Consider the following 54,277-nt stretch of genomic DNA (forward strand, 5'->3'; position numbering starts at 1 on the left):
AAAAAGGTGTTCAAAGCGAAAGGCGCGGCCGGAACAGATGGGCAGAGCCTGAGCGAGTTCGCCTCGAATCTGGATGATAATCTTGAGCAATTACGCCTCGAACTCGAAACCAAACGCTATACCCCTCAACCGGTCAGGCGGGTGGAAATCCCGAAAGAAGGGGGGGGAGTACGGTTACTGGGGATCCCATCAGTACGGGATAGAGTCGTTCAACAAAGTTTGACTGATATCCTGAGTCCCATTTTCGAAGAGCAGTTCCATCCATCAAGCTTTGGTTATCGACCGGGGCGGAGCTGTCATGATGCCATCAATAAAGCCACAATGTTCATCCGTCGATATGAGCGACGACACGTGGTGGATATGGATCTGTCGAAGTGCTTCGATAAGCTGGACCATAGGCTTATCCTGAAAAGCATCAAAAGACGGGTACGAGATGGTAGCGTGCTGAACTTAATCAGTCAGTTCTTAACAAGTGGGGTAATGGTTGATGGGCATTGGCAGCAGACAGAGGCAGGTAGTCCGCAAGGTGGGGTAATCAGCCCATTGATAGCGAACATCTATCTGGATGCGTTTGATGAGGAGATGAAACAGCGTGGCCACCGCATAGTGCGTTACGCTGATGACATTCTTATCTTGTGTCGGAGTGGTTCAGCGGCAGAGAATGCGCAGCGACAAGCGACACAAATCCTTGAAGGTAAACTGAAGCTGACAGTGAACACAGAGAAAACCCATATCACGCACAGTGATGCGGGAGTCAGGTTCCTTGGCGTGGAAATCGGGACAAAACATACCCGAATTCAAGCGAAGAAACTGGCGGCGTTCAGAAGGAAGCTAAAGCAGATGACAAAACGCAATGGAGGAAAACCGTTGCAAAGTGTCATCAATGGACTGAACCCATTGCTAAGAGGGTTTAGCCAGTACTTCAGGATTGCCGATGCTAGCAGGGCATTCAAACAAATTGCGAGTTGGCTAAGACGCAGACTGCGAAGCGTTCAACTTAAGTTATGGAAGAAGGCGAGCCGCCTGCATCGCTGGCTACGACAGCGAGGATACAAAGGCAAGTTCATCTGCATGAACATGACGAGTTGGCGAAGCGCAAGAAGCCCGTTAGCAAGCTACGCGATGCCAAACAGCTGGTTCAACGAACTAGGACTGGTGAATCTGGGAGATGTTAGAACGGGGAATGTGCCCAGCATTTACGCTGGATAAACCAGTACATGAGCCGTATACGAGGTCCGTACGTACGGTTCTGTGAGAGGGATGAGGCGGAGACGCCTCACCCTACTCGATATTGGTCGAAAAACTTCGCTCACTCATTCTCAATCCGATTCCTATAAGCATCCGGACATAAGTTCTGCAATGTAAGTCAATCTAACATCGCCAGACGCTTGGTAGCGCGCCTAACCAAAGCCTCGTCATTTGCATGTGCTATCGCCTGATTCAGGCGCTGAACGGCTAACTGGCTATTTTCTTGTTGCGCAATATCCAGTAATAACACGGCGATTTCGACATTCTGACTGGTGGGCAACTTATAGGTTGCAAGTAATCGGTTAAGGGCTTGCTCACCCGGTTTTACAGCCAATCCGTGTTCCTGACTAAACAACGCTACCTGATAACAAGCATTGATCCATTTCACTTCCCGGTACCAGCTTTGCACCGGAGGGTACTCACAGGCCTGCGCAAACGTTTGTTGTGCCTGGGCCAGATTATCTATTGTCCAGTAATACTGCGCCACACGTTCGAGCACGACAAAGTCGTCGTGAAATTCTTCCACAGCCGCTTTAGCTGCGACAACGCCACTTTGCTGATCGTCAGTATTTTGTGCGTAGTTCAGTTTGGCGATATAGCCCCACTTTTGCTCCAGAGCGATGGCTTTGTCGGTTAAGGTTTTTTGTAAGGACGCATCGGCACCATAACTACTTCCGTGCGCAGAGGCCCCGGCTCGTAGGGCTACATATTCAGCATTGTCAGGACCGACTTCTCCGGCGCGTAACTTAGCCTGCACACCTTTCTTATAAAACCCGAACTTAGAGAAAATTCCCGCCTGATGGCCAAGGTCGCGCCAGGCATCGGCGGCAAATGCGAAGGTATCGGGATTATCCGCAAAACGAGACTCAAAACTAAGCAACAGCCTCTCCGCTGCATCGTTATCCTCCAGTTCGATTTGTAGCATGATAGCCAGCTTACTTAACTGATGATTACCATCTTTTATCCCTTCCTGTTCGGCTAGCAGCTTTGTGGCAGGGCTGGTATCCCCTTGTACTAAATGGTGAAATGCGGCATTAATTTGTTCATTTAATCCCTCATTCTCCACAGCGTTGTTGGCATAACTGACTATACAAAATACTAGTCCACTTATTAATAATACTGTTCTTTTGGCTGTCCTGATGCTACCCACATGAGCTCCAAATTTTGTCTGGTCCCGGATAACGCAGAACATAATGCGCAGTTAGAAAATTGTCAGGCAATGCATGATGAAGCCAGTGTATTTGATGATGAACGGATAAATAACGGAGAGTTAAACTGCTTAAGAGCTAATCTTGTTTCACTGCGAGAGACAGCCTTAAACTTTGCCAAAGTAACAGCCTGGTTAACGTGTAAGTTTTATCCCTCTGAATACACCGATGCAAAAGGTTTACGCTTAAAATAGGGTCTTGTATAGTGTCGGTCAAAACCAAGTAGATGAAGTAGCCGCAGAGCATATTATTTATTGCCGCTTCATTAATCACCAATGCCTTATCAGGCTTCCAATTGTGTTGTAACACTATTATGAAATACAGTCCTTTACTGGCAGAGTTAATCGATAGCCTGACCTGCTTACCGGGTGTGGGCAATAAAACAGCCCAACGCATGGCGTTTCAGTTACTTGAGCGTAACCGTGAAGGCGGTAGAACGCTCAGCGCGGCTCTGCACAACGCCATGGAGCATATCGGTCATTGCAAACAGTGCCGTAATTTTTCTGAGAATGAGTTGTGCGAAATCTGTCAGCATCCCCAACGCAGCGACAGTCAGCAGCTTTGCGTAGTGGAGAGCCCACAGGACGTGATGGCCATCGAACAAACCATGGCGTACAAAGGCACGTACTTTGTATTAATGGGCCACCTGTCGCCCATTGATGGCATCGGCCCTGCCGAAATTGGTCTGGATATTCTCGAAAAACAAATTACCGAGGGCCAATACGCCGAAGTCATTCTGGCTACTAACCCTACAGTGGAAGGCGAGGCCACAGCCCATTATATTGGTCAGCTGTGTCAGAAGCACAATGTTTCGGCCAGCCGAATTGCTCATGGTGTGCCGATTGGCGGAGAGCTTGAATACATAGACGGCAATACACTCACCCATGCATTTTCAGGTCGACGGTCACTCTGAGTACCGTCGAAACCCATTCCGGTAAGCCATTTTATGGCCAGCACTTTGCTACCCAACCAACAATTTTTTGTATTTTACCGTTGAATTCTTTGTCCTGAGACCTCACTTGTCTTGTTGAAAAATAATTAAACTGACTAGGAGACTCTGGTTTATGGCTGAAGTGGCCCATCAAGAAACTCATGGCTTTCAAACAGAAGTAAAACAACTTCTGCATTTGATGATCCATTCTCTTTATTCAAACAAGGAAATCTTTTTACGCGAGTTAGTATCTAACGCAGCAGATGCCGCTGATAAACTTCGTTTTAAGGCGCTGGAAAATGATAGCCTGTACGAAAATGATGGTGATCTGTGCGTTAAACTGAGCGTTGATAAAGAAGCGGGTACCATCACCATTAGCGATAACGGTATTGGTATGAGCCGCGACGACGTAATTGCCAACCTCGGTACTATTGCAAAGTCGGGCACCGCAGACTTTTTCAGCAAACTGTCTGGTGATAAAGCCAAGGATTCCCAGCTGATTGGTCAGTTTGGTGTTGGTTTTTACTCTGCGTTTATCGTTGCTGACAAAGTCGTCGTTCGCACCCGCGCTGCAGGCGAGTCTGCTGATCAGGGCGTAGAGTGGATTTCTGAGGGTGAAGGCGAATTCACCGTAGGTGATATAGAAAAGGCCGATCGCGGTACAGAGATTACGCTTTATCTGCGCGACGATGAAAAAGAATTCGCCGATGATTGGCGTTTGCGTTCGATCATCAGCAAATACTCCGATCACATCAGTATTCCTGTGCGCATGTGGAAAGCGCCGGTAGAAGAGCAGGAAGGACCAGACGGAGAGAAGATCCCGGCCCAGCCAGGCGAATGGGAAACCGTTAATAAAGCCACTGCATTGTGGACTCGCGACAAGTCAGAAATTAGCGATGAAGAATACATTGAGTTCTATCGCCATGTTTCTCACGACTTTGCCGAGCCGATGAGCTGGGCACATAACAAGGTGGAAGGTAAAACCGAATACACCAGCTTGTTATATATCCCAAGCAAAGCCCCGTTTGACTTATGGAACCGTGAGCAAACCCACGGCCTGAAGCTTTATGTTCAACGCGTGTTCATTATGGATGACGCTGAGCAGTTTATGCCTACTTATCTGCGCTTCGTAAAAGGCTTGCTCGACTCCAACGATCTGCCGCTCAACGTATCCCGTGAAATTTTGCAGGATAACAAGATCACCCAGTCACTGCGCACGGGTTGCACCAAGCGTGTACTGCAAATGCTGGAGCGTATGGCGAAAAATGACGCCGAAAAATACCAGTCGTTCTGGAACGAGTTTGGTAACGTGCTGAAAGAAGGTCCGGCGGAAGACTTCTCCAACAAAGAGAAAGTAGCTGGCCTGTTGCGTTTTGCCTCAACTCACAACGACAGCAGTGACCAAACGGTATCTCTGGCTGACTATATTTCTCGTATGAAAGAAGGTCAGGATAAGATTTACTATGTGACTGCCGACAGTTACCAGGCGGCCAAAAACAGTCCTCACCTGGAAATCTTTAAGAAGAAAGGCATTGAAGTACTGTTGATGGGCGAGCGCATTGACGAGTGGTTAATGCAACATCTGACCGAGTTTGATGGTAAGCAGCTGAAGTCGATTGCCCGTGGCGATCTGGATTTAGATGATCTGGAAGACGAAGAAAGCAAGAAAGCTCACGAAGAAGCCGAAAAGCAGGTAGAAGGTGTGCTTGAGCGCGCTAAAACCGCGCTGGGCGACAAAGTTATCGACGTTAAATTCACTCACCGTTTAACCGACTCACCAGCGGTAATCGTGGCTGACGACAACGGCATGACTACGCAAATGATGAAGCTGATGGAAGCCGCTGGTCAGCCAGTGCCTGAAGTGAAATATCACTTTGAACTCAACCCTGAACATCAGTTAGTGAAGTTACTGGCCGACGTACAGGACGAAACGGTATTTAAGAGCTGGACAGAAGTATTGTTTGATCAGGCGGCACTTTCTGAGCAGGGTAGTCTTAAAGACCCGGCGACTTTCGTACGCAACCTGAATGGCTTACTGATGAGTCTTTCTAAGTAAGTCAGCAGCAAAGCACTGAATAAAACGGGCAGGTTTTTACCTGCCCGTTTTTTTGCGTGTACCTGTAATGTCGACAACATTAATCCACTAATCGACAGATTTGCAGGTAACAAATTATCAGCGTGGTTTATATTGGTTTTAATTCAGCTTGATGATGCAAAGCGTAACAAGCTGGGTTGCTTACACATGCGGGCACTTAGGGAGTGCTGTCAATGCCGGTAACGCTTAGAGCTACCGCAAAAATTAGCATTGCTGTTAAGGATTTGTGTCGACATTGTTCAATAGTTCAATTTACATACGCTATTAGTCGTAAGACAGCAGACAAGACCGGCTGAGCACTTGTCACGCCGAATGGTAGTGTGTAAAGTGCCTCACAGTTATGAAATAAATAAGCGGAGAGCGCAAATATGCGAATTATACTTCTCGGTGCACCGGGAGCCGGTAAGGGTACACAAGCGCAATTTTTGATGGGCAAATATGGTATCCCGCAAATTTCTACAGGTGACATGCTTCGTAGTGCTATCAAGGCTGGTACAGAACTGGGCTTAGCAGCAAAGAAAGTCATGGACGAAGGGAAATTAGTGTCCGACGATATCATTATTGGTCTGGTAAAAGAGCGCATTGCTCAGGATGACTGTAAAGACGGTTTCCTGCTCGATGGTTTCCCGCGCACTATCCCTCAGGCAGATGCCATGAAGGAAGCTGGTGTGGCAGTTGACCATGTTATCGAATTTGATGTACCGGATGACGTTATCGTCGACCGGATGGGCGGCCGTCGTGTTCACCCTGCGTCAGGTCGTGTTTACCACGTTGTCTACAATCCACCAAAAGAGGAAGGTAAAGACGACGTGACCGGCGAAGAGTTGATCATTCGTGATGATGACAAAGAAGAAACCGTTCGCGCACGCTTAGGTATCTACCACGAGCAAACACAGCCGCTGGTTGATTACTACAGTGCTGAAGCCGAAGCTGGTAACTGTGCTTACCACAAACTCGACGGCACTCAGCCGGTAGAAACGGTCAGCAAGCAATTAGGTGAGCTGCTGGGTTAATCCGGCCTCTTGCAGAATTGAAAAGCCGCTGATTTACAGCGGCTTTTTTGTTTTCCGTTGTTGCTAACCAACGAACATCACAATCATTGCTTTACCCTTCACCCATTTCACTGTCACAATAACCGCCTCTAACGTGAAGATAGTAGTGAAAAGATGATCGTACTTCCGGTTACTGCTTTTTATGCCAGTATTCTGGCATTTATCTATTTGTATATTACCGCGTTGGTGATTATTCACCGGCGTAGCAATCGTATTGGCGTGGGTGACGGCGGCGACGAAGTACTGCAGCGTCTGGTTCGGGTTCACGGTAACTTTGCTGAATATGTGCCGCTCACGTTACTGCTGCTGGCCATCCTGGAAATCAGCACGGAAATTCCCTGGCTGATTCATCTATTCGGCGCATCCCTGGTCATTGGCCGTGTATTGCATGCATACGGTTTGCGTCACTCTGTGGGCGCAACCTGGCAACGAGTCGCAGGCATGATGTTAACCCTGATGTCGTTGTTCGGCCTGGCCAGCGCTAATCTGACACTTATTTACTGGTTACCGTTTTTATGAACTCGTTAGCACAACTTATCACGCCAGCGTGCCTGCTCGACCTGATTAAGTTCCGCCGCAATTGCCAGCGAATGCAGGCCGTCGCGGATAGTGAACAACTTACGCTTCGTCCGCACGTTAAAACCCTTAAATCACTGCAGGCGGCAGAATATTACGCACCAGCCTCAGGCCCCATCACGGTGTCAACATTGGCAGAAGCGGCTACTTTTGCCAGCGCCGGTTATACCGATATTCTCTACGCAGTGGGGCTGTCTCCCAACAAATTCGGCCAGTTAGCCGCCATTCAACGACTGGCGCCGGATTTCACGGTGATAGCTGACAGTCTGGCTGCGGTGAATGCATTAACCGATTACGCCGGTGAATTAGAGCTACCTTTATCGGTGATGCTGGAAGTGGATGTGGACGATCATCGCGCCGGCTTATTACCTCAGTCCGACGAGTTGATTACTTGCGCCAGAGCTTTATCAGCAGATCCGAATATTTACTTTCGAGGCATCATGACTCATGCCGGGGCCTCCTACGATTGTGACACCAAAGCTTCGCAACAGGCGATGGGGCAACAAGAGTGTGAACGTATTGCCAACGCTGCAGCTAACCTGTTGGCAGCGGGAATACCCTGTGAGCTGGTTTCGGCAGGTTCAACCCCCACGGCTTTAGCCGGCATAAAGCACACTGGTATCAATGAACTTCGGGCCGGTGTCTATGCCACATTTGATTGTGTCATGGCCGGTCTTGGGGTGTGTGAAACTGATGATATTGCTCTGTCTGTGCTCACATCCGTAATCGGCCACCAGGTCGATAAAAACTGGGTGATTGTTGATGCTGGCTGGATGGCCTTGTCGCGGGATAAGGGCACGGCATCACAGCAGCAGGACTGTGGTTATGGACTGGTGTGCGATGAGAACGGCAAGCTACTGGATGGCTGGTACGTAAGTGCCACCAATCAGGAACACGGCATTATCAGCCATCGCGATAACCTTACACCGCCTGAGTCTGTGTTTGGTTATGGCCGTTTACTGCGTATTTTACCGATTCATGCCTGTGCCACGGCAGCTCAGTATTCTCAATACCAGGTCATTGGTGATGACGGCGACATTTCGGCAATTTGGTCGCGGGTAAACGGCTGGTAGAATGCTGGTCTGTTGAGCTGACTTCTTGCGGCCGTTAACTGGGCAAAAATCCCACATCGGTTTACACTTAAACGATGTAGTTTATGAGTTGCTGTCCTCAATGAAGTTTCGCCAGCTAGTCTGTGTTTTTTGTTTATGCGTACTTAGTATTACAGGGGCTTTCGCCAACACTCCCTCACTGGTAGTGTTTACCGAAGTGTCACCACCTTATCAGTATCAGGCGGGCGATCAGGTTAGCGGTATTGCTACTGAGCGGGTCCGCAATATCATTTCCCATGCCGGGCTTACCGCTGAATTTAAGATATACCCCTGGGCAAGGGCGATGCTAAATGTCGAACGGTCCAGTCGAGCTTTGATTTACTCCATTGCAAAAACGCCGCAGCGGGAAGGTCGTTTTCACTGGATTGCTCCGGTTGCCAGGTTTAACCTGAGCATTCTGACGCTTGCCAGACGAGAGGATATCCAGCTCGATAACCAGCTTGATCTGAATGGCTTGTCGGCAGCCGCTCAGCGAGGTGATATTGCTGAGTCATGGCTGGTTAGCAAAGGACTTGTAGAAGGTCGGGATCTGCTGGTATGCGCCGATATTCTATGTTCGTGGCAGCAGTTAAAACTTGGCACTGTCGATATCATTATCGAAGATCCAAACCTTATTGAAAGCACCGCGGAGCTGGCAGGTTTACAGGCCGGGGATATCAAGGTTGTGCAGCCCGTACCGGCACTTTCTGTTGTGGCTTATCTGGCGGCTAATGGTGATATGGAGCCGGAGATAGTGGAACGCTTGCAGGTTGCCGCCCGGGAACTCGGTTATCAGTGACGCATAAAAAAGGCCACCATCAGGTAGCCTTTGTTCAGGTTGTGCTGACTAGCCTTTATGGCGTTCTCTGAGCACGTTAACGGCATCCGATACCGACATATCACAGGCCTGCAGCAGCACTGTTAAATGATAAAGTAAGTCAGCTGCTTCATTACGCAGTTCTTCTTTATCCATTACGGTGGCCGCCAGCGCAGTTTCAACGCCTTCTTCACCTACTTTCTGCGCGATGCGCTTTACGCCTTTACTGTACAGTTTGGCAGTGTAGCTCGACTCCGGATCAGCCGATTTACGTGCTGCCAGTACCCGCTCCAAATCGCCTACAAAGGTGTAATCGGCAACGTCGCCATCAAACCAGCAGCTTTCTGCGCCGGTGTGGCAGGTTGGGCCATTAGGGTTGGCCAGCACCAGTAAAGAGTCGTCATCGCAATCACTGCTGACACTGACTAAATCCAGCGTGTTACCGGAGGTTTCGCCTTTTTGCCATAAGCGCTGCTTAGAGCGGCTGAAAAAGGTGACTTTACCGGTACTCAGGGTAACCTCGAGTGCTTCCGGGTTCATGTAACCCTGCATCAGTACTTTACCAGTTACCGCATCTTGCACAATGGCGGGTAGCAGGTTATCCATTTTTTCCCAGGCTAACTGGCCCTGGGTCTCTTGAGTAATTTTCATAGTTGTTTCCTTATGCCCCAACCGTATAACGCTGGCGCATGGGGACACCGGCAGCTACCAGAGTCGCTTTTAATTCGTCGATGTTAATAATGGCTTTATGAAACACTGAAGCTGCCAGCGCGCCGTCGACATCGGCTTGCTTAAATACATCGGTAAAGTGTTCTATGGCACCAGCACCGCCTGAGGCAATCAGTGGGATGTTACAAACTTCTCTTACTGCTGCCAGCTGCGCAATGTCATAGCCCTTGCGCACGCCATCCTGATTCATACAGTTAAGCACTATCTCACCGGCACCACGTGACTGCACTTCTTTGATCCAGTCCAGGGTTTGCCAGGCAGTTTGCTGAGTGCGGCTTTCGTCACCGGTAAATTTGTACACTTCGTACTGGTTGTTGGCTTCGTTATAAAAACTGTCGATACCAATTACCACGCACTGCTGACCATACACATCGTGCAGTTCATTGATCAGTTCAGGATTGGTCAGGGCCGGGGAGTTAATCGAAATTTTATCCGCGCCCATTTCAAGAATGCGCCCGGCGTCTTCTACTGACTTAATCCCGCCCGCTACGCAGAAAGGAATATCAATGACCTGAGCGATGCGGCTCACCCAGCTTTTATCTACTACGCGCTGATCGGAGCTGGCGGTAATATCATAAAAGACCAGTTCGTCAGCACCTGCTTTGGCGTATTGTTCCGCCAGCGGTACGATGTCGCCAATGATTTCGTGATTACGAAATTGTACGCCTTTAACCACCTTACCGTCGCGTACGTCCAGACAGGGGATTATCCGTTTTGCCAGCATGCGATAGCCTCCTCAACGGTGAATTTACCTTCCAGTAGTGCCCGGCCTAAAATAACACCGCCTACACCGGTCGGGCGTAACGCGCGAATATCATCGAGCCCGCCAATACCGCCAGAGGCTTGCCAGGATACGTTAGGGAACTGTTTGCTCACTTCGGTATACAGTTCAACGTTAGAGCCCTGTAGCGTGCCGTCACGGCTTATGTCGGTGCACAGCACGTGTTTGGCATCCACTTCGGCAAAGGCTTCGAGGATTTGCTCCAGTGATACGCCGGAATTTTCTTGCCAGCCGTGGGTTGCAATAAACTTATTGCCGTCATCGTCGATGTTAATATCCAGCGCCAGTACAATGTGCTCAGGCCCGTATTGTTTTACCCAGCTTTTTACCAGCTCGGTTTGTTTTACCGCCAGTGAGCCAATGACCACCCGGCTTACACCAGACTCAAGCAGTTGCGCCACTTCGCGCTCTTCACGGATACCACCGCCAGACTGGAATTTCATGCGCTTGGTATCCACCATGGCGCGGATCAGTTCCAGCTGACGTTTGTCGGTATCTTTAGCGCCGGTAAGGTCAACAATGTGCAACCACTCGGCACCCTGATCAGCATAGCTGTGTACGACCTCAACCGGGTCAAGGGTGTACTGGGTTTTCTGGTTATAGTCGCCCTGGTACAGTCGCACCACGGCGCCGTCGATTAAATCGATAGCAGGTATAATCATGATTATAGGTTCACAAAGTTGGTTAGCAGTTGCGCGCCGGCTTCACCTGAACGCTCGGGGTGGAATTGCACCCCGAAGAAATTATTGTGCCGGATAGCGGCCGAAAATGTCTGGCCATACTCGCAGCTCGCCAGAGTGTGCTCATAAACAGGCACTGCAAAGCTGTGCACAAAATAAAAATAGGTGCCTTCGCCTAAGCCTTTAAACAGCGGAGAGTCACCGACCGGGCTAATGGTATTCCAGCCCATGTGGGGTAAGCGCAGCTCGCCAGCCTGCATGCGTTTCACATGGCCGGGTAACAGTTTTAAACAGTCGATGGTACCAGTGGTGGCTTCATCGGATTGCTCAACCATAAGCTGCATGCCCAAGCACACACCCAGTACCGGCTGAGTTAAGCCTTGTAGCGTTGGGATAAGCTGTTTGGCAGTGATGCTGGTCATGGCCGCGCCAGCAGCTCCGACGCCCGGTAAAAATACCTTATCGGCACTTTTAATAACCGCCGGATCGTCCGATACCGTTACACTGACACCCAGGCGCTCAAGGGCAAATTTAACCGAGGAAATATTGGCGCAACCGGTGTTAACAATAACAATGGTTTGCTGGGTCATTACAGGGCTCCTTTACTGCTTGGCAGGGCATCACCCGAACGGGTAATTGCCTGACGTAAGGCCCGGCCAAATACCTTAAACAGGCTCTCTACCTGATGGTGAGCATTACCTTCGCTGGTGGATAGGTGCAGCGACAGTCCCATGCTTTGGGCCAGTGAATAAAAGAAGTGCTCAACCATCTCGGTGGCCATTTCGCCAACCTGATCACGGCTGAATTTGGCATCAAATTTCAGGTAAGGGCGATTGGAAATATCCATAATACATTCGGCGCGACACTCATCCATCGGCAGGGCAAAACCAAAGCGGCCAATGCCGCGTTTGTTACCCAGTGCTTTTTTAAGGGCTTCACCTAACGCCAATGCGGTATCTTCTACACTGTGGTGATCGTCGATGTGCAGATCACCGTCAGTTTTAAGTTGTAATTCGAAGCCACCGTGGGTGGCAATCTGGTCGAGCATGTGGTCGAAAAAGCCCATACCGGTGGCAATGGTCGACTTCGCAGCCGAGTCTAAATCTACCCGTACATGAATGTCGGTTTCAGAGGTGGTTCGGGTGACTTCAGCGATGCGGGAAGAGGCCAGCAACTGCTTCTCGATAGCCGGCCAGTTAATGTCGTCACGGCTGTACTGAATACCTTTAATACCCATGTTTTCGGCCAACTGCATATCAGTCATGCGATCGCCAATCACGTATGAGCGGGTAAAGTCGACCTTACCCTGTTGCAGATAGTCTTTGACCAGACCAAGTTTAGGCTTACGGCAGGAACAGTTGTCTTCATCAAAGTGCGGGCAAATCAGCACATCGTCGAAGGTCACGCCCTGACTTTCAAACACTGCCATCATGGCATTGTGGGGCAGGTCAAAATCGGCCTGCGGAAAGCTGTCGGTACCCAGACCATCCTGATTGGTAACCATCACCAGTCTGAAGCCGGCGGCTTTCAGTTTTAGTAAAACCGGGATCACCTGAGGTTCGAATACCAGCTTTTCGAGGCTGTCGAGTTGCTTGTCGATAGGTGGCTCTTCTACCAGAGTGCCGTCACGGTCGATAAATAAAATAGCTTGCTGGCTCACAGTGATGCTCCCGCTTGCTCAAAATAAGCGTCTAATAAGGAAAGTAAACGCTGATTCTGTTCAGCGCTGCCAATAGTTACCCGCAGGCAGTCTTGCAGGTTAAGTTGTTTGGACTGATCGCGTATAAGCATGCCCTGACTTACCAGGTATTGCATGATCTGCGCGCAGTGACTGTGGCGGAACAAAATATAGTTGGCTTTCACATCGCCAACCAGTGCTACGCCGGGCCGTTTGGCCAGCTCTGCCTGCAGCGTGGTGCGCTGTTCATTTAAAAACGCCACCTGTTGCTGCATTCGCTCAATATTCCCGGGCGTTAATGCCTGCGCCACAATTTGCGCCACCGGCTCCGGAATAGGGTAGGGCGCAATCACTTTTAACAGCGACTGGATAATCGCTTCACTGGCGATAGTAAATCCACAGCGTAAACCGGCCAGGGCAAAGGCTTTGGAAAGCGTACGTAATACCACCAGGTTAGGGTAAGTTGCCAACTGCGTTGCCCAGGTGTTCTCGATATCAAACTCAATGTAGGCTTCGTCTACCACTACCAGAGCGGTATCGGCAAAGTGCTCCAGCACGGCGGTTAAATCGGCCTGACTCACCTGAGTGCCGGTAGGGTTATTAGGCGCGCAAATAAATACCAGATTAACGTCTTCTGTCGCGCAAATCCCGTCGACATCCAGGCTGAAATCGTCGTTTAAGGGAACGCGTTTAATGCCCACATCACAGGTTTCCGCGCTGATGGCATACATGCCATAGGTAGGCGGGCAAATCAGAATATCATCTTCGCCCGGGGTACAAAAAGTGCGGATTAACAGCTCAATGCCTTCATCGGCGCCGCGGGTGACAATCAGTTGTGATTTATCTACACCTGCATAGTCGGCATAGCCGTTGATCACGCTGTCGGGCTGACAGGAGGGGTAACGGTTAAAGTTACCCGAATCAATATCGTAAGGATTGGCAAAAGGCGACTCGTTGGCATTAAGCCAGTCCTGACCACCGGAAAATAACCGGCGCGCTGATTCATAGGGTTTTAGCGGCACCAGATTGGCGTTGATTAAAGTATCAACCAGTTTGCTCGTCATAGCGGTCTCTGTAAGTTAATCGTTTTGCTTGTTCAATTTGTCCAGCCGATAGCCAACCGCATTGCGGTGAGCATCGAGCCCTTCAGCATCAGCGAGTTGCATAATGGCCGGGCCTAAATTGCGCATGCCGTCTTCACTGAGTTCCTGAATCGTGTAGCGGCGCATAAAGTCCAGCAGTCCCAGGCTGGAGTAATTTCTGGCGTAACCATAAGTTGGCAATACGTGGTTGGTGCCAGAGGCGTAATCGCCGGCACTCTCTGGTGACCACGGGCCTAAAAATATTGAGCCGGCATGTTTAATTAGCGGCAGCAAGCCCCGTGAATTATCACATTGCACGATTAAGTGCTCAGGCGCGTACTGGTTGCTCACGGCAATGGCCTCGTTCACTGAGTCGGTCAGAATATAACGGGCGTTTTCCATGGCTTTGCTGGCAATGCTATTGCGTGATAGCTGTGCCAGTTGTTTGGCTACCGCTGCTTCTACTGCCTCAATCAGCTCAGCACTGTTAGTGACCAGAATAGCCTGGGAATCCGGGCCGTGTTCGGCCTGGGAAAGCAAATCAGAGGCAACAAAGTCGGCATCGGCGCTTTCATCAGCCAGTACCAACACTTCTGATGGTCCGGCAGGCATATCAATAGCGGCACCGTCGGCGCGCTGACTAACCTGCTGTTTGGCTTCGGTAACAAAGCTATTACCGGGGCCGAAGATTTTATCGACTTTGGTGATGGTGTCGGTACCAAAGGCCATGGCGGCAATCGCCTGCGCGCCGCCACACAGATAAATCTCACCAATACCGCAGCATTTCGCGGCAAAAGCAATCTCAGGGGCAATTTCCTGCCCGGCATTAGGCGGGGTACAAAGTACCTTGCGCTCACAGCCAGCTACCATTGCAGGCACACCCAGCATCATAACGGTAGAGGGCAGTGGCGCACTGCCTCCCGGGATGTATAACCCTACCGCTTCCAGCGCAGTAAAACGTTGCTCACACACTACGCCTGGCGTCGTGGTAAGGCGGATGTCCTGCGGGTACTGAGCTTCATGGAATTGTTTTACATTGGCAAACGCCGTTTGAATTGCATCCTGTACTTCAGGCGTCACACGTGCAGCCAGCTCATCACGTTTTTCAATGCTGAGTTTCAGGCTGGTAAGCTCGGGCGAGTCGAAACGGCGGGTAAATTCCAGTACCGCCTCATCACCGCGCGTAAGCACCTCGGCAAGGATGTCTGTCACGGTTGCTTTGAGTTTGGCGCTGTCGGCCATTGCAGGACGAGCCAGCGCATCAACTTGTTGTGCAGAAGTCAGAGTAGACCAGTTAATCATCGGATTAGCCTCGCTTTTAACCCATCATCTTTTCAATTGGCATAACCAGAATGGAGCTGCAGCCCAGAGCTTTAAGCTTTTCCATGGTTTCCCAGAACAGGTTCTCAGGGCTGACAACATGAATGGCTACGGTGTCGTCGCTGCCAGCCAGTGGCAGCACGGTTGGGTTCTCAGCGCCCGGGAGTAGGCTTTTTACCTGCTCAAGATAGGCTTTTGGCGCGTGTAGCATAATGTATTTGCTTTCTTTGGCCTGAATAACGCCATCAATGCGCGGTACCAGACGGTTGATCAGCGCCTGTTTCTCTTCGCTCAGCTCGCCGTCGGCACGTTGAATCAGCACGGCTTTTGAGCGGAAGATCACTTCCTCTTCCTGCAGGCCGTTGGCTTCAAGGGTGGCACCAGTTGATACCAAATCACAAATGGCGTCGGCTACTCCGGCGCGAGGAGCTACTTCCACGGAGCCTGTCAGCATGACCGCTTTGGCGTTAATGCCTTGCTCTTTGAAATAACGTTCAAGTAAATAAGGGTAGGTAGTGGCTACTTTTTTACCGCCCAGCGAGGCTGCGCCGCTGTAGTCCATCTCGGTAGGTACCGCAAGAGATAAACGGCAACCGCCGTAATCAAGACGACGCAGCACTTCGAAATCGGCTGCTTTGCCAGCGGCCTGACGCTCGAGCATTTTTTCTTCTAACTCGTTCTCACCAATAAAGCCCATGTCAACAACACCGTCCATAACCAGGCCCGGAATGTCATCATCGCGAACACGCAGCAGGTCGATATTCTCATTGGTAGAATGGGCAATCAGCAGGCGATCGCGAATGTTAAGTTTAATGCCTATAGCTTTAAGAAGTGCAATGCTGTCGTCGCTTAAACGACCGGATTTTTGAATTGCAATTCGCAGTCTGCTGTTATCACTCATGGTGATGGTCCTCTAATTAGTCCTGAATTTGGTGCGCCATTAACGAAAAACCCCCGGAAGTTTCCTTCCGGGGGTCGATATTCTTTATCTGCGCCACTGGAAGGAAAACAACAACCTTCCAGCACAAACCTGAAAGGTTATGCTTTATGATGGTGGTGATGAATGGCGGCGCGTTTAATCATGTATAAAATTTTGTTCATTAATTTAGACGCGCAAACAATAGCCAAGACGCGCAGCCATTGCAAGTGTTTTGCAACTTTTGCGGGTAAATATACTCTAATTAATGGTTATAAGACCTGTTAGTTTGGAATGAATACCCTAAGCTGGTGAATAATTATACATAAAGGCGTATAGTTGAGGCAAAGGTTGGGAGGTGGTTGTTATGAGTAACGATCTATTGTTTTCGGTTTTGCCGCGGGAAGGCAAAGTGCCGGTGGTAGTCGACGAAAAGGTTAAGCGGGTTAGTAAAGAAGCCCGGGCTAAGCACCTGTCTGAAGATGAGAAAGAAACCCATGATGAAGAACGCCTGATCAGTGAGCAGGAGCAATATAAGGTGCATGAAAAAGCATCCCGGCAGGAGCAGGAGTCATCCCGGCAGCAGCATCAAAAGCAAGCTGATAAACAATCTGCTGCACCAGCGCCGGAAGATGAGGAAGAACTGCTCTACGACAGTCATGGCGAAACATCAGAACATCATCATGATCCTGATGCTCCGCACATTGATATCTACGAGTGAGTTTTAGCCGTTCGCTCGGTATCCAGCCAGAGTAAAAACGCAGGCAGAAACAGTAAGTCGATCACCAGCGCACCCACCAGAATAATAGCGGTCAGCAGGCCCATATCTGAATTCAGCGCAAAACTTGAAAGGCTAAGAATACCAAAACCCACGGTCAGCACTGTGGTGGTTACAATAAGCGCCTGACCAATGGTTTTGTAAGCATATTGCACGGCTTCTTCAGCACTTTTACCTTGTTCCCGGGCTTTTTTGTATTTCGATAAAAAATGCACCGTATCATCCACAATAATCCCCAGTGTCATACTGAGCACCACCGAAAGTGCCATATTGATTTCACCCGACAACATGGCCCAGATGCCAAACCCTAATCCGGCAGGCAGCAAATTAGGCACCAGGCTTATAGCGCCTAGTTTCAGGGATTTTAAGGCAAAGACCAGTAGCCCTGATATGATCACCAGCGCCGTAAGCGAGCCCTTCAGCATACTTTGCATATTGGTCTCACCAATGTGAGCAAACATCAGAGCGGGGCTTGCCGCGGTTAACCTAAGCTCAGGCGCCAGTTTATTGAAGAAGTCCTTGGCGCGTTGTTCAAAGGCCGTGAGCTCTTTACTGCCAAGGTTATCCAGCGTCACGCTAATTCGGGTTGCGGCTTTGTCGACATCAATCTGGTTATTTAAGTCGAGGCCATAGGGGAGAGACATCTCAAACAGCAACAGATACTGGGCAGCCAGTTCCACATCAAGCGGCAACCGGTAAAAACTCTCATTATCATAATTCATGTTTTTGTTGAGCTTTTTATAGGTGTCACTAATGGAAGAAACATGATCAACCTCTGGCTGCGCCCTCAACCATTCGGTCAGTGCCTGCACCGAGGTTAATACTTCCGGTTTGTTAATACCGGAGATCTCATCGGTGTAAATGGCAAAATCAATGGTGGCGAGACCGCTTAGGTGTTCTGACTGATAATCGGCCGCCTGACGGAAGGTGTTATCCTGACTGAAGTATTTTATAGCAATGTCATTTAACTGGTTGGTGGAAGCCAGAATCAATGCGGTTACAAAAACGATTGCACTGTAAGGTAAAACCCGGCGGTGATAGGTGATCACCCATTCACCCAACCCGGTGAGCCAGGGCAGCGGTTTAGTGCTGGTTTGCTGCGGTGGTTTAATTGGCAGAATTTTAAGCATTGCCGGTAACAGTGTGAGAGCCAGTACACAAGCGAGCATGACGCCCATCGCTGTAAGATTCCCCAGGTCGACCAGAATCGGCACATCGGAAAAATTTAGGGTTAAGAACCCAATTGAAGTGGTAACCGAAGTAATAACCACCGGCATAAAGTTTATTGCCAGGGCATTGTGCAGGGCTTCATCGCGACTTTCGCCCTCACGCATATGTTGAAACCAGGAAGCTATCACGTGGACGCAGTCAGCTACTGCCAGAGTCATTACCATGGTGGGGACATTGACCGTTGAAACACTTAAGAAGAAACCGCTCCAGCCTGCGAATCCCATGGTAGCGGCAATGGTAGTCGTCACTATTACCAGAGTAGTAACGGCGGCAAAAAAGGATCGCATCAACACGCCAATCATCACAATGATGGCGGCAAACATGGCCGGTACTAAGGTGGCTGCATCGTCGTTAGCGGCAATCTGGAAGGCATCATTGAGCATCACCACGCCGGTTAAATACAGCTTATGATCAGGGTGCTCTGTGGCGATCCGATTTTTGATACTTTTTACAAAGTCGCCAATTTCCGCCACTTCCGGGGTTTGGTCACCATCGCTCATGCGAACGGTTATACTGATAACGGCCACCTGACCATCTGGTGAAACCAGCCTGTTTACCACGTCAGGTTCACTCAGAGCGACCTGTTCGATATTGGAGATGACTTCTGGTGTGAGGGTTTGCCAGTCCGGGTAGAGTTTATCGACGATTAGATCATCACCTTCAGCATAGGTATGCTGGAAATTGGTAACAGAGTTAATGCGAATAGAGTAGGGGGTTTGCCAGGCTTCTTCAGTAAGGGCTTTAATCAGATTGAGGGTGGTGGCGTTAAATACGTTGCCTGAATCCGGCACAACCAGAATATTTACCGACTCCGTTTTATTAAACATATCCTGCATTTCTTCAAATGCTACCCGTTGCGGATTATCCTCGCGAAAAAAGGTCTTATAGTCGCCGCGGAAATAGAGGTTCTGAGCGCCCGCTGCCAGTGCGAGAATCAGTATACTACTGAACAGAATAATCAGATAAGGATGGTTGAGGAGTCGCGTATAAAGGCGAATGGTCATTTGACGTCCTTCGAATTGTTATATTGTCATTGACTTTATAAACTACTATTACACGGTAATGTGGAGATTTCCACTGATGAAACAGAGTCTTTAGGCCGTTTGTTGTCGCCAGTCACGGAGCAGTATGAAATGAGTATACCCAGTGTTATGACCCGCCGCATAGTGACCGTTCAAATGGACGATTCACTGACTGTGGTCAGAGAGATATTCGAAGCCAGTGGCTTTCATCATTTGCTGGTGGTTGAAGATGAAAAGTTGGTGGGCGTCCTGTCAGACCGCGATTACCTCAAGGCTATCAGCCCTTTCATTGATAGTATTAGTGAGCGAATCCGCGACCGTGCCACGCTGGAGCGCAAGGTGCATCAGATTATGAGCCGGGACGTTATTTCTCTTAAAGTTACCGACACCATGGTGCGCGCCATCGGTTTATTTAATCAACATAAGATTTCTTGTTTACCGGTTATCGACGAGTTTGATAAGCCGGTTGGGATTGTTAGCTGGCGGGATATTTTTCGTTATTTTGGCGCCTCGGTAGAGAAACGCCGTTAGTCGTTAGCTTTTTGGTATCAACTATTGGCTCAGGCCTGGCTACCTAATGCTTTAAGCGCATCACCGTCTAACCGGTAGCGGATCCATTCGCCCTGGGGCTTAGCGCCCAGTGATTCATAAAAATCAATGGCTGGCTGATTCCAGTCGAGCACGCTCCACTCAAATCTTCCACAGTCTTTTTCCACGGCAATACCTGCAAGATGGGTTAGCAGTTGTTTACCTGCGCCGAGTCCTCTGCTTTGTGGTGAAACATACAGATCTTCAAGGTAAATACCGTACTGGCCCTGCCAGGTAGAGTAACTGAAGAAGTAAATTGCGAAACCGATGGGCTGGCCATCATGTTCGCAAATGAGCCCATGGGCATGGGGTGTTTCGCAAAACAGGGTATTGTGAATATGCTCAGGAGTGGCTTTGGCTTCATGCTCAGCCTTTTCGTAAATAGCCAGCTCTTTGATGAAGTGTAAGATAGTTTCGGTATCTGTTGTCTGAGCGGGGCGAATAGTGATGGCCATAGGGTCTCCTCGGTCGAGCCATGCCAGAGGCAGGTTGTTACTACATTTTGTTGTTAATGATGGGAAAGTTTAACTGAAAAGCATGCGGGGAGCACGGTTTGGCAACCGGCCTCCCCGAAGTTAATTGTGTTAAGAAAGCTGGGGAGATTTACCTGTTAGTTTATTTTTCATCAGTGGAAACAAGCCAAAGAATTTACCGAACAGGGTAGTCAGGTCCTGCAAAATCAAATACAGGCAGGGCACCAGTAGCAAGGTAACCAAAGTCGCGTACAACACTGCAGAACCCAGCGCAGCGGCCATTGGAATGACAAATTTGGCCTGCAGGCTGGTTTCAAACAGGATTGGCATAACCCCAGCAAAGGTCGTTATCGACGTTAAGGTTATTGCTCTGAAACGGGCGCAGCCAGCTTCCTGAACAGCTTGCAGTATGGAGTGGCCCTCCAGACGCTTCTGGTTTATGTAATCGGTCATTACCAGGGAGTCATTGATAACTACCCCGGCCGCCGCAATCAGACCAAAGGTCGACATCATACTCAGATCAAGGCCCAGCAGGTAGTGAGCCCAGATGGCACCGGTCAGGCTGAAGGGAATTACCGACATGATGATTAACGGCTGACCGTAACTCTTCAGCGGCACTGCCAGCAGGATGTACACCATGATCATCGCAGCCACAAAGAACATGATTTGTTCGTCTTGTTGCGCCTGTTGCTCTTCAATGTCGCCACCCAGTTGGGTTTGTACATTGGGGAATTCCTCGAACAGCTGTGGCAGCAGTTTTTGATCAATACTGGCTACCACCTCGTTAGGTTCAACCTGTTCTTCGTCGATAGCGCCATAGACATACACGGAGCGATAGCCCTCTTCACGACGAATGTAGCTGATTCCGGGTTCTTCGCTCAGAGTGACCACGTCACCCAACATGACTTCCTCACCCTCTGGTGTGGTAATCACTGTGTATTTCAGGTCAGAAAAACGCTCCCGGGTTAATCGAGGATAGCGCACCATCACCCGGACTTCCTCGCCGTCACGGATCACTCGCTGGGCTTCACCGCCGTAAAAGCTCAGGCCAACCTGGTTTGCAATGCTACGCAGATTCAGGCCAAGCTCGTAGGCTGCCGGTAACAGTTCCATGCGCACTTCTTTACTGGCCGGGTCAATGGTGGAGCTCACATCATAGAGGCCCTTTTCCTGTTGCAACATCTGAATAAAGCGCAGCCCCGCTTCGTTCAGTGACTTAATGTCGGCACCATACAGCAGGTAGCCAAATTCACCGTTGTCGCCACCACCGTTCACATCGTCTTCAATACTGAAGCTCTTCATACCGGCGATTTCAGGGATCTTTTCGCGCCACTTACGGGCCAGTTCAAAGGTATTAAAGTGACGTGCGTCCTCATCGACCAGAGGAATAACCAACCGCGCTTCGGTACGGGATTCATTAAATGCCAGCAGATCACGGATCATGCCAGAGCCATATTCCTTGATAGTTTCTTCTTCAATTTGCCAAATCACTGATTCGACGGTTTTTAATGCTTCGATGGTCGCCATATCCGACACATTTTCGTTCATCTCAATGCCGATGCTGGGGAAGTCATGAGGCACCTTGGGCTGAGGTATCATGCGCACATGATTACCGGCAACCAGGCCCCAGCTCAGCATTAGCATGGCAACAAAACCAGCTAGAACGGCCCAGCGCCACTGCACGGCTTTTTCGACGGTGCCACGGTACGGGCCATGAATAAACTGATTAAACCGCGCATTGAAGCGAGAGCGCCAGCCGTCAGGTTTTACTTTGCTGAATTTTATATGGGCAATGTGCGCAGGCAGGATAAGCTTGGATTCAATCAGACTAAAGGTCAGGCACAAGATCACAACAATGGCGATATTGTAAAAGAATTCCCCCTCGGGACCGCTACTAAGGGTAAATGGCGCAAACACGGCTATGGTGGTAAGTACACCAAAGGTCGCTGGCGTTGCTACACGCTTGGCCCCGCGGATAACGTTTTCTACCCCGGGCCCTCGTTGTTCTATTTCGGTGTAGGCACTTTCTCCTATTACAATGGCATCATCCACCACAATACCCAGTACCATGATAAAGGCGAACAACGACAGGATATTTACACTTACGCCAAACACTGGCATTAGCATAACTGCGCCTAAGAAGCACAGCGGTAGCCCCACCATAACCCAGAAAGCCAGGCGGAAGCGCAGGAAGATCGTCAACATCAGAGCAACCAGTAACGAGCCCTGAAACAGGTTGTTGAGCATCATGTTCAGGCGGGCATTTAAGTAGTAGGTCATGTCGACCAGCTCTTTAAGCTCTAAACCGGCTGGCAACTCTGTGTTCTTAAATGCCATGAAATCTTTTACCGTTTCAGCAATCGGCACAATGCTCTGCGATTTAGTTGCGTTTACTGCAATCAATACCGCATTTTGCCCGGTATAGCGGAAGTAGCGCTCGCCTTCAGTAAAGCCATCTTTAATGTCGGCGATATCAGAGAGCACGACCTTCGCGCCATCCGGGCCAATCTTGACCGGGATGCTGGCAAACTCATCGCCATCATAAAACTGACTTTCAATCCGCACCGAGACCAGGCCTGCGTCAGTACGTAATTGACCGGCTGAAATGTTGGCAGAGTACTGATTGATGGCATTGGTGACGTCTGAAATTGTCAGGTTATACATGCGCAGCAGTTCAGGCTTAATTTCGATGGCAATTTCATCGGTTGGTACCCGGGCATTGGCCAGGGAAACATTACTTAACTGGAGTAAGTCATCCTCAATTTCCTTGGCGATAGGCTTTAATTCCTCCAATGGAATATCACCCACCAGGGCCATTTCGTACACCTGCTGCTGAAACTCAGCCTGAGAAATGGTGACCGGCTCCATATCGGCCGGGAAGGTGGCAATACTGTCGACGCGCAGCTTTACCTTATCGAGCACATCGGTCAGCTCTTCATCTTTATCGATTTCCAGCGACACCCGGCCGCTGTTTCTGAAAGCGCGGGATACTGTGCGTTTAATTTCGCTAACGTCTTTCAGGCTCTCTTCTATCTTGATCAGGATACTTTCTTCAATTTCCTGGGGAGACGCACCGCGGTATTGCGCCGAAATATTAATATAGTTTCTCTCAATATTCGGAAACATCTGGCGCTGAATGGTTTTGTAGCCAAAGGCACCCATAATAAGGATGAATATCATCAGCAGGTTGGCGGCAACCGAATTACGGGCAAACCACGAAATAAGCCCGGTTTGAGGGTTTAATGGATCTGACATTACGCTGATTTCCGTTGATTAAGGTTGTTTTGCGACGAGTTTATCGGCACCTTCAATGACCTTTACGGCCATTCCATTCTGCGGATACTCAGGCAGTGTCATAACAATGCGATCATCAGCGGCAATATCTACCCGAATTAAAAACTCACTGTCAACTTCACGCACTACCTCAACCGGTTTGGCGACCAGTTTGTCGGCTTCATCGAGGATCCACAGTTGACGTCGGGTAATCAGTTCCTGCGGGATTCGGTAAACATTATCGATGGTCTTACCGGTAAACGACACTTTAGTGTAAGCACCAAACCGCAGCACAGGCTGTTGCGTAGTTAAACCGTAAGGGTCGTTAACTCTGGCTACCAGGTGGGTCATTCGAGTCGCGCTGTCGTAAATGCCTGAGTCGCGAACGATGGTGGCAGAGCGTTTAATTTCGTCGGTTGTGCCGTTAAGCAAGGAGACTGTTGCTTCAATACCATTGAGGGCTTCAGGCAGGAAGGCCTGGTCGAAACGTGCCAGAGGGAAAGTCACTTCGCCTACTTCCACATTGTACAAGGTGGCCGCAGAGGTTCCCACGGTAAGAAAATCCCCTTTACCAATAGAGCGACTAACAATTAAAGCATCGTAGGGCGCAACCACCTCAGTGTTGGCGAGGTCACGCTTAGCAATTTTCATTTGTGCCTGGGCGGCCTTAACCGCTGCTTCAGCAGATAAAATCTGTGGCTTACGCAGGTATAAATCGGTTACTCTTGAATTGGGTAAGGTGGCGGCTTCACGCTCGGCAACATTGGCCAGGGCTTTTTCTTCTATCAGCGCTGCCTGAGCATTGGCGAGCGCTGATTCTGCTTGTAACAGGGCTGCGGTGTACGCATCTTTTTCAATTGAGAACAGCATCTCGCCACGCTTAACAATGCCGCCGGCAACGAATGTCGGATTCCATTCTACCACTTCTCCGCTCACCTGGGCCGCCAGGCGGGTGCTTTCTAATGGCGCAAGTTCGCCGAAAGCTTCAATATTTATGGCAAAGGATTCTGGCTTTAACTGGGTAACCCGCACGGTCGGACGGGTGTCGACCGACTCGTTTTCTTCTGTGGTGTCACCTAGCGCGGTAACAGTCTTCATTGCTCCAATCCCCAGAACAATGATGGCTATTGGTAAGATCACTCTTATCAACTTCATATTTTGTACTTCCTTTGACCCTGGATACGCTTTTCTTTAGATTTATATTATGAGCGATGACAGCCATCGGATCGCTTTATAATTGTAACGAACTATTAAAAAGTGATACTGCGAAAGCCTATCGTTTTAAGGTGTTAATGATGACGCACTTAGCACCTTATTGCGACCCTTTTCTTTGGCCCGGTAAAGTGCCTTGTCTGCCAGTGAAAGGGCATTGTTAAGACCATTTTCCAGGTGAATTTGCGCCACACCAAAGCTGGCGGTAATTGTCAGTGAGGTGTTTTTGATTTGTACCGGCGTTGCTTGAATTGTTTCGCGGATTTTCTCAGCCAGTACCACGCCATTGCTCTCATTGGTGGTAGGCAGAACAAACAGAAATTCTTCGCCGCCCCAGCGTGCCACGCCATCCTGTTCCCTGATGACCTCCTTAAACAGGTCAGCAACATGCTTAAGCGCAATGTCCCCACCATCATGGCCGTAGTTATCATTGACCTGTTTAAACCGATCAATATCACACAGAATAAGGGTTAGTTGTTCCTGCTGCCGTTTAGCGCGGTTTATCTCGTGATCGATAAACTTCTGAATGCCGCGCCGGTTAGGCAGGTTGGTCAGCGCGTCATATAATGCCTGTCGTTCAAATTTTTCACTGATATCGCGAATGATGATAAAGCTGGTTTGCCGGCTGTGCTCGTAAAAGGCCGATAAAAAGGTCACGGTGGCGAAAGACAACAACAAACGCACTTTAAATTCGTGCGTATAACTGGCGATCAGCAGCGCATCACCGGGGGTGAACAGAATGACCGCGCACAGCGCGATAAACAGGCCAACGGTAATAATCCCCCAGAATACCCCGGCAAAAAACATGGCGACCGGGGGCAGCACAAAAATCCATAGCGGGCCGGTGCCAGCCACGCCACCGAATATGACCAGATACAGCATCAGACTAAGCAGGCAGAGTACCAGCAGGGTAGGGGCAATAATATGATTGTTTTTTAACTTACTGTGCAGCAACACCCCTTTACACAGGCCAAACAGGGTCGCCGATGACAGCAACACAATGCCAAGAGTAAGCTGTTCGTTGAAAAGGGCTTTGATTCCCAGTACCAGCGTGATGGACATGCCCACTATCGCGAACAGGTTGATAACGACTATCTTGCGATTAGTGTCTTCGTCATGGCCGGGGCGGCAGCCACTGGTGATAAGGCTATCGAATAGCTTAGTAAAAATGATGTAAGGGTTATCTGCCTGCTTCAACTCTGGTTACAACATCGTTGGTTAATTTATCGATCAGCAGTCGCATCTGCGATACTGAAAACGCAAAACCATCCTTGTTGAGTGGCAGCCAGTAATTAAACCGGACAATCTGCGGTGGCGCTCCGTCTGTTTCCAGCCTGAATTTTCCTTTCAGAACCAGTCTGCCATCATAGGTTGGAATAAAGTCGTCCAGCTGTATATCTAAAATGTACTCCGGTTGGGCAGGATTTGTCCACTTGCTTTGCACTCGAAGACGCATTTTATGCTTCACAGACAAGGATTCGCTAAACGCCATCTTAAAGTCACGGTCAAAGGGCTCTGCCCAAACGTGCTTTGGCGCGAAATGTATTTCGCTGTCGCTGAGCTGTAAACTGAGGTTACGTTGCTTTAAATAATCCGGTGCACTCAGCGAGCGTAAAAAAATCGTGGGCTGGTTGCTGATATCGGTACTCGACTCCGCGGCCACCAGCGTTGGCTCGTGCAGCATATAATAATTTAAACCGATTGGCTTACTGCTGCAGCCTGCTAACCACAGCACTGCAATGCCTGCTATCCACTTTTTCATTGGTCTTGCTCCTGCGCCTGAGGCTGAATATCTATCTCGGCATTATCTGAGAAAATCAGGCCATTCGGGGTTTTATTAAGTTGCATCAGCAGTGGTTGAATGGCCCTGAGCGTTTCTTGTAATGAGTCTACGGTATTGGCGATTTCCGCTTTACTTAACCCGCCCTCTGAATAGTGCTGCAGGAGACCCTCAAAGGCTTTTAAACTGTGCTGGATCTGATCGTTCAGTGCTTCCGTGTCGAGCGCCGCGATGGTTTCGTCGAAATTGTCACTGGTCTCATTCACCGATTCGGCGGCAGCGTTGAGGGTTTCTATTACGGCGGTAATATCTGCAATCAGGGTTTCCAGCGGTAATGCGTTGATTTTATCTAAAATGGCGTCGGCTTTTTGGGTCAGCTGAGTAAACTCACTGGAGACGGTGGGAATAACGTCTATGTCATTCACTGATAGCAGTGATGCCGTTTCTGGCTGGTCTACATGCTGTAAATCAACAAATAAGCCACCGGTTATAAAGTTACCCATGCGTAACGTGGCTCTGAGATCTTTACGGATCCAGCGGCCCAGGCGGTCGCGTAAAAAGGCCAGTCCTTCTTCGCTGTCTTCCAGGCGCGCTTTACCCGGATAAATATTAATTAATACCGGAATAGGATACTCATCATCCAGTAAGCTGCCGATGTCCATGTTATTGGAGTTAATCGCGGCGACTTTACCGATTTGCAGGCCACGGTATTCCACTGGCGCACCCACGGTAAGCCCGCGCACGCTTTCGTCGATGAGCAGCACGTATTGTGCAGCATAACGAAAGCGTTCATCTGCGGCAGCGTTATAGTCGCCATAAATTACAAATTCAGCGTTATCATCGATAGGTTGGCCTTTGGTATCGCCCTGGGGGTTACCAAAAGTCACACCGTTGGCCAGTAAAGTTTCCAGACTACCGGTCTGGATTGTGAGGCCGTTAGAAGCCAGCTGCAATTTTACCCCACTAACGTTCCAGAACCGTGTGTTTTCATCGATTAACTTGTGATAGGGGGCATGAATAAATGCCCGGTAGGTTATACGGCCTTGCTCAACATCAAAATGGACTTCCTCGAACTCGCCAACCTTAAAGCCTTTGTAAATGATGGTATCGCCGGGCTTATAAGTTAAATCGTCGGTATCGCTGCGTAACTCTACGTGTAAACCAGGTGTACCCGGTGGCGTAACCGGCGGGCGTTCCAGCGCGGTAAAATGATCCTGTTCGGTTTGCCCGGCTTCGGCGGTCATTGCGATAAAGCTGCCGGAAAGTAACGTGTTGAGACCAGACACCTCAGAAAAAGATACCCGCGGTGCTACTACCCAGAAACGGGTATTTTCATTGAGCAGCCGGGCTGCGCTTTTTTCCAGTCGGGCAGTTACGGTGACCCCATCAAGCTCGGGCTTGAGTTCGATTTTTTTTACCTGGCCAACATCCAGATCGCGGATTTTAATTGGTGTTTTGTTGACCTCGATGCCACTGGCGGAACTCATATCGATGGTGATCAGTGGGCCCTGATTTTGCCACTGGTAATACACCATCCAGGCGCCAATCAATAACGCAATAATCGGAATTACCCAGACTTTGGATATTCGCGTTGTGGGTTTTACTGCTGCATCATCGGTCATAAATCTGAGTCTTTCCTTTGCTGCCAGATTAAGCGGGAGTCAAATGTCATCGCGGCCAGCATGGTAATAAAAACCAGTGCACAAAATGCCAGCGCTGCAGGGCCAGGGTGAATCGCCAGGGTACTGCCAAGCTGGATAAGTGCTACAAGTATAGCCACCACGAATACGTCTATCATCGACCAGCGGCCAATAAATTCGATAAACCGGTAGTAGCGGATTTGCCTGCCGGGATTCGTCAGTTCTTTAAATTGTACGGCGTAAGTTAATCTGGCGAGTACCACCAGTTTGGCCACCGGAATAACAATACTGGCGACAAATATCACCATGGCGACCGGGTAAGAACCCGACTCCCATAACGATATCACGCCGCCCATAATGGTATTGGGCTCTGAACTGCCAAAAAGCTCTGTGCTCATTATGGGCAGTGCATTAGCTGGAATATACAGGATTAACGCCGTAAACAGCAATGCCCAGGTTCGCTGAATACTCAGGCTCGCCACATGCGGTGTAAGGGGGGTTACTTGTGGTAATTCACCATTGTGCAGCCATAGCTTGAGGCGGGTATCGTCAAAATAAAACAGCGCTGCACTCATACAAACACTGAACAGCACAAAGGCATAAAAGGACAGGCCGATAGCGATATCAGCCAATGAAGTTATTTTGATCAGACTCACCAGAGTACCGAGCAGAAAAATTTCCGCCATGCTCCAGGGCATCAGCCATTCTACCCAGCGCAGCAGGGTTTTCATCCAGGGGCTTGGTGTGGTCAGTAAACGGCAACTGAGCAGGATAATTAAGCCCGTCAGCACCAGCCCTGGCAGTACCAGAGTAGCCATGCCGGTGATCACCGCCAGAGTGACATAATCCTGCTCCACCAGCACATTCAGACCACCTGGTAAATCGATACTGTTTTGCTGCCCGTTGGCTCTGAAAGAGAGAAAGTTAAAAGGTAACGACAGCACTAAAAAAATCATCGCTGACAGCGATAAGGCCAGCGACGCGGGCATATCATTGCGGTGGTAAATACTCAGTGTATAACCGCAGCGCGGGCATACAGCACGCTGTTTATTCTGCAAAGCCGGTACGTTAACATTGGCTTCGCACTGAGGGCAGGTGATATTACATAGAGGAGGCGCTGACATCACGGGCGTCGAAAAGTGTTTTAGTTAGCTTAACCTAAACACTGGCGACTTAAAATAGAACGGGGCGCTTAAAGCGCCCCGTGAGTATTCAAATAACCGGTAGGAACCAGTCACTTAGTAGCTGGCGTTACCCGGAGTACGTGGGAACGGAATAACGTCGCGCACGTTTTGCATGCCGGTCACATAGGCTACCAGGCGTTCAAAACCTAAGCCAAAACCAGAGTGGGGTACGGTACCGTAGCGACGCAGGTCGCGATACCAGCCATAGTCTTCCTTGCTCAGGCCCATTTCTTCCAGGCGGTTATCGAACACATCAAGACGCTCTTCACGCTGTGAACCACCAATGATTTCACCGATACCCGGGGCCAGGACGTCCATCGCCGCCACGGTTTTACCGTCGTCATTTAAGCGCATGTAAAAGGCTTTAATGTCTTTCGGGTAGTTTTGCATGATAATTGGCGCACCAACATGCTCTTCAGCCAGATAGCGCTCGTGTTCACTGGATAAGTCAATACCCCAGCTCACCGGGAACTCGAAGTCTTTGCCACAGTTCTCTAAAATGGTAATCGCATCGGTATAATCCATGCGTACGAAGTCGCTGCTGATGAGTTTTTCCAGACGGGTGATAGCATCTTTGTTAATGCGCTGGGCAAAAAATGCCATATCATCGGCACGTTCTTCCAGAACCGCTTTGCATACATATTTCAGCATGTCTTCTGATAACTGGGCGATATCGTTCAGGTCGGCAAAGGCCACTTCCGGCTCTATCATCCAGAACTCAGCCAGGTGACGGGACGTGTTGCTGTTCTCTGCCCTGAACGTTGGTCCGAAGGTATAGATTTTAGACATGGCACAGGCGTAGGTTTCACCGTTCAACTGGCCGGATACGGTCAGGTAAGCTTCGCGCCCGAAAAAGTCTTCGCTGTAGTCCACATCGCCTTTGTCGGTTTTTGGGATGTTCATCATATCCAGCGTTGAAACGCGGAATAATTCGCCCGCACCTTCAGTATCGCTGGCAGTAATAATTGGCGTGCTGATCCAGAAATAGCCCTGTTCATGGAAAAAGCGGTGAATCGCCTGTGACAAACAGTTACGAATACGCGTTACAGCACCAATAACGTTGGTGCGGGCGCGTAAGTGGGCGTGTTCGCGCAGATATTCGATGGAATGGCGCTTAGCAGCCATAGGATACGTATCCGGGTTCTCCACCCAGCCAACAATTTCCACTGCCGTGGCGTCCAGTTCCAGTGCCTGGCCCTTGCCTTCTGAGGCTTTTACATTCGCGGTAACCACCAGTGAACAGCCTGCCGTTAAACGTTGAATATCGGCATAATTGGGTAAGGTATTGAGTGCAATGACCTGTACTGGGTCGAAACAACTGCCATCATGCAAAGCAATAAATGAAAGGCCTGCTTTTGAATCGCGACGGGTACGAACCCAGCCTTTTACCGTTACCGATTCGCCAACCGCGTACTTACCAGCCAGTACGTCAACTACGGGGGCGTGTGTCATGGTTACTTTCTCCAATCAAAGTGTGTCTTTATTTAATCGCAAATCATCGCATAGGCTAAGCGTGATTGCATCCAGATTCATTAAACAAAATGGCGTGTTGGCCGATATTAAGTACAAGAGCGGTAAAAATGCCGTTTTTCATCCGTTGCCTGCTTGAATAATAAGCAGTGTGGTAGTCTCTTTAGCCAAACAGGCGCTAGTATACTCAATCGCTTTGAGGATACTAGCGATACAGATGTAAATGACAACGAAACAAGTGCAAAAATTTGGTCAGGAACGCAGGAAGAAATCCCGCGAGCAGGATACTTATTACAAGGTGGTTGTTACCTTAAATTCCCTCGCCTGGTTATCGCTGCTTATTTGCTTAATTTTATTTCATTTCGCCCGGCCGGAAATGGTTTCCGGTGTGCAACAGTTCTGGGGAATTGAAGGGCGCACCAGCTGGTCTGCTGAATATATCGATGCGCTGGTAATGTTACTGCAGGCTTGTCTGGTAACCAGCTTAGTCACCATGTTTTTGCGTTCGCGCCGCAACCGCCGTAAAAGCGACCGTTATGGTGTTAACTTATTTATTCTGGCCGGGATCAGCTCATTGAGCCTGGTTACCCTTAATGCTGCAGCGCTGTCATGAGCCAGCGCTGCCAGCAATTATTACTAGCCGCCGATAAAGCTACTGTTAATTAAATACCAGGTGTAACCTGCGTATGCGGCTACAAACACACCACCTTCCAGCCTGTTCAGGCGACCAGGCCCCTTAAGGCCAATACAGAAAATAAACAAAGCAACCGACGCCACCAGCATAAACAGGACGTCGCGATAGAGGAAGTCTGAGCTGACTTCCATGGGGTGAATGACCCCGGCAATGCCGACAACCGCCAGGGTATTAAACATGTTGGAGCCAATCACGTTGCCAAGCGCAAGGTCGTGTTCGCCTTTTTTCACCGCAACCAGTGAAGAAGCCAGTTCCGGTAAGGACGTGCCAATGGCAATAATGGTTAAACCAATAACCACATCACTAACACCAAAGTAGGTCGCAACTTCCACCGCGCCCCATACTAATAATCTGGAGCTGGCTACCAGAATGATAAGCCCTATTACCAGCCACAGAGTCTCCTTCTTAAGGTTAGTATCGGCAAGATTAAGCTCTTCATCGTATTCTGCGGCGAGGGCGTCTTTGTCGCCGCTCATACCTGTCCAGATACTCCAGGAGATCAACAGAATAAACAGGCCGAGCAGGGAAAAAGCGTCATCTTTTGACACTTGTAAATCGAGCACCTGCCAGGCTGCAAAGAAGGTCAGGCCCAGCATGATAGGCAGTTCTTTACGGATAATTTGAGAGCGAACCGCTATCGGGCTGATAAGCGCCGTAATACCAAGAATTAGTGCGATGTTAGCGATGTTGGAGCCGTACGCGTTACCCAGTGCGATGCCTGAACTTTGTTCCATTGCGGCAATAATCGACACGATGATCTCTGGCGCTGAGGTGCCAAAGCCAATGATCAGCATCCCGATAAGAATTGGCGACAGGCCAAAATGTTTGGCAACAACCGCAGCGCCTCCAACAAACTTATCTGCACTCCACAATAATAAGGGTAACCCGACGAGAATAGCGACACTCGCTAACAACATATAATCTCCTTGAACAACCTGTGCACCAACCAATGGTACCGGGGTAGGCGCAGAATAGAGCATAACCCTTTCACATTGCAAATACATCAGTCGCAGCAGAAACAAAACAGGTCGTAACGATAAAAATAATCCGTTATTCGCGCGACTCGCTTACCAGTACTATAGCGCAATAAATCAACGCTGGCAGCGATCTGGCAATAGGGCCGATTGTCTGCGAACGTTCGTGTAAGGACATTCAACTTTTCATGCATCACACTCTGATTGTGGCAAATCAACACATCACGCTGGACGTACCCTCATTAACCGTTTTGAGTTTTGAGCAATATCTGTCGGATTATCCAAAATGGAACGAACCGAAAACGCGGGTTATTAACCTCTGTGACACAGACCAATACCTGAGTAACGGTTATTACTGTTCATTGCTTGCAGAAGCCCGGCAGCACCGGGTGATCCCCAGTGTAAATACCATTAATGATTTACGCCTGGTTAAAGCCGGACAGGAAGGTCAGTCGCTGGTCATTAAACCTCAGGAAAAGGCCATTATCGAAAGCCTTGGCGGTGAGTTTTTTGTGTGCTTTGGTAAAACGGAAGACAGCCGTCTGAAACGTATTGCCGCCTCTGCTTTTGGTCGTTATCCAAGTCCGCTGTTGAAGCTCACCGTTCGTCAGGAGCAGGCCACTGTTGCCTGCGTATCGGTAGGTTTTAATGCGATCCCGGAGGCGCTGCAAAGCAGCTTCGTTGAGCGACTGAGTCAGTTTACTCAGCAGCAATGGCGCACTTCAGCAAAGAACAAACAATCCCGCTGGGACATGGCGATTCTGGTCGACCCGCAGGAATCAACGCCACCCAGTGACAAAAAAGCCATAGCCCAGTTTGTTAAAGCGGCTGGCAAAGCGGGCTTCCATGCCGAAGTGGTAACCGCAGAGACCATTGGTGACGTGGCGCAGTACGATGCCCTGTTTATTCGCGAAACCACTGCGATTGACCATCAGACTTACCGCCTGGCTCGCGCTGCGGAGCGTGAAGGCGTGGTGGTAATGGACGACAGTCAGTCCATATTGCGTTGTTGCAATAAGATTTTCCTGCAGGATGCTTTTAGTTATCACAAGGTGCCTGCACCAAAGAGCCAGTTTGTGACCGATGCAGAATTAACTACGTGTGAGGCTTTAATAGATACATTGCAGTTGCCAATTATTTTAAAGCTACCGGAGAGCTCCTTCTCCAAAGGCGTATATAAAGTGGAAACTCTGGCTGCCTTGCAAGACAAACTCGCTAAGATGCTTGAAGCCTCCGCGTTAGTGCTGGCCCAGGAGTACATTTTTACGGAGTTTGACTGGCGCATAGGCATGCTTGGTGGCCGGCCAATATATGCCTGTAAGTATTTTATGGCGCGTAATCACTGGCAGATTTATAACCACGCAGATGGTAAATCAGACTCGGGTGACTTCGTTACCATGCCAACCTTCGAAGTGCCTAAACAGGTACTCAAGGCGGCGATTGCGGCGGCTGATGTAGCGGGGAAAGGGCTGTACGGCGTGGACATAAAACAACGGGGTAATAAAGTTTATGTGATTGAAGTGAACGACAATCCCAATATTGATGCCGGCATTGAAGATAAATACCTGGGCAACGAATTATACTTGCTGATCATGCAGGAATTCGTCAGCCGCCTTGAACGCCGGGGGCGCCAGGCATGAACGCCGAACATTCGCCCTGGTTGTTAAGGCCTGCGCATAACAGCGATCTGGCTGCGCTGCTGGCGCTGGAAAATAATTGTTTCAGTGCTGACAGGCTTAGTCGTCGCAGCTTCCGACATTACCTGCACAGCAGCAATGCTGAGATGGTGGTGGCCGATGCCGAAGGTGAGCTGGTGGGTTATGGATTACTTTTAGTCCGGCGTGGTACGTTGCTAACCCGCTTATATTCGCTGGCTGTTGCGCCACAAGCGCGCGGGCAGGGGATGGCAGAAGCTATTATTGGGTATCTGGAAAAACGCGCAAGTAAACGCGGCAAACGATATATGCGGCTGGAAGTGGCTGAGCACAATGCGTCGGCCATCAGACTCTATACACGGTTGGGGTTTGAGTCGTTCGCGGTGACTCCCCACTACTATGAAGATGACGCCACCGCCATCCGCATGCAAAAAGCATTGCCGCTGGATACACCGGATATTCAGCACAGGTTATGCCCCTGGTATCAGCAATCCACGGCATTTACCTGTGGGCCAGCCAGTCTGATGATGGCGATGGCTATGATTGACCCGTCGGTGCGGTTATCCCAGGCTGAAGAGTTCGCTATCTGGCGTGAATCGAATACCGTTTACATGACCAGCGGGCCGGCAGGCACGCACCCATTAGGTTTAGCAATGTCAGCCATGGAGAGGGGCTTTGATGTCAAAGTGTATTTAAGTCACGAAGGGCCACTATTTGTCGACGGCGTACGCAATGAGCACAAGCGCCAGACCCTGGCCATCGTTGAGCAACAGTTTGTGGTAGAAGCCGAAGCTCGTCAGGTACCGGTATTCTACAGTAACTGGCTGGATATTCTGGATAAGGAAGCCAATACACCGCATAGTGCACTGATGTGTTTAATCAGTACCTATCGGCTGGACCGCTCTAAAGCGCCCCACTGGGTAGTGCTCACCGGGACCGATGAACACTGCGTGTATATTCACGATCCGGACCCTGATACCGACACGGCCGTATCACGATATCTCGATTACCAGCACGTGCCCGTTGCCCGGGAAGACTTCCAGCGCATGACCAGCTATGGCAAGCGCCGGGTTCAGGCCGCGATTGTGTTACGGCGGCGGCTCCCGGAACTGGGGAGCGGCGAACTAATGTGCAGTGATTTTGATCTGGCGGTTTAAATTCCGCATAGCTTCAACTAACTGCAGTAAATCATTAACTGTGCCTTTGAAAGCCGAACGCTTGGTGACCATCTGATTACCTGCGTGGCTTAACTGACCCTGGTTGGCCGGATCGAACATTTCGGTTTTCTCGGCCAGAGAATCCCACTCTGCCTGGAATGAGGCAGGGATAAGGTGACGCTTGGCCATCAGTTTGTCTCTGATTTGCAACAGTTGGCCAGTAATTAATGTCTGATTTTTCGGTGTATCTGTCATGGTTATTTTCCTCACTTCAATCGCATGGCCCTTGAAAGTGGGGCGTTTCGCGATACTGGATAAATATTAATCGATAAATTGTAAATAAAAGGTGTATACCATGATGATCAGGTAGCAATTTTGATACCTGAATAAGCACTCAGGTATAAAAAAGTTAATGGCTGAAGACCTGACGGTGCTTTTTGCGTCGATGGCGAAGCCAGGCTACCGGTAGCCAAAGCAGTAAATACAGGCTAAGAGAGGTAATCAGTGCAGAGCCAACGGCCTGCGGTTTGAGTGGCAAAGATGGCTGGTAGAGGTTTAACACCTGACCGAGTCGCTGGTACTGGGCAGGTTGAGCAAAATACCAGGCTTGCTCAAAATAGTTGCTGGTGCGCAGGTTATTCAGGGCTTGCTGAGCCTCTTTATGTGCCAGCAACACGGTTTGTTTGTGCCTTGCATCGTCACGCACCAGCGCGTCCTGATTGGCCTGCAGGGCAGTGAGCATAGCGTTGATATCGGTGTAACCGTAGGTGTCGGCCAATTGCTGATAATGATCTACCTCGGCCTGGGTGGCATCCACATAGCCGTTGAGATATTGCACATAATGGTCGGTGACAATCGGCACCTGTAGCATCAGGATGAGTAGCGCGGCAAACACTATCTTGTCGATTAATCGCAGGATAATCATTGATTGCGCGCTCCTTAATGTCTTAACCGTAAGTGTGGCTCAGGCAGTGATAGATGGCATCACTTAAGCGGCTGAGATGCTCAGATGAAATGACGTAGGGGGGCATAATATACACCAGCTTGCCAAATGGTCGGATCCACACGCCATTTTTTACAAACAAAGGCTGTAAACGTTTCATATCTACCGGGTGTTTGGTTTCCACTACGCCAATAGCACCTAATATTCTGACATCCTGCACGCAGGCAAGTTCATTACAGCGGGAAAGCTCGGCTTTAAGCTGGGTTTCTATGCCTTGTACCTGAACCTGCCAGTCACCCTGATTAATCAGTGATAAGCTCGCACCGGCCACCGCGCATGCCAGCGGGTTACCCATGAAGGTGGGACCGTGCATAAATACGCCGGGATTACCTTCACAAACACCGCGTGCCACATCCTCGGTACACAGCGTGGCCGCCAGCGTCATGTAACCGCCGGTCAGAGCCTTGCCAACACACATAATGTCCGGGCTAATCTCGGCATGATCGCAGCCAAACAGCTTACCGGTGCGACCGAATCCGGTGGCAATTTCATCGCAAATCAGTAACACATCGTAAGTATCGCAAAGCTGACGACATCGGCGTAAATATTCGGGATGATAAAACCGCATTCCGCCAGCACCCTGCACAACAGGCTCGAGGATCAGCGCCGCCAGCTCTTCGTGGTGGCGGGCAAAAAGCTCTTCCAGCGGCAGAATGTCGTCTTCACTGAAAGCCTGACCAAAGCGGGTCTGTGGCGCTGGAGCAAAAACGTGCTTGGTTAGGCTGTTGGTAAACAGGCTGTGCATGCCATTAACCGGATCACAAACCGACATAGCGGCAAAGGTGTCGCCGTGATAGCCATTGCGGGGCGCAATAAGCCGCGATTTTTCCGGTCGGCCCTGACACGCCCAGTACTGTACGGCCATTTTAATGGCCACTTCCACTGATACTGAGCCGGAGTCAGCCAGAAATACCCGCTCAAGGCCCGCCGGTGCCATGCTTAGCAGCTGCCGGCACAGATTAACGGCTGGTTCGTGGGTCAGGCCGCCAAACATGACATGGCTAAACTTATCAACTTGCTGGTGGGCGGCGGCATTGAGTGCCGGGTGATTGTATCCGTGGATAGCGGCCCACCAACTGGACATACCGTCAACCAGGGTTTCTCCCGAGGCCAGGCTAATCTCGGCACCACTGGCGCCACTGACCTCAAAACAAGGCAAGGGATCGATGGCTGAAGTATAAGGATGCCAGATATGTTGTTGGTCAAATTCTTTGTTGGTTAAATTATGCACAATAGTAAAGTTTAAAAAGTTAATTTGGTTGACAAGTCTTTGCTGCCGCATAGACTAAGCGACCAGACAATAAGAGTAAAGGATAGGCGATGCTGGCATCACAACATAATAGCACTGAAGCGGTCGTTCGACATGACTGGACCCGGGAAGAAGTGGAGGCATTGTATGCGATGCCCTTCAACGATTTGTTATTTAAAGCCCAGGTGGTTCATCGTCAGCATTTCGACCCTAATCAGGTGCAGGTGAGCACACTGTTATCAATCAAAACCGGCGCGTGCCCGGAAGATTGCAAATACTGCCCACAAAGCGCCCGCTATGATACCGGCCTTGAAAAAGAACGTCTGCTGGAAATCGAAAAGGTCATTGAACGCGCCAAAGAAGCTAAACAAACCGGCTCTACTCGTTTTTGTATGGGCGCGGCCTGGCGTAACCCTAAAGAGCGCGATATGCCTTACCTTACCCAAATGGTCGCCGAGGTGAAGGCGATGGGGCTGGAAACCTGCATGACGCTCGGTATGTTAACCCGCGACCAGGCGGTTGCCCTCAAACAAGCTGGTTTGGATTACTATAACCATAATCTGGATACCTCGCCGGAATTTTATGGCGATATTATTACCACCCGTACCTACCAGGATCGCCTCGATACCCTGCAAAATGTCCGCGAGGCGGGGATGAATGTGTGCTCGGGTGGCATTGTCGGCATGGGCGAAACACTGTCCGACCGCGCATCGCTGCTTATTCAGCTGGCCAATTTGCCGGAGCAGCCTCAGAGTGTGCCGATTAACATGCTGGTTAAGGTTGATGGCACGCCGCTGGACAAACTGGATGATATGGAACCCTTTGATTTTATCCGTACTATTGCGGTAGCGCGTATCATGATGCCCAAGTCCCATGTTCGCCTGTCGGCGGGTCGTGAACAAATGAATGAGCAAATGCAGGCGCTGTGTTTTATGGCCGGTGCCAATTCCATTTTTTATGGTTGTAAGCTGCTCACCACTTCAAATCCGGATACGCACGAGGACGTGGTGTTATTTAAGAAGCTGGGCATTAATTCTGAGCGTACCCGGGAGTATTCTGACGAAGCGCACCAATTGGCGCTCGAGGAAGCTATCGAACAACAAAATGCTCCGCAGTCAGAACTATTTTATGACGCCACCGAAAAAGGTCAAACCGAGTCTGCATAATGGCCTTTGATTTTATTGATACGCAGTTAACTGAGCGCCAGCAGCAGGGCTATTACCGCCAGCGCACCGCCATCGACTATGAGCGGGATGGCGTAATTGCCGTTGATGGTAAGCATTATCTTAACTTCGGCAGCAATGATTACTTAGGACTGCGTCACGATCAGGGCGTATTACAGGCCTGGGTTGAAGGACTGGCGCAATTTGGTGCCGGCAGCGGTGCTTCTCCCTTGGTAACAGGTTACAGCGTGGCTCACCGTGAGCTCGAACTTATGCTGGCTGAAGCGTTGGGCTACGATGCGGTGCTGTTATTCAATTCCGGCTTTGCTGCCAATCAGGCCGTATGTCAGGCGTTATTTGCCTCGACCGGTGAGATTATTGCCGATAAATTTATGCACGCGTCGTTTATTGAAGGGGCGCTTGCCAGTCAGGGCAACCTGCGCCGCTTTGCCCATAACGATACTGCTCACCTTAAAACTCTGTTGACTAAGAGCGAAGGGTCAAACCGACTGATTGCCTCAGAAGGGGTGTTCAGTATGGATGGTGACAGCCCTGATGTTAACGCTTTGGTTAGTTGCGCCAAGCAGTCCGATAGCTGGCTGATGCTGGATGATGCCCATGCTTTTGGTGTTACCGGCGATAACGGTCTGGGCTCGGTGGAAACCTTTGGCCTCAAGCAGCAGGATTGTCAAATTGTTATGGGTACCTTCGGCAAAGCCGTGGGTACTGCCGGTGCTTTTGTGGCGGGTAGCCACAGCCTGATTGATTATCTGGTTAATTATGCCCGTCACTATATCTATTCTACGGCCTTTCCGCCGGCCCAGGCGGTCGCTACCATTTACGCGCTGAACTGCGTGACCACTGGCTCCCAGCGCGAGCAGCTGCATGGCAATATTGCCTATTTTAGACAGCGCGCCAGGCAGGAAGGCCTGACACTACTCGACTCAGAAAGCGCCATTCAACCGTTAATTGTGGGTGAACCAGAACTGGCCCGCCAGTATTCCAAAGCATTGTCTGAAAGGGGGCTATGGGTGCCGGCCATGCGTCATCCAACGGTACCGAAAGGGTCGGATCGGCTGCGCATTACACTGAGTGCCGTGCACACCAGCCAGGACATAGACGCTCTGGTAGACGGACTGACTCTGGTGCGTCAGGAGTTACAACATGGCCCTGATTGAACCGCGCACAACTGTGCAACAGGCGACTGAAAAAGACGATGTGGCCAAACGTTTCAGTGGCGCCGCCGGTCAGTATGATGAGATAGCCAATATTCAGGCGCGGATAGCCGCAGCAGCGCTTGCCCGTGTACCCCAAAAGCCTGTAAACAAGGCGCTGGATATTGGCTGTGGCACCGGCCGTCACACTCAGCATTTAAGCCTCATAGCCACTGCGACTGCCGGGCTCGATTTGGCCGTAGGCATGGTCGAGCAGGCTCAGCGAAATTACCCTGCTATCCATTTTGTGCAGGGCGATGCCGAACAACTGCCCTGGCAGAGCGCCGCCTTTGATATGGTGTTTTCTTCCATGGCTCTGCAGTGGTGTCGTTGTCCGCAAGCCGCTCTCGCTGAAATATCCCGGGTTTTGCACCATGGTGGACGCGCTGAATTAGCGATTATGGTGGACGGTTCTTTTGCTGAATTACGCCGGGCAAGTCGCGCTGCCGGGGTATCGCTGCAAATTAACGAGCTGTTCACTGCCAGCGATTGGCTTGCTGCGCTGAGCCAGACCGGTTTGAACTATGGTGCACATGAACTTGTTGAATACAGCGATGAGTTTGATGGGCTTTGGCAACTGCTGCGCTCAATCAAAGGCGTTGGCGCTGGCAGTAGTGCACAGGGCGCTAAGCGTCAGGGGCTCACCCGTAAAGCGCTAAACCAACTTGAAGCAGCCATGCCACGCAACGATCAGGGGCAGTTAACCAACACTTATACCGTATTACATCTGACGCTGGAGAAACCACTGTGACCCAGGCTTTTTTCGTTACCGGCACTGATACCGAAGTAGGTAAGACCTACGTAAGCGCAATGTTACTTAAAGCCGCGGTAATGGCCGGCAAGCGAGCCATAGGCTACAAGCCTGTGGCAGCGGGCTGTGAATGGTACAACGGCCAGTGGCAAAACGAAGATGCGCTGGCCTTACAGCAGGCATCGAATGTTGAGTTAACGCTGAAAGAGGTAAATCCGGTGGCGCTGGAGCCGGCAATAGCGCCGCATATTGCCGCCGAGCTTGCCAGTCAGCCACTTAGTGAAGCCGTGATTAAAAGTGGCTACAAGCATCTGCTTAACAAGCAAGCTGATGTGCTGCTGATGGAAGGTGCTGGTGGCTGGCGTTTACCCATTGGCAATCAACGCTTTTTAAGTGACGTGGTAAAAGCCCTCCAGCTTGATGTGATAATTGTCGTAGGGATGCGTCTTGGCTGCCTGAATCACGCGTTACTGACCGCCGAAGCCGTAAAGGCTGACGGACTTAATATTAAAGGCTGGGTGGCGAATACGTTGACTCCCGACATGCCTTATTTTGAAGAAAATCTGGCGACGCTCGAGCAACTTATGCCGGCGCCGCGTCTGGCGACTATTCCCTATCAGTCAGCGCCGGATTTTGCTGCACTGGGCGAGCTCTTTAACTGATATAGTTGGTTAAATCCTGGCCCGGCGCGATGGGGGTTTTATCATCGCCGCTGAAACAAAATCCTTCCAGCTCACCCAACAAAGTAAGCCGTCCTTCAGTATATTGCAGGGCAGTGCCTTCCCGGATAGCCAACACAGGTGTTTGGGGATTTAAGCGGGTGAACTCAAATAACCGGTCGTCCCGGGTTTCGCCATTATGTCCGGGCGGCTGATAATCGGTATAGTGCGGATTTAACTGGCAGTGGACAAAGTCAAGCGCAGCAAAAGAGGGCGGTTCAATAATCGGCATATCATTGGTAGTGCGGATACTGTTGCCGCAAATATTACTGCCCGCGCTCCAGCCGATGTAAGGCACGCCCTGGCTTACCTGGCGCTGCAAAGGCTCTATCAGTGACTGCTTATACAGTTCATTGAGTAAGTTAAAGGTATTCCCACCACCAACCAGTACCGCTTTAGCAGAGGTGATTGCCTGCTGAGGGTCGTCGCAGGTATGGATACCAGTAATGTTGAGCTGTGGCAGGGCCTCGCGAACTTTTTCTACATAATCATCCCAGCCCAGCGTTACCCCGGCAAACGGAATGAACAGGACGTCCTGCTCTTCACCCAGGTGGTGTGAAATCATATCGCGGGCATGGGCCAGATATTCTTCGTCGCCCATTCGGGAACTGGATAGCATTAGCACGTGTGGCTTAGTTTCTGTCGGCATTAATCTTTCTCTTTGTTTTTTTCGTGGGTTTTAGCATAGTGTTCATCGCTAATGATAAGTACAATACCACGCTCGAACCGGTGGGGTAAGTCGCATTGCCAGCAGGCCGGGATAGTTGCAGGCTAAGAATACTGACGTAAAGATAGGAATTACCATGACATCACCCAAAGCTGTTTTATTTGTCTGTCTTGGCAATATTTGCCGCTCGCCCACGGCTGAGGCGGTATTCCGTCATAAGGCTGATGAGGCCGGACTTAAACTGACCATTGATTCAGCCGGTACTCATGGTTACCACACTGGTAGCCCGCCAGACAAACGCTCGCAAGCCGCTGGGCAGGAGCGAGGTTATAGTTTTAAAGGATTGAAGTGCCGTCGGGTGAGTGACACCGATTTTGAAACCTTCGATCTGATCCTGGCCATGGACCAGAGCAACCTTGAAAACCTGCGCGAGATGAGCGATCCGGAACATCATCATAAAATTCGCCTGATGCTGGACTTTGCCGGTTACGAAAATGAAGAAGTACCAGATCCGTATTACGGCGGCAAAAAAGGCTTTGAGCTGGTGCTTGGCTTAATTGAGGAAGCTTCGGACGGCTTGATCAGGGCGCTCAGAAATTAATGTCGGCCCCTGCCTCCAAATGGACTCTTGGTGCACTGGGTATTGTATTGCTGTTGTGTTTTTCAGCATTGCTCGCCAGTGTCTGGTGGCAGGCGGATACTACCGCCGAGACTCGCTGGTACATTCTGGTTAATTTACAATTGCCACTGGCAATCACGGCAACTGTGGTGGGCGCGGCACTGTGTGTGAGTGGGGCGGCCTTACAGGTGGTGTTACGCAATCCGCTGGCCGACCCGGGGATCATAGGTATCGCCAGCGGCGCCAGCCTGATGGCGGCATTAGTGTTGATCCTGATGCCAGAGTGGATGGTCAGTACCCTGCATTACAGCATGCCACTGGCCTGTTTTGCCGGCGCGTTGCTATCGACCGCGGTTATCTATCGCCTCTCTACGCGCTTGCGAGGGCTTAACACAGCGGTGATCCTCGCTGGTATCGCAATTACCACCTTAACCAGCGCTGTAATGGGCTGGCTTTATTTGTTCGCCGACGCGCAGTCGATGCGTAATCTTACGTTCTGGGTGATGGGCAGTCTGCATCAGGCCGACGGCTGGATCCTCCTATGGAGCGCGCCACTGATAGCAGGCAGTTGCTTGCTCATTATCTCAAAAGGCAAGACCCTGAATTATCTCTATAACGGCGAACTGACGGCGCGCAGTGCAGGCATCGACCCGACTCACGAGAGTAAGGTTGTGCTTATAGCCTGCGCCCTGGCGGTGGGGGCGGCGGTTGCTATTGCCGGCTCTATTGCCTTTTTAGGGTTGCTGGTGCCTCATTACGTTCGTTTACTGATGGGGTTTGATAACCGGGTGGTTTTGCCCGCCAGTGCATTGTGTGGCGGCGTAATGTTATTGCTGGTGGCGTTGTTCTCGGATTTGCTGCCCTATGCATCCTTGCCGGTTTCCATGGTTACCGCGTCGCTGGGCGGCCCGCTACTGCTGTATGCCTTGCTTAAAGGGCAGTTTAAATGAATCTGCCAGTTAAGCTTGAGAACATTTCCCTGGAACAGCGCCTGGACAATATCTCGGTGACTATTACGCAACCGGGCATCACCTGCCTGTTGGGGGCCAATGGTGCAGGTAAATCATCGTTGTTGCTGGTGCTGGCTGGCCTGATAGAACCGGAACAGGGTAAGGTACACTGGGGGCAAACCGATGTTTATGCAACGCCGCTCGCGGTGCTATCCGGCCATCGCTGTTTTGTTGCTCAGCAGCACAGTATTCAGTTTGAACTAACCGGTCGCGAATGCCTGCAATTTTTAAGTCCTTGCCTGAGCAGCGACATTCCCGGTGAGTTGATCCGTAAACTGGATATTGCTGATTTGCTGGATAAACCGGTTAGCCGCATGTCTGGTGGTGAGTTGCAACGTATTATGATCAGCCGCGCGTTGTTACAGGTGTGGCCAGCTATTAAATCCGGTAATGCTATTATAGTACTCGACGAGCCACTCCAGGGAGTGGATATTCGTCACCAGACAGTGTTGATGCAATGGCTCAGTGCGCTGGCGAAGGTCGGTAATCAAATAATTATGAGCTGTCATGATATCAATATTGCTAACACCTTTGCCGATACGGTATTGTTAGCAAAGGCAGGGCAAATGCTTGCATACGGACCTACCAGAGATGTACTCACCCTGTCTAACCTGTGGTTAACCTTTGATTGTCAGTTTGAATGCCTGTTTAAGGATGAGCAGCGGCATTTTATTCCCGTACGACATGCAACTGGCTTTTAAAGGATTAGTCGTTTTCTGAAATTTCCCATTTGAAAGAGGTGCTAAGTGAATAACTGGCAACCAGATAGCTGGCGCGCAAAGCCAATTTTGCAACAGCCAGAATACGAGGATAAAGCTGAACTGGACCAGGTAGAGCAAACCCTGAGTTCGTATCCTCCTTTAGTGTTTGCCGCTGAAGCCCGAGAGCTGCGTCGCCAGCTTGGTCAGGTATGCGAAGGTAAAGGTTTCTTACTGCAAGGCGGTGACTGTGCGGAATCGTTTAGTGAGTTTAATGCACCGAAGATCCGCGATACCTTTAAAGTACTATTGCAAATGGCTATTGTTCTGACCTTTGCCGGCCGTTGCCCGGTAACCAAAGTCGCGCGCATGGCCGGCCAGTACGCCAAACCACGTTCTTCGGATTTTGAAACCATCAATGGTGTGACGCTGCCCAGCTATCGAGGCGATATTATTAACAGCTTTGAATTCACTGAAGCAGCACGCCGACCTGATCCACAACGACTGGTTGAAGCTTATCATCGTAGTTCAGCCACCTTAAACCTGTTGCGCGCTTTTGCGCAGGGCGGACTGGCTGATCTGCATGAAGTGAACCGTTGGAATATGGCGTTTCTGGAAAATAATCCGCAAAAAGATAAGTATCTGGACCTATCCCGTCGCATTCAGGATACCCTGGAGTTTATGGACGTCATTGGTATTAACGCTACCAATACGCCATCGTTACACGAAACGTCATTGTTTACTTCTCACGAAGCGCTGTTGCTTAACTATGAGCAGGCCTTAACGCGTATTGATACGCTAACGGGTAAGCCTTATGACTGTTCTGCGCATATGGTGTGGATTGGTGAGCGTACACGTCAGCTTGACCATGCGCACATTGAGTTCTTCCGCGGTATCAATAACCCTGTGGGTGTGAAGGTTGGCCCGACCATGGAAGAAGACGAACTTATTCGTCTGATTGATGCGCTTAACCCGAATAACGATCCGGGCAGACTCACTCTGATCACCCGAATGGGAGCAGACAAGCTGGAAGCGAATTTACCGCGACTGTTACGCCGGGTGAAAGCCGAAGGACGTAACGTAGTGTGGAGTTCCGACCCCATGCACGGCAATACTTTCTCTGCTTCCAGTGGTTACAAAACCCGTAACTTTGATGCCATCCTGAGCGAGATTAAACAGTTCTTCCAGGCCCATGAAGCCGAAGGCACCTATGCAGGTGGTATTCACCTGGAGATGACTGGCCAGCACGTTACCGAATGTACCGGTGGCGCTTACCAGATCAGCGACGAAGATCTCAAGGAAGCCTATAAAACCCAGTGTGATCCGCGTTTGAATGCCGATCAGGTACTGGAAATGGCGTTCCTGGTGGCAGACCACTTACGCAGTAAGTAATCAGCCAACCACAATCTTTGTGTTATAAGAGCGCAGCGAGGCAATCGCTGCGCTCTTTTTCGTTAAGGACACCGGTAAAGATGGTTTTTCGGCGCAGGGCTGTGGTGGTTTTATCGGTGGCTGTCATCGCTTTAATGAAGTTTTCCGGCATGTTTACCTGCGCAAGAATTGCCTGCCAGTTCAGGTAGGCACCGTAGCTGAGCAGTTTTTGCTCGTAGCGCTGTTGTAATGTGGTTGTCGCCTGGTCTAACAATGCCGGCTCAGCCAGCACTTTGCGTGCAATACAGCCGTGTAAGCACAGGCTAAGTTTATCTGCTTCGTGTTGCTGATACTTTTTTTGATGGTAAACCATGGGGCTAGTCGTCGATTAACGGCGTAAGCATACCTTCCATGCCGTTCAGTTTGATTTCATACATCAGCGCCAGTTGCTCCCCCAGTTTTCCGGCCGGAAAGCCTTGCTTGGCAAACCATACCAGGTAAGGTTCGGGCAACTGAATGAGCTTACGCCCGGCATATTTGCCAAAGGGCATGGTCTGATTAATGGCCTGTTTAAGGGCTGCCGCGTCGGGCATTGAGTTTGTCATGGTTAAGTTGCCTGTTTTTGCTGTGCTTGCCAGAGGCCGGCATAAACGCCTTGTTGACTCAGCAGCTCATCGTGATTGCCATGTTCGATGAGTCGGCCCTGGCTCATGACCAGAATTTTATCGGCATCCACAATGGTTGACAAACGGTGGGCTATCACCAGACTGGTGTGGCCTTTGGCGACTTCCCGCAGCGCACGCAGTATGGCTTGTTCAGACTGACTATCCAGAGACGAAGTGGCTTCATCGAAGACCATGATCGCCGGGCGTTTTAAGATTGCCCGGGCGATGGCCACCCGCTGCTTTTCGCCACCGGATAGTTTAAGGCCTCGTTCGCCTACTTTGGTTTGGGCGCCTTCGGGCAATTGACTGATAAACTGATCAAGGTGGGCCAGACGAATAGCTTCATGCACATCATCCTCACTGGCGTCGGGCCGACCGTAGCGGATGTTCTCGAATATAGAATCGTTAAATAACACTGTGTCCTGGGGCACAATGCCAATGTGCTGACGCAAGCTGTGCTGCGTGACGCCCGCAATATTCTGGCCATCGATAATAATCCTGCCGGATGCCGGATCGTAAAAACGAAACAGTAATTTCACCAGGGTGGATTTTCCGGCACCACTTTCGCCTACTACGGCAACCTTGCTACCAGGTTCTACGGTAAAACTAACGTTGCTGAGGATCGGGCGGTCGTCGTGATAAGCAAAGCTGACCTGCTCAAACTCAATGCGCCCCTCACGGGTAACCAGCGTTGTTGCATCCTGACTATCATCTACCTGCGGGGTTCTGTCGAGCAGTTTAAATAAGTTTTCAATATTGGCCAGTGAACCTCGAATTTCGCGGTAAACAAACCCCAGAAAGTTGAGCGGCATAAAGATTTGCATGGTGAAGGCGTTGATTAGCACAAAGTCGCCAATGCTCATATTACCTTCGCTGACTTCAAGGGCTGCCAGCAATAGCATGCTGGTCATGGCGGTAGCAATAATAAAAGCCTGGCCACCGTTTAAGGCAAATAAGGATAAACGGTTTTTGCGGCGCGCGGTTTCCCATTGGGCCAGGTTACTGTCGTACAGATTGGCTTCGTATTGCTCATTATTGAAATACTTCACGGTTTCGTAATTTAGCAGGCTGTCGATGGCGCGGGTATTGGTGCTGGAGTCAGCCTGATTAACCTGGCGGACATATTCAGTGCGCCAATCGGTGGCTTTCATTGAAAACCAGACATAGGCAATTACTGAGCAGAGGATAATCAGCGCAAACGATACGCCATACTGAGTCAGTAATACGCCTACTACCAGTGCGATTTCCAGCAGGGTAGGGCCAATATTAAACACCATAAACCGCATCAGAAAACTAATGCCACTGGTACCCCGTTCTATGTCCCGCGACAGTCCGCCGGTTTGTCTGGACAGATGGAAGCCCAGATCCAGCCGGTGTAAGTGTTCGAACACCTGCAGGCCGAGACGACGCATAGCGCGCTCAGTTACCCGGCCAAACAGTGTGTCGCGCACCTCGCCCAACAACACATTGGACAGGCGTAATACGCCATAAGCGAATACCAGTGACAGCGGCACGGCCAGGGCTTTAACGGTGTCGTCGTTGAGACTGTCGACGGTATGTTTAAGAATAAAAGGCAGGCCAATGCTGGCCAGTTTGGCCGCCACAAGGCATAGCAGGGCGACAATAACCCGTTGTTTAAATTCCAGCAGGTAGGGCCATAATTGCCGAAATACCTGCCACTGCATAGGTGTGTTGGGATCAACCGGTTGGCGATGTGGGCGCATGTATCCTCTTTTATACCCTTAAAATAACAATGGTTATGTTGTGGCCCGACATAAGGTAGAATGGCCAGACAGCACAATGTGCGATGCTTATAGCTGACCTTAACCCTAAAGGCATTGATTTGTTACAAGATTCGTTTGGTCGCCGATTTTATTATCTGCGCTTGTCCATTACTGATGTATGCAACTTTCGTTGTCAGTATTGCCTGCCCGACGGTTATCAGGGCCAGGCCCAGCAGTTTCTGAGCCTAAATGAAATTGACACCCTGGTAAATGCTTTTGCGCAAATGGGCACCTCGAAAATTCGGGTGACCGGCGGCGAGCCCACTCTGCGAAGAGATATCGTTGATGTGGTTGCCAGCTGTGCGCAAACCGAAGGGATCAGTAAAGTTGCGATGACCACTCACGCGGGCAAACTGGCCTCATTGGCAGAGCCACTGGCCCAGGCCGGGCTGAAGCAGGTTAATATCAGTCTGGACAGTCTGGAGCCGGCACAGTTTGCACTGCTTAGTGGTCAGGACAAACTGAATGCCGTACTCGATGGTGTGGAGTCAGCCATCGTTGAGGGTATGAATGTAAAGGTTAATGCGGTATTGCTGCGCCCCTGGGCTGAAGCTCAGTTACGCGACTTTACTGCCTGGCTGAAAGATATGCCGGTAACGGTTCGATTTATTGAGCTGATGGAAACCGGCCAGCACAAGGCTTTTTTCAAATCTCATCATGTCAGTGCCGAACCTCATCTGGCAGCCCTTAAAGCTCAGGGCTGGCAGGTGTTGCCGCGTGGTAAGGATGCCGGCCCGGCCATTGAACTGGCTCATCCTGATTATGTTGGCCGGATTGGCTTTATTATGCCTTACAGCAGTGATTTCTGTGACAGCTGCAACCGCTTGCGCATTACTGCACTGGGTAAGTTGCATTTATGTTTATTCAGTGAACAGGGGCTCGATTTACGTGAGTCATTAGAGTCGGGCAATGTGCAGGCTGTTAAAGACTTTGTGGCGTCGAGCCTGGCCGATAAAAAAGTGTCTCATTACCTACAGGAAGGCATTACCGGGATCACTAAAAATCTTTCCATGCTGGGCGGATAATAACATGCTCACTGTTAATCCGTCCGAGCGTTTAACTTATCGTCGTATTACCGCACAAGACCGGGATTTCCTGTTTGAAATTGATCAGGATGAAGAGGTTATGCGCTACTTAACCGGTGGCAGAAAAACCACGCGCAAAGAAGTGGACGAAGTGTTTATTCCCCGCATCGAGTCTTTCAATAATGAAGAGAAAGGCTGGGGATTATGGCAGGTCAGCTTGAGCACGGGTAATCGGCAAGCGATTGGCTGGATTCTGGTTCGCCCGTTAGGTTTTTTTACCGGTGCTCCGCAGCCGGATAACCTTGAGCTTGGCTGGCGCTTTCGTCGTCAGAGCTGGGGGAAAGGGTATGCAACGGAAGCTGCTAAAGCCGTGCTGGACTCGCTGCGCCAGGCAGGATGCCCACAGTTCTCTGCTATAGCGCTGGAGGATAATCATGGTTCTATCAATATAATGCAGAAACTAGGCATGCAGTATCTGCGTACGGAGCGCTATACCGATGCGATTTTTGACGAAGACGTGGTGGTGTATAGTACCCACCCGTTTAATGGGTAACCGCTGCCACCTGCTGATTACTTTCCGGTGAGTCAGTGTCCATTTGATGATGCCAGAAATAGCGGTCTTTGCCCTGCCGTTTGGCCTCGTATAATGCGTCGTCTGCCTCTTTCATGGCCAAATCAAAAAACGTTGTCGCCGACTGTGTGCTGCGACAAACCAGCGTTGCCCCAACGCTAATGCTTGTAGTGTCTATCCGCCCCTTCTCCGTTTCAATGCTGATAGCCCTGATGCTGGCCATAATGTCATCCAGGATTTGACTGCATTGTTGTTCCTCTCCTGAGTCCAGAATCAGGCCAAATTCTTCGCCGCCCAACCGGGCAACCATGTCTGAGCTTCTTACTGAATGCTCCAGTACGCGGGCTACTTCTTTTAGCACACTATCTCCAGCGGGATGACCATAGGTGTCGTTAAGCTTTTTAAAGTTATCAATATCGATAATGCAAATACACAGGTTGGCTTGTTCGCTGTCGGTTAATGACTGAATACGGTTAAAGTAAGCTCGCCTGTTCATCAAACCTGTAAGTGCATCGGTAGACGCCAGGTATTCCAGGCGTTGCTCAGCTTCATAACGGGCTTGTTCTACTTCAACCGCTCTGAACAGGTTAGCCAGCGTATCGGTAAGCGGAGTAAGAAAGTTCACATCATTTTGTGAGTAATCTTCTGCTTTATTTGCCAGTCCTATTACACCTACCGCTTTACCGAATTGTTTAATCGGTAGTCCGAGAAAACGATGAAGTACCGGATGTCCCTGGGGAGTGCCCTTTGAAGCCAGATGTTTTCTTGGCGCGTTGGCGATAACCGGTGAATTTGAGGTAATCACATGGCCGAACAAATTATTCAGGTTGGTAAATCTTAATTTGCCTTGTTTAAACAATTCATATTGTTTTTTGGTTTCCTCACTCCAACTGACATCTGAAATCGCATAAATATGCAGGCAGGGGTTATCGTCCTCGTAATGAACTTTACCAATAAAGCCGTATTCACTTTCTGCCAGATCAATGAGTTCAGGGAAAATCTGTTCACAGGCGAGTTGCAAATCTTTTTGTGCAACAAACAGGTTTTGTGCGTGGTTAATAAAACCCAGTAACCGTCTTTGCTTGTCGGCTTCCAGATCGGACAGTTTTTTCTCGGTAATATCCCTGTGAGTCATGGCAAAGCGTTCTGCCCGGCCGTTCTTATCCCGGGTCACTACCTTGCCGTAAGTTTCGACCCAGCGGTAACCGCCAGCAGCGGACTGCAGTCGGTATTCAATATCCAGCGGGGTTTGGGGTTAATCAGGCTGTCTACTATAGCATCGCGCATACGTTCTTTATCAGCCGGATGTACCAGTTGCGCCCAATACATCATGCTGGTGTCTACGCTATCCGGGTGCATACTGACGATGTCACACATCCGGTTGTTCACGCGCATGTTGTCGTTACGCAAATCCCAGTCTGAAGTGCCAAGTCCGGAAGCTTCAAGAATAAGTCGCATGCGTTCGTTGGTTTCCAGAATACGCTGTTCCAGGTATTTCTGTTCGGCGTTATTGAGCAATAAGCCTTGTACTGCTATCAGCTGACCTTCTTCAAAGATGCCGCGGGAAACCAGTTTGTACCAGATTGGGGAATGACCTCTGTTAACGACTCTGAAGTCACATTCACAAAACGTAGCACCCTGCTGGTGATTACGCATGGCAAACATAAAACCGTCGAGGTCTTCAGGATAAATGCAGCTTTCCAACTGAAAAAGTGAAACATCTTCGGGGATATCAACACGCAGTAATTTGCTGAAATTTTGAGACAGATAAGAGGTAGACACTGAGGGCTTTGCCTGCCAGCGGATAAGAGCAGCCGGAGAATTATTTAATAACTGGTGTTCGTCCTCGGTGCGCAAATTGGCGTAGATTAATTCGATGCACTGCGCCAGATGCTGACTGAATTTGGTTAGCAGTTCGACGTCCTGGGGGGTTAATACCCTGGGGCGGGTGTCCATAACACACACCGAACCCACTTTGATGTTCTGGAGCTGAAAGGGCACGCCCGCATAAAAGCGAATGAATGGCTCCCCGGTAACACAAAGTTTATCCCGGGAACGTTCGTCCTGCAGCGTATCCTCTATATAAATAACATTGCCGGTTTCTTTTACCAGCTTACAAATTGAGTCACTGACCGGGATCTCTGTTGCTTCGATACCAAATTTGGCTTTAAACCACTGAGTTTCACCTTCCACCACCGCCAAAAAAGCAATGGGCATATCAAACATTTCAGCAATTGACTGAATAAACTGATCCAGAATGTCGTTATATTCATCGTCACTGAGGCGATACTTCTCGATTAGAGCCTTTATTTTCATGTGAGGTTTATTTTGCTTAGAGTGATACCAAATAAATATTTACTCTTAATAAATAGTCTCAAACTAGCAAAACTGCAAAGTCTCAATGCAAAATAATCAGGCTGTAAGCCATGATGAGAGCGGGGTGTAGGGGTTAAGTCAGGTCTTTTAATACCTTTTTGACACGCTGATAGCGTTGTTCCTGCTCTTCGGTGAGCTTGCCTGACTCAATGGCTTTCAGGCAATTATGAATTAACTGTGTACTGAGGGTATCTTTTGCCGCCTCGCTATTCGCTTCACGAAGGTTAATGGCTGCGGCCTGTAGCAAATTCAGCGCAATGGATGGGTTCTTAGGCATAATGGTAAATGCCTGGCGGAAGGTTTGCAGGGCTTTTTCCAGATCGCCGCGCTGGTACTGGTTAACAGCACTGTTATTAAGCTCTTTTGGACTGAGACTGATTTCTGCTTTCTCAGTTTTTTCCTGCTGGACATACTGTAAAAACAAATTACTTTGTGCTGGATCGTTGTGACAGCGGCGTTCGATAAGGTCGAGGATATTGAGCGCATGCTCCTGAAAACCCACCTCATGGAAAGCTTTCGCTTTATCGAGGAGCCCTTCAATGCTTTCGGTTTCCCAGGTATCATCACTTAGTTGGTCGAGCAGCGCTTTGGCGTTATCCACTTCGTCTTCCAGGTACAGCAAACGGGCATCAATGACTTTTAACTGATCATCAATGTCGGCTTTCGGAAAATTATTCTTAAGCTGCTTTAAATACTCGGTGGATTGCTTAATTAGGCGTTTGGTGTGTTTTTCATCAGCGGTCATCGCAAAATCAATGCCCGCCCGGGCCACATTGAGATAAATTTCCGGCTTGTCGTGAATGGAGTTCTTGGCAATTTTGACAATTTTCTTGGCCGCTTCAAACTGCGACTCGTAATCGTGGGTTAATCTCGACAAATCCAGGGCTTTGGCATGGCGGTGAATATTTCGGGGTGAAATTTCACTGGCAACCTCAACACTTTCCAGCGCATCCTCAAATTCTTTGTGCTTAATTTGCAAGGCCGCCAGCAAGTCATATGCGGCTAGCATAGAGTCTTGCTTGAGTGCCAGCTCGATAACCAGCTTTTCCGCTTCTTCATCCAGGTCCAGCGAAATAAAACTGCGGATCAGACCGAGCTGAGCCCAGGTAAAGTTTTGCACATTGATAATCGCCTGGTAAAACTCTCTGGCTTCATCGTAATGGCTGCAGGCTAATAACAGTTCGCCTTTTAACTTTAAGGCCAGCGGGAAAAACTCAGAATTGCGCGGCTCAGTTAAAAAGTTCTCCAGCTCCAGAAGTGCCTTATCCAGAGAGCCTTGTTCAATAAACTGATAAACCGGTTTTAGTACTTGTTTCCGGGTTAACAACCGGCCAAGGCGGCGGTCGAGTTCCCGCACGGTAAAAGGCTTGGCCAGAAAGTCGTCTGGTTGCAGCTCAACAATACTGTGCACAATATCTGCAGTTGTGTCGGCACTGATAAAAACAAACGCCGTACTTGGCGGCAGTTCGTTGTGTTCTTTTAGCTGGTCGTAAAGAAAGTAGCCGTCCTGTTCATTTTTCAGGTCGTAGGAGCAGACGATAAGATCGTAATGATTACGGCGAATGTAGGTGAGTGCAGTACTTACCCGATCGGCATACTCGATATTCTGAAAGCCCAGCTCTTCCAGTGAGTATTTCAGATAGCCTTTGGCAAGGACCTGATCGTCAATGACTAATACACGAGTCTGTCTGGCTAACTTTAAATTCATTACCGCTATTTCCGTTTGGCTTCTGAATGCTTTATCGGCAACTTGCTAATAAATCTTATTAAAACCTGAATACTGAGCACTGTCACGAAAAACAAACAGGCATAGCAGAGGCTTAAGGTCCGAGCGTTAAATAAGGGCAGGGCACAATATCTGAGTAAACTAAACTAGCAGAGCTGAAGTTGGATAAAAATAAGTGCATGAAAACGGGAGTCGAATTCAGCTGTGAATCGCAACGAAGGTGTTGAACCAGTGAACGGTACAAAGGCTGTTATATGTTTAATTGTATCTTAGCGCTTGATAAAAGAGATGGTGGACGTCTGCTGTGACTCGCAACGAAGGTGTTGAACCAG

Annotated in this window: 52 protein-coding genes and 1 other annotated feature; of the genes, 23 read left to right on the plus strand and 29 right to left on the minus strand. The window is 49.8% G+C overall.

The window, feature by feature from the left end:
- The coding region (gene ltrA, locus D9T21_RS06485; RefSeq protein WP_123323532.1) for a group II intron reverse transcriptase/maturase at positions 1-1,209 on the plus strand (1,209 nt) is incomplete at its 5' end.
- Between the two features lie 157 nt (positions 1,210-1,366).
- Here ltrA and D9T21_RS06490 read toward each other — a convergent pair.
- The gene (locus D9T21_RS06490; RefSeq protein ID WP_123324247.1) at positions 1,367-2,314 is read right to left on the minus strand and encodes a hypothetical protein; all 948 of its coding nucleotides are present in this window, start codon (positions 2,312-2,314) and stop codon (positions 1,367-1,369) included.
- An 84-nt stretch (positions 2,315-2,398) separates the two neighbouring features.
- Here D9T21_RS06490 and D9T21_RS06495 point away from each other — a divergent pair, with 84 nt between their 5' ends.
- The 7 genes from D9T21_RS06495 (at position 2,399) to D9T21_RS06525 (ending at position 9,000) form a co-directional block, all read left to right on the plus strand.
- Entirely contained in the window at positions 2,399-2,650 is a 252-nt protein-coding gene (locus D9T21_RS06495) for a hypothetical protein (RefSeq protein ID WP_123324248.1), read from the plus strand.
- Positions 2,651-2,769: 119 nt separating this feature from the next.
- Positions 2,770-3,369, plus strand: coding sequence for a recombination mediator RecR (gene recR / locus D9T21_RS06500; RefSeq protein WP_123324249.1), 600 nt, complete (start codon positions 2,770-2,772; stop codon positions 3,367-3,369).
- A gap of 151 nt (positions 3,370-3,520) precedes the next feature.
- Complete coding sequence (gene htpG / locus D9T21_RS06505; RefSeq protein WP_123324250.1) at positions 3,521-5,443, plus strand: molecular chaperone HtpG; 1,923 nt, start codon at positions 3,521-3,523, stop codon at positions 5,441-5,443.
- A gap of 407 nt (positions 5,444-5,850) precedes the next feature.
- Entirely contained in the window at positions 5,851-6,495 is a 645-nt protein-coding gene (gene adk / locus D9T21_RS06510; RefSeq protein ID WP_123324251.1) for an adenylate kinase, read from the plus strand.
- Positions 6,496-6,648: 153 nt separating this feature from the next.
- A complete protein-coding gene (locus tag D9T21_RS06515) occupies positions 6,649-7,053 on the plus strand; it encodes an MAPEG family protein (RefSeq protein WP_241155650.1) in 405 nt (134 codons plus the stop codon).
- Positions 7,050-8,183 (plus strand): alanine racemase, encoded by a 1,134-nt coding sequence (locus tag D9T21_RS06520; protein ID WP_123324252.1) that lies wholly within the window; start codon positions 7,050-7,052, stop codon positions 8,181-8,183. The genes D9T21_RS06515 and D9T21_RS06520 overlap by 4 nt, the downstream gene beginning before the upstream one ends.
- 100 nt (positions 8,184-8,283) lie before the next feature.
- A complete protein-coding gene (locus tag D9T21_RS06525) occupies positions 8,284-9,000 on the plus strand; it encodes a substrate-binding periplasmic protein (RefSeq protein WP_164464595.1) in 717 nt (238 codons plus the stop codon).
- 48 nt (positions 9,001-9,048) lie between these two features.
- Here D9T21_RS06525 and hisIE read toward each other — a convergent pair whose 3' ends face one another.
- Genes hisIE through hisG form a run of 8 tightly spaced genes read right to left on the minus strand, consistent with a single transcriptional unit; the run spans position 9,049 to position 16,189 of the window.
- Positions 9,049-9,669, minus strand: a complete 621-nt coding sequence (gene hisIE, locus D9T21_RS06530; RefSeq protein ID WP_105933447.1) for a bifunctional phosphoribosyl-AMP cyclohydrolase/phosphoribosyl-ATP diphosphatase HisIE — start codon at positions 9,667-9,669, stop codon at positions 9,049-9,051.
- A 10-nt stretch (positions 9,670-9,679) separates the two neighbouring features.
- Entirely contained in the window at positions 9,680-10,471 is a 792-nt protein-coding gene (hisF, locus tag D9T21_RS06535; protein ID WP_105933448.1) for an imidazole glycerol phosphate synthase subunit HisF, read from the minus strand.
- Positions 10,453-11,190, minus strand: coding sequence for a 1-(5-phosphoribosyl)-5-[(5-phosphoribosylamino)methylideneamino]imidazole-4-carboxamide isomerase (gene hisA, locus D9T21_RS06540; protein WP_123324254.1), 738 nt, complete (start codon positions 11,188-11,190; stop codon positions 10,453-10,455). Before hisA ends, hisF begins: the two co-directional genes overlap by 19 nt.
- Positions 11,191-11,192: 2 nt before the next feature.
- Positions 11,193-11,798: an imidazole glycerol phosphate synthase subunit HisH gene (gene hisH / locus D9T21_RS06545; protein WP_105933450.1), complete on the minus strand. Its 606-nt coding sequence runs from the start codon at positions 11,796-11,798 to the stop codon at positions 11,193-11,195.
- Complete coding sequence (gene hisB, locus D9T21_RS06550; protein WP_123324255.1) at positions 11,798-12,868, minus strand: bifunctional histidinol-phosphatase/imidazoleglycerol-phosphate dehydratase HisB; 1,071 nt, start codon at positions 12,866-12,868, stop codon at positions 11,798-11,800. The genes hisH and hisB overlap by 1 nt, the downstream gene beginning before the upstream one ends.
- Complete coding sequence (hisC, locus tag D9T21_RS06555) at positions 12,865-13,950, minus strand: histidinol-phosphate transaminase (RefSeq protein WP_123324256.1); 1,086 nt, start codon at positions 13,948-13,950, stop codon at positions 12,865-12,867. The genes hisB and hisC overlap by 4 nt, the downstream gene beginning before the upstream one ends.
- Positions 13,951-13,965: 15 nt before the next feature.
- Complete coding sequence (hisD, locus tag D9T21_RS06560) at positions 13,966-15,270, minus strand: histidinol dehydrogenase (RefSeq protein WP_123324257.1); 1,305 nt, start codon at positions 15,268-15,270, stop codon at positions 13,966-13,968.
- Positions 15,271-15,286: 16 nt separating this feature from the next.
- On the minus strand, positions 15,287-16,189 hold the full coding sequence (gene hisG, locus D9T21_RS06565) for an ATP phosphoribosyltransferase (RefSeq protein WP_123324258.1): 903 nt from the start codon (positions 16,187-16,189) through the stop codon (positions 15,287-15,289).
- Positions 16,190-16,234: 45 nt separating this feature from the next.
- Positions 16,235-16,351 (minus strand) — a sequence feature (His leader region).
- Positions 16,352-16,571: 220 nt separating this feature from the next.
- Here hisG and D9T21_RS06570 point away from each other — a divergent pair.
- Positions 16,572-16,925, plus strand: a complete 354-nt coding sequence (locus tag D9T21_RS06570) for a hypothetical protein (protein WP_123324259.1) — start codon at positions 16,572-16,574, stop codon at positions 16,923-16,925.
- Here D9T21_RS06570 and D9T21_RS06575 read toward each other — a convergent pair.
- A complete protein-coding gene (locus D9T21_RS06575) occupies positions 16,916-19,216 on the minus strand; it encodes an efflux RND transporter permease subunit (RefSeq protein WP_123324260.1) in 2,301 nt (766 codons plus the stop codon). The genes D9T21_RS06570 and D9T21_RS06575 overlap by 10 nt on opposite strands.
- A 129-nt stretch (positions 19,217-19,345) precedes the next feature.
- Here D9T21_RS06575 and D9T21_RS06580 point away from each other — a divergent pair, with 129 nt between their 5' ends.
- Positions 19,346-19,765, plus strand: a complete 420-nt coding sequence (locus D9T21_RS06580) for a CBS domain-containing protein (RefSeq protein WP_105933457.1) — start codon at positions 19,346-19,348, stop codon at positions 19,763-19,765.
- 29 nt (positions 19,766-19,794) lie between these two features.
- Here D9T21_RS06580 and D9T21_RS06585 read toward each other — a convergent pair whose 3' ends face one another.
- The 8 genes from D9T21_RS06585 to asnS all read right to left on the minus strand — a co-directional run bounded on the left by D9T21_RS06585 (position 19,795) and on the right by asnS (position 30,836).
- On the minus strand, positions 19,795-20,277 hold the full coding sequence (locus D9T21_RS06585; RefSeq protein WP_105933458.1) for a GNAT family N-acetyltransferase: 483 nt from the start codon (positions 20,275-20,277) through the stop codon (positions 19,795-19,797).
- A gap of 129 nt (positions 20,278-20,406) precedes the next feature.
- Complete coding sequence (locus D9T21_RS06590) at positions 20,407-23,550, minus strand: efflux RND transporter permease subunit (RefSeq protein ID WP_105933459.1); 3,144 nt, start codon at positions 23,548-23,550, stop codon at positions 20,407-20,409.
- Between the two features lie 18 nt (positions 23,551-23,568).
- Positions 23,569-24,723 carry an efflux RND transporter periplasmic adaptor subunit gene (locus D9T21_RS06595; RefSeq protein WP_105933460.1) on the minus strand — a complete coding sequence of 385 codons (1,155 nt, stop codon included), beginning with the start codon at positions 24,721-24,723 and terminating at the stop codon, positions 23,569-23,571.
- A gap of 126 nt (positions 24,724-24,849) precedes the next feature.
- The gene (locus tag D9T21_RS06600; protein WP_105933461.1) at positions 24,850-25,977 is read right to left on the minus strand and encodes a GGDEF domain-containing protein; all 1,128 of its coding nucleotides are present in this window, start codon (positions 25,975-25,977) and stop codon (positions 24,850-24,852) included.
- Positions 25,961-26,542: a PqiC family protein gene (locus D9T21_RS06605; RefSeq protein WP_105933462.1), complete on the minus strand. Its 582-nt coding sequence runs from the start codon at positions 26,540-26,542 to the stop codon at positions 25,961-25,963. The genes D9T21_RS06600 and D9T21_RS06605 overlap by 17 nt, the downstream gene beginning before the upstream one ends.
- Positions 26,539-28,182 (minus strand): intermembrane transport protein PqiB, encoded by a 1,644-nt coding sequence (gene pqiB, locus D9T21_RS06610; RefSeq protein WP_105933463.1) that lies wholly within the window; start codon positions 28,180-28,182, stop codon positions 26,539-26,541. Before pqiB ends, D9T21_RS06605 begins: the two co-directional genes overlap by 4 nt.
- Entirely contained in the window at positions 28,179-29,324 is a 1,146-nt protein-coding gene (locus tag D9T21_RS06615; protein WP_105933464.1) for a paraquat-inducible protein A, read from the minus strand. Before D9T21_RS06615 ends, pqiB begins: the two co-directional genes overlap by 4 nt.
- A 114-nt stretch (positions 29,325-29,438) precedes the next feature.
- Positions 29,439-30,836, minus strand: a complete 1,398-nt coding sequence (gene asnS / locus D9T21_RS06620) for an asparagine--tRNA ligase (RefSeq protein WP_105933465.1) — start codon at positions 30,834-30,836, stop codon at positions 29,439-29,441.
- A 241-nt stretch (positions 30,837-31,077) separates the two neighbouring features.
- Here asnS and D9T21_RS06625 point away from each other — a divergent pair, with 241 nt between their 5' ends.
- Complete coding sequence (locus tag D9T21_RS06625; protein WP_123324261.1) at positions 31,078-31,467, plus strand: hypothetical protein; 390 nt, start codon at positions 31,078-31,080, stop codon at positions 31,465-31,467.
- Between the two features lie 23 nt (positions 31,468-31,490).
- Here D9T21_RS06625 and D9T21_RS06630 read toward each other — a convergent pair whose 3' ends face one another.
- Positions 31,491-32,465 (minus strand): calcium/sodium antiporter, encoded by a 975-nt coding sequence (locus tag D9T21_RS06630; RefSeq protein WP_105933467.1) that lies wholly within the window; start codon positions 32,463-32,465, stop codon positions 31,491-31,493.
- 245 nt (positions 32,466-32,710) lie between these two features.
- Between D9T21_RS06630 and D9T21_RS06635 the strand changes: the two genes are divergently transcribed.
- On the plus strand, positions 32,711-34,162 hold the full coding sequence (locus tag D9T21_RS06635; protein WP_123324262.1) for a RimK family protein: 1,452 nt from the start codon (positions 32,711-32,713) through the stop codon (positions 34,160-34,162).
- On the plus strand, positions 34,159-35,334 hold the full coding sequence (locus tag D9T21_RS06640) for a GNAT family N-acetyltransferase/peptidase C39 family protein (protein ID WP_123324263.1): 1,176 nt from the start codon (positions 34,159-34,161) through the stop codon (positions 35,332-35,334). Before D9T21_RS06635 ends, D9T21_RS06640 begins: the two co-directional genes overlap by 4 nt.
- Here the strand turns inward: D9T21_RS06640 and D9T21_RS06645 are convergent.
- The 3 genes from D9T21_RS06645 to bioA all read right to left on the minus strand — a co-directional run bounded on the left by D9T21_RS06645 (position 35,302) and on the right by bioA (position 37,619).
- Positions 35,302-35,589, minus strand: coding sequence for a hypothetical protein (locus tag D9T21_RS06645; RefSeq protein WP_105933470.1), 288 nt, complete (start codon positions 35,587-35,589; stop codon positions 35,302-35,304). The two genes, D9T21_RS06640 and D9T21_RS06645, sit on opposite strands and share 33 nt — an antisense overlap.
- A gap of 154 nt (positions 35,590-35,743) precedes the next feature.
- Positions 35,744-36,259 (minus strand): DUF2937 family protein, encoded by a 516-nt coding sequence (locus D9T21_RS06650; RefSeq protein WP_105933471.1) that lies wholly within the window; start codon positions 36,257-36,259, stop codon positions 35,744-35,746.
- Between the two features lie 22 nt (positions 36,260-36,281).
- Positions 36,282-37,619: an adenosylmethionine--8-amino-7-oxononanoate transaminase gene (bioA, locus tag D9T21_RS06655; RefSeq protein ID WP_123324264.1), complete on the minus strand. Its 1,338-nt coding sequence runs from the start codon at positions 37,617-37,619 to the stop codon at positions 36,282-36,284.
- Between the two features lie 38 nt (positions 37,620-37,657).
- On the opposite strand from bioA, the gene bioB reads away from it, so the two are divergent.
- Genes bioB through bioD form a run of 4 tightly spaced genes read left to right on the plus strand, consistent with a single transcriptional unit; the run spans position 37,658 to position 41,376 of the window.
- The gene (gene bioB / locus D9T21_RS06660; RefSeq protein WP_123324265.1) at positions 37,658-38,752 is read left to right on the plus strand and encodes a biotin synthase BioB; all 1,095 of its coding nucleotides are present in this window, start codon (positions 37,658-37,660) and stop codon (positions 38,750-38,752) included.
- On the plus strand, positions 38,752-39,927 hold the full coding sequence (locus tag D9T21_RS06665) for an aminotransferase class I/II-fold pyridoxal phosphate-dependent enzyme (RefSeq protein ID WP_123324266.1): 1,176 nt from the start codon (positions 38,752-38,754) through the stop codon (positions 39,925-39,927). The genes bioB and D9T21_RS06665 overlap by 1 nt, the downstream gene beginning before the upstream one ends.
- Entirely contained in the window at positions 39,914-40,714 is an 801-nt protein-coding gene (locus D9T21_RS06670) for a methyltransferase domain-containing protein (RefSeq protein ID WP_123324280.1), read from the plus strand. The genes D9T21_RS06665 and D9T21_RS06670 overlap by 14 nt, the downstream gene beginning before the upstream one ends.
- Positions 40,711-41,376, plus strand: coding sequence for a dethiobiotin synthase (gene bioD, locus D9T21_RS06675; protein ID WP_206427240.1), 666 nt, complete (start codon positions 40,711-40,713; stop codon positions 41,374-41,376). Before D9T21_RS06670 ends, bioD begins: the two co-directional genes overlap by 4 nt.
- Here the strand turns inward: bioD and pepE are convergent.
- Positions 41,369-42,082 (minus strand): dipeptidase PepE, encoded by a 714-nt coding sequence (gene pepE / locus D9T21_RS06680; RefSeq protein ID WP_123324268.1) that lies wholly within the window; start codon positions 42,080-42,082, stop codon positions 41,369-41,371. The two genes, bioD and pepE, sit on opposite strands and share 8 nt — an antisense overlap.
- Positions 42,083-42,236: 154 nt before the next feature.
- On the opposite strand from pepE, the gene D9T21_RS06685 reads away from it, so the two are divergent.
- From D9T21_RS06685 to D9T21_RS06700, 4 genes are read left to right on the plus strand one after another with little or no spacing between them, the layout of a single operon-like run.
- Positions 42,237-42,701: a low molecular weight protein-tyrosine-phosphatase gene (locus D9T21_RS06685; protein ID WP_123324269.1), complete on the plus strand. Its 465-nt coding sequence runs from the start codon at positions 42,237-42,239 to the stop codon at positions 42,699-42,701.
- On the plus strand, positions 42,701-43,669 hold the full coding sequence (locus D9T21_RS06690) for a FecCD family ABC transporter permease (protein WP_123324270.1): 969 nt from the start codon (positions 42,701-42,703) through the stop codon (positions 43,667-43,669). Before D9T21_RS06685 ends, D9T21_RS06690 begins: the two co-directional genes overlap by 1 nt.
- Entirely contained in the window at positions 43,666-44,430 is a 765-nt protein-coding gene (locus D9T21_RS06695; RefSeq protein WP_123324271.1) for an ABC transporter ATP-binding protein, read from the plus strand. The genes D9T21_RS06690 and D9T21_RS06695 overlap by 4 nt, the downstream gene beginning before the upstream one ends.
- A gap of 45 nt (positions 44,431-44,475) precedes the next feature.
- Complete coding sequence (locus D9T21_RS06700) at positions 44,476-45,819, plus strand: class II 3-deoxy-7-phosphoheptulonate synthase (RefSeq protein ID WP_123324272.1); 1,344 nt, start codon at positions 44,476-44,478, stop codon at positions 45,817-45,819.
- 22 nt (positions 45,820-45,841) lie between these two features.
- On the opposite strand, the gene D9T21_RS06705 is transcribed toward D9T21_RS06700, so the two are convergent.
- From D9T21_RS06705 to D9T21_RS06715, 3 genes are read right to left on the minus strand one after another with little or no spacing between them, the layout of a single operon-like run.
- Positions 45,842-46,171 (minus strand): hypothetical protein, encoded by a 330-nt coding sequence (locus D9T21_RS06705; RefSeq protein ID WP_123324273.1) that lies wholly within the window; start codon positions 46,169-46,171, stop codon positions 45,842-45,844.
- 4 nt (positions 46,172-46,175) lie between these two features.
- On the minus strand, positions 46,176-46,403 hold the full coding sequence (locus D9T21_RS06710; protein WP_241155651.1) for a DUF3820 family protein: 228 nt from the start codon (positions 46,401-46,403) through the stop codon (positions 46,176-46,178).
- Positions 46,404-46,405: 2 nt separating this feature from the next.
- Positions 46,406-48,187, minus strand: a complete 1,782-nt coding sequence (locus tag D9T21_RS06715; protein WP_123324274.1) for an ABCB family ABC transporter ATP-binding protein/permease — start codon at positions 48,185-48,187, stop codon at positions 46,406-46,408.
- 119 nt (positions 48,188-48,306) lie between these two features.
- Here D9T21_RS06715 and moaA point away from each other — a divergent pair, with 119 nt between their 5' ends.
- Both moaA and D9T21_RS06725 read left to right on the plus strand, forming a co-directional pair.
- Positions 48,307-49,272, plus strand: coding sequence for a GTP 3',8-cyclase MoaA (moaA, locus tag D9T21_RS06720; protein WP_123324282.1), 966 nt, complete (start codon positions 48,307-48,309; stop codon positions 49,270-49,272).
- 4 nt (positions 49,273-49,276) lie between these two features.
- Positions 49,277-49,825 (plus strand): GNAT family N-acetyltransferase, encoded by a 549-nt coding sequence (locus D9T21_RS06725; protein ID WP_123324275.1) that lies wholly within the window; start codon positions 49,277-49,279, stop codon positions 49,823-49,825.
- On the opposite strand, the gene D9T21_RS06730 is transcribed toward D9T21_RS06725, so the two are convergent.
- The 3 genes from D9T21_RS06730 to D9T21_RS06740 all read right to left on the minus strand — a co-directional run bounded on the left by D9T21_RS06730 (position 49,815) and on the right by D9T21_RS06740 (position 53,927).
- Positions 49,815-51,086: a diguanylate cyclase gene (locus D9T21_RS06730; RefSeq protein ID WP_377907584.1), complete on the minus strand. Its 1,272-nt coding sequence runs from the start codon at positions 51,084-51,086 to the stop codon at positions 49,815-49,817. The genes D9T21_RS06725 and D9T21_RS06730 overlap by 11 nt on opposite strands.
- The gene (locus D9T21_RS06735) at positions 51,017-52,159 is read right to left on the minus strand and encodes a GAF domain-containing protein (RefSeq protein ID WP_123324277.1); all 1,143 of its coding nucleotides are present in this window, start codon (positions 52,157-52,159) and stop codon (positions 51,017-51,019) included. The genes D9T21_RS06730 and D9T21_RS06735 overlap by 70 nt, the downstream gene beginning before the upstream one ends.
- 133 nt (positions 52,160-52,292) lie before the next feature.
- Positions 52,293-53,927: a tetratricopeptide repeat-containing response regulator gene (locus tag D9T21_RS06740; protein WP_123324278.1), complete on the minus strand. Its 1,635-nt coding sequence runs from the start codon at positions 53,925-53,927 to the stop codon at positions 52,293-52,295.
- Positions 53,928-54,277: the final 350 nt, after the last annotated feature.

It is taken from the genome of Marisediminitalea oceani (assembly GCF_003731635.1).
GTDB lineage: Bacteria > Pseudomonadota > Gammaproteobacteria > Enterobacterales > Alteromonadaceae > Alteromonas > Alteromonas oceani.

What these genes read in the sequence shown, in the direction of transcription:
- bioA (WP_123324264.1), bottom strand. Translation starts at nt 37,619, where the DNA reads ATGCGGCAGCAAAGACTTGTCAACCAAATTAACTTTTTAAACTTTACT.
- asnS (WP_105933465.1), bottom strand. Translation starts at nt 30,836, where the DNA reads ATGACACACGCCCCCGTAGTTGACGTACTGGCTGGTAAGTACGCGGTT.
- D9T21_RS06650 (WP_105933471.1), bottom strand. Translation starts at nt 36,259, where the DNA reads ATGATTATCCTGCGATTAATCGACAAGATAGTGTTTGCCGCGCTACTC.
- D9T21_RS06520 (WP_123324252.1), top strand. Translation starts at nt 7,050, where the DNA reads ATGAACTCGTTAGCACAACTTATCACGCCAGCGTGCCTGCTCGACCTG.
- D9T21_RS06605 (WP_105933462.1), bottom strand. Translation starts at nt 26,542, where the DNA reads ATGAAAAAGTGGATAGCAGGCATTGCAGTGCTGTGGTTAGCAGGCTGC.
- D9T21_RS06625 (WP_123324261.1), top strand. Translation starts at nt 31,078, where the DNA reads ATGACAACGAAACAAGTGCAAAAATTTGGTCAGGAACGCAGGAAGAAA.
- D9T21_RS06495 (WP_123324248.1), top strand. Translation starts at nt 2,399, where the DNA reads ATGAGCTCCAAATTTTGTCTGGTCCCGGATAACGCAGAACATAATGCG.
- D9T21_RS06690 (WP_123324270.1), top strand. Translation starts at nt 42,701, where the DNA reads ATGTCGGCCCCTGCCTCCAAATGGACTCTTGGTGCACTGGGTATTGTA.
- D9T21_RS06595 (WP_105933460.1), bottom strand. Translation starts at nt 24,723, where the DNA reads ATGAAGTTGATAAGAGTGATCTTACCAATAGCCATCATTGTTCTGGGG.
- D9T21_RS06590 (WP_105933459.1), bottom strand. Translation starts at nt 23,550, where the DNA reads ATGTCAGATCCATTAAACCCTCAAACCGGGCTTATTTCGTGGTTTGCC.
- adk (WP_123324251.1), top strand. Translation starts at nt 5,851, where the DNA reads ATGCGAATTATACTTCTCGGTGCACCGGGAGCCGGTAAGGGTACACAA.
- D9T21_RS06615 (WP_105933464.1), bottom strand. Translation starts at nt 29,324, where the DNA reads ATGTCAGCGCCTCCTCTATGTAATATCACCTGCCCTCAGTGCGAAGCC.
- D9T21_RS06695 (WP_123324271.1), top strand. Translation starts at nt 43,666, where the DNA reads ATGAATCTGCCAGTTAAGCTTGAGAACATTTCCCTGGAACAGCGCCTG.
- D9T21_RS06670 (WP_123324280.1), top strand. Translation starts at nt 39,914, where the DNA reads ATGGCCCTGATTGAACCGCGCACAACTGTGCAACAGGCGACTGAAAAA.
- D9T21_RS06665 (WP_123324266.1), top strand. Translation starts at nt 38,752, where the DNA reads ATGGCCTTTGATTTTATTGATACGCAGTTAACTGAGCGCCAGCAGCAG.
- D9T21_RS06705 (WP_123324273.1), bottom strand. Translation starts at nt 46,171, where the DNA reads ATGGTTTACCATCAAAAAAAGTATCAGCAACACGAAGCAGATAAACTT.
- hisH (WP_105933450.1), bottom strand. Translation starts at nt 11,798, where the DNA reads ATGACCCAGCAAACCATTGTTATTGTTAACACCGGTTGCGCCAATATT.
- D9T21_RS06710 (WP_241155651.1), bottom strand. Translation starts at nt 46,403, where the DNA reads ATGACAAACTCAATGCCCGACGCGGCAGCCCTTAAACAGGCCATTAAT.
- D9T21_RS06725 (WP_123324275.1), top strand. Translation starts at nt 49,277, where the DNA reads ATGCTCACTGTTAATCCGTCCGAGCGTTTAACTTATCGTCGTATTACC.
- D9T21_RS06635 (WP_123324262.1), top strand. Translation starts at nt 32,711, where the DNA reads ATGCATCACACTCTGATTGTGGCAAATCAACACATCACGCTGGACGTA.
- recR (WP_123324249.1), top strand. Translation starts at nt 2,770, where the DNA reads ATGAAATACAGTCCTTTACTGGCAGAGTTAATCGATAGCCTGACCTGC.
- D9T21_RS06735 (WP_123324277.1), bottom strand. Translation starts at nt 52,159, where the DNA reads ATGAAAATAAAGGCTCTAATCGAGAAGTATCGCCTCAGTGACGATGAA.
- hisG (WP_123324258.1), bottom strand. Translation starts at nt 16,189, where the DNA reads ATGAGTGATAACAGCAGACTGCGAATTGCAATTCAAAAATCCGGTCGT.
- pepE (WP_123324268.1), bottom strand. Translation starts at nt 42,082, where the DNA reads ATGCCGACAGAAACTAAGCCACACGTGCTAATGCTATCCAGTTCCCGA.
- D9T21_RS06585 (WP_105933458.1), bottom strand. Translation starts at nt 20,277, where the DNA reads ATGGCCATCACTATTCGCCCCGCTCAGACAACAGATACCGAAACTATC.
- D9T21_RS06715 (WP_123324274.1), bottom strand. Translation starts at nt 48,187, where the DNA reads ATGCGCCCACATCGCCAACCGGTTGATCCCAACACACCTATGCAGTGG.
- htpG (WP_123324250.1), top strand. Translation starts at nt 3,521, where the DNA reads ATGGCTGAAGTGGCCCATCAAGAAACTCATGGCTTTCAAACAGAAGTA.
- pqiB (WP_105933463.1), bottom strand. Translation starts at nt 28,182, where the DNA reads ATGACCGATGATGCAGCAGTAAAACCCACAACGCGAATATCCAAAGTC.
- bioB (WP_123324265.1), top strand. Translation starts at nt 37,658, where the DNA reads ATGCTGGCATCACAACATAATAGCACTGAAGCGGTCGTTCGACATGAC.
- hisD (WP_123324257.1), bottom strand. Translation starts at nt 15,270, where the DNA reads ATGATTAACTGGTCTACTCTGACTTCTGCACAACAAGTTGATGCGCTG.
- D9T21_RS06580 (WP_105933457.1), top strand. Translation starts at nt 19,346, where the DNA reads ATGAGTATACCCAGTGTTATGACCCGCCGCATAGTGACCGTTCAAATG.
- D9T21_RS06645 (WP_105933470.1), bottom strand. Translation starts at nt 35,589, where the DNA reads ATGACAGATACACCGAAAAATCAGACATTAATTACTGGCCAACTGTTG.
- D9T21_RS06740 (WP_123324278.1), bottom strand. Translation starts at nt 53,927, where the DNA reads ATGAATTTAAAGTTAGCCAGACAGACTCGTGTATTAGTCATTGACGAT.
- D9T21_RS06515 (WP_241155650.1), top strand. Translation starts at nt 6,649, where the DNA reads ATGATCGTACTTCCGGTTACTGCTTTTTATGCCAGTATTCTGGCATTT.
- D9T21_RS06685 (WP_123324269.1), top strand. Translation starts at nt 42,237, where the DNA reads ATGACATCACCCAAAGCTGTTTTATTTGTCTGTCTTGGCAATATTTGC.
- D9T21_RS06640 (WP_123324263.1), top strand. Translation starts at nt 34,159, where the DNA reads ATGAACGCCGAACATTCGCCCTGGTTGTTAAGGCCTGCGCATAACAGC.
- hisC (WP_123324256.1), bottom strand. Translation starts at nt 13,950, where the DNA reads ATGACGAGCAAACTGGTTGATACTTTAATCAACGCCAATCTGGTGCCG.
- D9T21_RS06575 (WP_123324260.1), bottom strand. Translation starts at nt 19,216, where the DNA reads ATGACCATTCGCCTTTATACGCGACTCCTCAACCATCCTTATCTGATT.
- D9T21_RS06630 (WP_105933467.1), bottom strand. Translation starts at nt 32,465, where the DNA reads ATGTTGTTAGCGAGTGTCGCTATTCTCGTCGGGTTACCCTTATTATTG.
- hisIE (WP_105933447.1), bottom strand. Translation starts at nt 9,669, where the DNA reads ATGAAAATTACTCAAGAGACCCAGGGCCAGTTAGCCTGGGAAAAAATG.
- D9T21_RS06570 (WP_123324259.1), top strand. Translation starts at nt 16,572, where the DNA reads ATGAGTAACGATCTATTGTTTTCGGTTTTGCCGCGGGAAGGCAAAGTG.
- D9T21_RS06525 (WP_164464595.1), top strand. Translation starts at nt 8,284, where the DNA reads ATGAAGTTTCGCCAGCTAGTCTGTGTTTTTTGTTTATGCGTACTTAGT.
- hisF (WP_105933448.1), bottom strand. Translation starts at nt 10,471, where the DNA reads ATGCTGGCAAAACGGATAATCCCCTGTCTGGACGTACGCGACGGTAAG.
- hisA (WP_123324254.1), bottom strand. Translation starts at nt 11,190, where the DNA reads ATGATTATACCTGCTATCGATTTAATCGACGGCGCCGTGGTGCGACTG.